Annotated in this window: 53 protein-coding genes and 2 pseudogenes (2 of these 55 cut by a window edge); 15 read left to right on the top strand and 40 right to left on the bottom strand. The window is 72.8% G+C overall.

The genetic code is table 11. From position 1 onward, the window contains the following. Nucleotides 1-840, top strand: the 3' portion of a protein-coding gene (locus OHB00_RS46565) for a zinc-binding dehydrogenase (RefSeq protein ID WP_406444465.1). It extends 201 nt beyond the left edge of the window; only the last 840 of its 1041 coding nucleotides appear in the window; the start codon falls outside the window, past its left edge; its stop codon occupies nt 838-840. A gap of 41 nt (nt 841-881) precedes the next feature. Here the strand turns inward: OHB00_RS46565 and OHB00_RS46560 are convergent, their stop codons facing one another. From OHB00_RS46560 to OHB00_RS46520, 9 genes are read right to left on the bottom strand one after another with little or no spacing between them, the layout of a single operon-like run. Beyond that, nucleotides 882-2024 carry a thiolase family protein gene (locus tag OHB00_RS46560; RefSeq protein WP_406444463.1) on the bottom strand — a complete coding sequence of 381 codons (1143 nt, stop codon included), beginning with the start codon at nt 2022-2024 and terminating at the stop codon, nt 882-884. A gap of 38 nt (nt 2025-2062) precedes the next feature. After that, nucleotides 2063-3172, bottom strand: a complete 1110-nt coding sequence (locus OHB00_RS46555; RefSeq protein WP_406444461.1) for a CaiB/BaiF CoA transferase family protein — start codon at nt 3170-3172, stop codon at nt 2063-2065. A 2-nt stretch (nt 3173-3174) separates the two neighbouring features. After that, nucleotides 3175-3939, bottom strand: a complete 765-nt coding sequence (locus tag OHB00_RS46550; protein WP_406444459.1) for a crotonase/enoyl-CoA hydratase family protein — start codon at nt 3937-3939, stop codon at nt 3175-3177. Between the two features lie 2 nt (nt 3940-3941). Then, nucleotides 3942-5198: a MaoC family dehydratase N-terminal domain-containing protein gene (locus tag OHB00_RS46545; protein WP_406444457.1), complete on the bottom strand. Its 1257-nt coding sequence runs from the start codon at nt 5196-5198 to the stop codon at nt 3942-3944. Then, the gene (locus OHB00_RS46540; protein ID WP_406444455.1) at nt 5195-6694 is read right to left on the bottom strand and encodes a class I adenylate-forming enzyme family protein; all 1500 of its coding nucleotides are present in this window, start codon (nt 6692-6694) and stop codon (nt 5195-5197) included. The genes OHB00_RS46545 and OHB00_RS46540 overlap by 4 nt, the downstream gene beginning before the upstream one ends. Then, nucleotides 6681-7862, bottom strand: coding sequence for an acyl-CoA dehydrogenase family protein (locus OHB00_RS46535; protein WP_406446297.1), 1182 nt, complete (start codon nt 7860-7862; stop codon nt 6681-6683). The genes OHB00_RS46540 and OHB00_RS46535 overlap by 14 nt, the downstream gene beginning before the upstream one ends. A 20-nt stretch (nt 7863-7882) precedes the next feature. After that, the gene (locus tag OHB00_RS46530) at nt 7883-8353 is read right to left on the bottom strand and encodes a VOC family protein (protein WP_406444453.1); all 471 of its coding nucleotides are present in this window, start codon (nt 8351-8353) and stop codon (nt 7883-7885) included. 7 nt (nt 8354-8360) lie between these two features. Continuing rightward, a complete protein-coding gene (locus OHB00_RS46525; RefSeq protein ID WP_406444451.1) occupies nt 8361-9563 on the bottom strand; it encodes a cytochrome P450 in 1203 nt (400 codons plus the stop codon). A gap of 31 nt (nt 9564-9594) precedes the next feature. After that, a complete protein-coding gene (locus tag OHB00_RS46520) occupies nt 9595-10827 on the bottom strand; it encodes a CaiB/BaiF CoA transferase family protein (RefSeq protein ID WP_406444449.1) in 1233 nt (410 codons plus the stop codon). 102 nt (nt 10828-10929) lie between these two features. Here OHB00_RS46520 and OHB00_RS46515 point away from each other — a divergent pair, with 102 nt between their 5' ends. Both OHB00_RS46515 and OHB00_RS46510 read left to right on the top strand, forming a co-directional pair. Next, nucleotides 10930-12249, top strand: a complete 1320-nt coding sequence (locus OHB00_RS46515) for an acyl-CoA dehydrogenase family protein (protein WP_406444447.1) — start codon at nt 10930-10932, stop codon at nt 12247-12249. Next, nucleotides 12246-13022: an SDR family NAD(P)-dependent oxidoreductase gene (locus tag OHB00_RS46510; RefSeq protein WP_406444445.1), complete on the top strand. Its 777-nt coding sequence runs from the start codon at nt 12246-12248 to the stop codon at nt 13020-13022. The genes OHB00_RS46515 and OHB00_RS46510 overlap by 4 nt, the downstream gene beginning before the upstream one ends. A gap of 99 nt (nt 13023-13121) precedes the next feature. On the opposite strand, the gene OHB00_RS46505 is transcribed toward OHB00_RS46510, so the two are convergent. From OHB00_RS46505 to OHB00_RS46495, 3 genes are read right to left on the bottom strand one after another with little or no spacing between them, the layout of a single operon-like run. Then, nucleotides 13122-14147, bottom strand: coding sequence for a phosphotransferase family protein (locus OHB00_RS46505; RefSeq protein ID WP_406444443.1), 1026 nt, complete (start codon nt 14145-14147; stop codon nt 13122-13124). Continuing rightward, complete coding sequence (locus OHB00_RS46500) at nt 14144-15664, bottom strand: class I adenylate-forming enzyme family protein (protein ID WP_406444441.1); 1521 nt, start codon at nt 15662-15664, stop codon at nt 14144-14146. The genes OHB00_RS46505 and OHB00_RS46500 overlap by 4 nt, the downstream gene beginning before the upstream one ends. A 16-nt stretch (nt 15665-15680) precedes the next feature. Beyond that, nucleotides 15681-15992: a hypothetical protein gene (locus OHB00_RS46495; RefSeq protein WP_406444439.1), complete on the bottom strand. Its 312-nt coding sequence runs from the start codon at nt 15990-15992 to the stop codon at nt 15681-15683. A 102-nt stretch (nt 15993-16094) separates the two neighbouring features. On the opposite strand from OHB00_RS46495, the gene OHB00_RS46490 reads away from it, so the two are divergent. Continuing rightward, on the top strand, nt 16095-16868 hold the full coding sequence (locus OHB00_RS46490) for an enoyl-CoA hydratase/isomerase family protein (RefSeq protein WP_406444437.1): 774 nt from the start codon (nt 16095-16097) through the stop codon (nt 16866-16868). A gap of 73 nt (nt 16869-16941) precedes the next feature. Further along, nucleotides 16942-17976: an LLM class flavin-dependent oxidoreductase gene (locus OHB00_RS46485; protein WP_406444435.1), complete on the top strand. Its 1035-nt coding sequence runs from the start codon at nt 16942-16944 to the stop codon at nt 17974-17976. A gap of 95 nt (nt 17977-18071) precedes the next feature. Here the strand turns inward: OHB00_RS46485 and OHB00_RS46480 are convergent, their stop codons facing one another. Then, entirely contained in the window at nt 18072-19331 is a 1260-nt protein-coding gene (locus OHB00_RS46480) for an amidohydrolase family protein (RefSeq protein WP_406444433.1), read from the bottom strand. A 266-nt stretch (nt 19332-19597) separates the two neighbouring features. Here OHB00_RS46480 and OHB00_RS46475 point away from each other — a divergent pair, with 266 nt between their 5' ends. Beyond that, the gene (locus OHB00_RS46475) at nt 19598-21076 is read left to right on the top strand and encodes an aldehyde dehydrogenase family protein (protein WP_406444431.1); all 1479 of its coding nucleotides are present in this window, start codon (nt 19598-19600) and stop codon (nt 21074-21076) included. 151 nt (nt 21077-21227) lie between these two features. Here the strand turns inward: OHB00_RS46475 and OHB00_RS46470 are convergent, their stop codons facing one another. Next, nucleotides 21228-22400, bottom strand: a complete 1173-nt coding sequence (locus OHB00_RS46470; protein ID WP_406444429.1) for a thiolase family protein — start codon at nt 22398-22400, stop codon at nt 21228-21230. 98 nt (nt 22401-22498) lie between these two features. Here OHB00_RS46470 and OHB00_RS46465 point away from each other — a divergent pair, with 98 nt between their 5' ends. Genes OHB00_RS46465 through OHB00_RS46455 form a run of 3 tightly spaced genes read left to right on the top strand, consistent with a single transcriptional unit; the run spans nt 22499 to nt 25179 of the window. Further along, a complete protein-coding gene (locus tag OHB00_RS46465) occupies nt 22499-23623 on the top strand; it encodes an acyl-CoA dehydrogenase family protein (RefSeq protein ID WP_406444427.1) in 1125 nt (374 codons plus the stop codon). 23 nt (nt 23624-23646) lie between these two features. Continuing rightward, the gene (locus OHB00_RS46460) at nt 23647-24411 is read left to right on the top strand and encodes an SDR family NAD(P)-dependent oxidoreductase (protein WP_406444425.1); all 765 of its coding nucleotides are present in this window, start codon (nt 23647-23649) and stop codon (nt 24409-24411) included. A gap of 9 nt (nt 24412-24420) precedes the next feature. Further along, on the top strand, nt 24421-25179 hold the full coding sequence (locus OHB00_RS46455; protein WP_406444423.1) for an SDR family NAD(P)-dependent oxidoreductase: 759 nt from the start codon (nt 24421-24423) through the stop codon (nt 25177-25179). A 51-nt stretch (nt 25180-25230) separates the two neighbouring features. On the opposite strand, the gene OHB00_RS46450 is transcribed toward OHB00_RS46455, so the two are convergent. From OHB00_RS46450 to mftA, 9 genes are all read right to left on the bottom strand, one after another. Next, nucleotides 25231-25968 carry a hypothetical protein gene (locus tag OHB00_RS46450; RefSeq protein WP_406444421.1) on the bottom strand — a complete coding sequence of 246 codons (738 nt, stop codon included), beginning with the start codon at nt 25966-25968 and terminating at the stop codon, nt 25231-25233. Between the two features lie 29 nt (nt 25969-25997). Continuing rightward, complete coding sequence (locus OHB00_RS46445; protein ID WP_406444419.1) at nt 25998-26528, bottom strand: flavin reductase family protein; 531 nt, start codon at nt 26526-26528, stop codon at nt 25998-26000. A gap of 32 nt (nt 26529-26560) precedes the next feature. Continuing rightward, nucleotides 26561-27742: a hydroxylase gene (locus OHB00_RS46440; protein ID WP_406444417.1), complete on the bottom strand. Its 1182-nt coding sequence runs from the start codon at nt 27740-27742 to the stop codon at nt 26561-26563. A gap of 131 nt (nt 27743-27873) precedes the next feature. After that, nucleotides 27874-29259, bottom strand: a complete 1386-nt coding sequence (gene mftF / locus OHB00_RS46435; protein WP_406444416.1) for a mycofactocin biosynthesis glycosyltransferase MftF — start codon at nt 29257-29259, stop codon at nt 27874-27876. Continuing rightward, a complete protein-coding gene (mftE, locus tag OHB00_RS46430; protein ID WP_406444414.1) occupies nt 29256-30071 on the bottom strand; it encodes a mycofactocin biosynthesis peptidyl-dipeptidase MftE in 816 nt (271 codons plus the stop codon). The genes mftF and mftE overlap by 4 nt, the downstream gene beginning before the upstream one ends. 2 nt (nt 30072-30073) lie before the next feature. Beyond that, on the bottom strand, nt 30074-31315 hold the full coding sequence (gene mftD, locus OHB00_RS46425) for a pre-mycofactocin synthase MftD (protein ID WP_406444413.1): 1242 nt from the start codon (nt 31313-31315) through the stop codon (nt 30074-30076). Then, nucleotides 31308-32540, bottom strand: coding sequence for a mycofactocin radical SAM maturase (gene mftC, locus OHB00_RS46420; protein ID WP_406444412.1), 1233 nt, complete (start codon nt 32538-32540; stop codon nt 31308-31310). The genes mftD and mftC overlap by 8 nt, the downstream gene beginning before the upstream one ends. After that, a complete protein-coding gene (gene mftB, locus OHB00_RS46415) occupies nt 32537-32812 on the bottom strand; it encodes a mycofactocin biosynthesis chaperone MftB (protein ID WP_406444410.1) in 276 nt (91 codons plus the stop codon). Before mftB ends, mftC begins: the two co-directional genes overlap by 4 nt. 10 nt (nt 32813-32822) lie before the next feature. Further along, complete coding sequence (gene mftA / locus OHB00_RS46410) at nt 32823-32960, bottom strand: mycofactocin precursor MftA (protein ID WP_406444408.1); 138 nt, start codon at nt 32958-32960, stop codon at nt 32823-32825. Nucleotides 32961-33129: 169 nt separating this feature from the next. Between mftA and OHB00_RS46405 the strand changes: the two genes are divergently transcribed. Then, nucleotides 33130-33360 carry a hypothetical protein gene (locus OHB00_RS46405; protein ID WP_406444406.1) on the top strand — a complete coding sequence of 77 codons (231 nt, stop codon included), beginning with the start codon at nt 33130-33132 and terminating at the stop codon, nt 33358-33360. Between the two features lie 23 nt (nt 33361-33383). Here OHB00_RS46405 and mftR read toward each other — a convergent pair whose 3' ends face one another. Further along, nucleotides 33384-34016, bottom strand: coding sequence for a mycofactocin system transcriptional regulator (gene mftR, locus OHB00_RS46400; RefSeq protein ID WP_406444404.1), 633 nt, complete (start codon nt 34014-34016; stop codon nt 33384-33386). A 205-nt stretch (nt 34017-34221) separates the two neighbouring features. Between mftR and OHB00_RS46395 the strand changes: the two genes are divergently transcribed. After that, nucleotides 34222-35373, top strand: a complete 1152-nt coding sequence (locus OHB00_RS46395) for a histidine kinase (RefSeq protein ID WP_406444402.1) — start codon at nt 34222-34224, stop codon at nt 35371-35373. Beyond that, a complete protein-coding gene (locus OHB00_RS46390) occupies nt 35361-36014 on the top strand; it encodes a response regulator (RefSeq protein WP_406444400.1) in 654 nt (217 codons plus the stop codon). Before OHB00_RS46395 ends, OHB00_RS46390 begins: the two co-directional genes overlap by 13 nt. 71 nt (nt 36015-36085) lie before the next feature. Here the strand turns inward: OHB00_RS46390 and OHB00_RS46385 are convergent. The 12 genes and pseudogenes from OHB00_RS46385 to OHB00_RS46330 all read right to left on the bottom strand — a co-directional run. Next, nucleotides 36086-36267: pseudogene (locus tag OHB00_RS46385) on the bottom strand (hypothetical protein); the annotation flags it as partial. 42 nt (nt 36268-36309) lie between these two features. Next, the gene (locus tag OHB00_RS46380; RefSeq protein ID WP_406444396.1) at nt 36310-36456 is read right to left on the bottom strand and encodes a hypothetical protein; all 147 of its coding nucleotides are present in this window, start codon (nt 36454-36456) and stop codon (nt 36310-36312) included. 435 nt (nt 36457-36891) lie between these two features. Next, entirely contained in the window at nt 36892-39018 is a 2127-nt protein-coding gene (locus tag OHB00_RS46375) for an exo-alpha-sialidase (protein ID WP_406444395.1), read from the bottom strand. Nucleotides 39019-39085: 67 nt separating this feature from the next. Continuing rightward, nucleotides 39086-39973, bottom strand: coding sequence for a dihydrodipicolinate synthase family protein (locus OHB00_RS46370; protein WP_406444393.1), 888 nt, complete (start codon nt 39971-39973; stop codon nt 39086-39088). Nucleotides 39974-40200: 227 nt separating this feature from the next. Continuing rightward, nucleotides 40201-41814, bottom strand: coding sequence for an FAD-dependent oxidoreductase (locus OHB00_RS46365; protein ID WP_406444392.1), 1614 nt, complete (start codon nt 41812-41814; stop codon nt 40201-40203). Continuing rightward, the gene (locus OHB00_RS46360; RefSeq protein ID WP_406444390.1) at nt 41811-43976 is read right to left on the bottom strand and encodes an MGH1-like glycoside hydrolase domain-containing protein; all 2166 of its coding nucleotides are present in this window, start codon (nt 43974-43976) and stop codon (nt 41811-41813) included. Before OHB00_RS46360 ends, OHB00_RS46365 begins: the two co-directional genes overlap by 4 nt. After that, nucleotides 43973-44824 carry an ATP-binding cassette domain-containing protein gene (locus tag OHB00_RS46355; RefSeq protein WP_406444388.1) on the bottom strand — a complete coding sequence of 284 codons (852 nt, stop codon included), beginning with the start codon at nt 44822-44824 and terminating at the stop codon, nt 43973-43975. The genes OHB00_RS46360 and OHB00_RS46355 overlap by 4 nt, the downstream gene beginning before the upstream one ends. Next, nucleotides 44821-45852, bottom strand: a complete 1032-nt coding sequence (locus OHB00_RS46350; RefSeq protein ID WP_406444386.1) for an ABC transporter ATP-binding protein — start codon at nt 45850-45852, stop codon at nt 44821-44823. Before OHB00_RS46350 ends, OHB00_RS46355 begins: the two co-directional genes overlap by 4 nt. Then, nucleotides 45849-47387: an ABC transporter substrate-binding protein gene (locus tag OHB00_RS46345; protein ID WP_406444384.1), complete on the bottom strand. Its 1539-nt coding sequence runs from the start codon at nt 47385-47387 to the stop codon at nt 45849-45851. The genes OHB00_RS46350 and OHB00_RS46345 overlap by 4 nt, the downstream gene beginning before the upstream one ends. Before the next feature lie 42 nt (nt 47388-47429). Continuing rightward, nucleotides 47430-48308, bottom strand: coding sequence for an ABC transporter permease (locus OHB00_RS46340; RefSeq protein WP_406444382.1), 879 nt, complete (start codon nt 48306-48308; stop codon nt 47430-47432). Beyond that, nucleotides 48308-49234: an ABC transporter permease gene (locus OHB00_RS46335; protein ID WP_406444381.1), complete on the bottom strand. Its 927-nt coding sequence runs from the start codon at nt 49232-49234 to the stop codon at nt 48308-48310. Before OHB00_RS46335 ends, OHB00_RS46340 begins: the two co-directional genes overlap by 1 nt. Then, nucleotides 49231-50367: a LacI family DNA-binding transcriptional regulator gene (locus OHB00_RS46330; RefSeq protein ID WP_406444379.1), complete on the bottom strand. Its 1137-nt coding sequence runs from the start codon at nt 50365-50367 to the stop codon at nt 49231-49233. Before OHB00_RS46330 ends, OHB00_RS46335 begins: the two co-directional genes overlap by 4 nt. 246 nt (nt 50368-50613) lie before the next feature. On the opposite strand from OHB00_RS46330, the gene OHB00_RS46325 reads away from it, so the two are divergent. Together OHB00_RS46325 and OHB00_RS46320 are read left to right on the top strand one after the other, a co-directional pair. Next, complete coding sequence (locus tag OHB00_RS46325; RefSeq protein WP_406444378.1) at nt 50614-51471, top strand: phytanoyl-CoA dioxygenase family protein; 858 nt, start codon at nt 50614-50616, stop codon at nt 51469-51471. A 283-nt stretch (nt 51472-51754) separates the two neighbouring features. Next, nucleotides 51755-52534, top strand: coding sequence for a DUF3592 domain-containing protein (locus OHB00_RS46320; protein WP_406444376.1), 780 nt, complete (start codon nt 51755-51757; stop codon nt 52532-52534). Nucleotides 52535-52691: 157 nt separating this feature from the next. Here OHB00_RS46320 and OHB00_RS46315 read toward each other — a convergent pair whose 3' ends face one another. Beyond that, nucleotides 52692-53207, bottom strand: coding sequence for an IclR family transcriptional regulator C-terminal domain-containing protein (locus tag OHB00_RS46315; RefSeq protein ID WP_406444375.1), 516 nt, complete (start codon nt 53205-53207; stop codon nt 52692-52694). Between the two features lie 28 nt (nt 53208-53235). Here OHB00_RS46315 and OHB00_RS46310 point away from each other — a divergent pair, with 28 nt between their 5' ends. Further along, nucleotides 53236-53421, top strand: coding sequence for a hypothetical protein (locus tag OHB00_RS46310; protein ID WP_406444373.1), 186 nt, complete (start codon nt 53236-53238; stop codon nt 53419-53421). Between the two features lie 313 nt (nt 53422-53734). On the opposite strand, the gene OHB00_RS46305 is transcribed toward OHB00_RS46310, so the two are convergent. From OHB00_RS46305 to OHB00_RS46295, 3 genes and pseudogenes are all read right to left on the bottom strand, one after another. Further along, nucleotides 53735-54739 carry a VOC family protein gene (locus OHB00_RS46305; RefSeq protein ID WP_406444371.1) on the bottom strand — a complete coding sequence of 335 codons (1005 nt, stop codon included), beginning with the start codon at nt 54737-54739 and terminating at the stop codon, nt 53735-53737. Then, a complete protein-coding gene (locus tag OHB00_RS46300; protein ID WP_406444369.1) occupies nt 54736-55599 on the bottom strand; it encodes an alpha/beta fold hydrolase in 864 nt (287 codons plus the stop codon). Before OHB00_RS46300 ends, OHB00_RS46305 begins: the two co-directional genes overlap by 4 nt. Nucleotides 55600-55607: 8 nt before the next feature. Further along, nucleotides 55608-55999, bottom strand: a pseudogene (locus OHB00_RS46295) (FAD-dependent monooxygenase) (its annotated part continues 370 nt past the right edge of the window); the annotation flags it as partial.

The following is a 55999-nucleotide window of genomic DNA, read 5'->3' as shown; positions in this document are numbered from 1 at the left end:
GAACCGGCCGGTGAGATCGCGCAGGTGGGTGCGGAGGTCACCGGGCTGAAGGTCGGCGACCGGGTGGTGGTCAACCCGCAGGGCGTGCCGTCGGGGATCATCGGATGCGGCGGTGCGCACGGCGGGATGAGCGAGTACCTGCTGCTGGAGGAGGCCGAGGTCGGCCGGACCGTCGCCGTCTTCCCGGACACCGTGCCGTTCGACGTCGCCGCGCTCAACGAGCCGATGGCGGTGGCCCGGCACTGCGTCAACAGGTCCGAGGCGCGCCCCGCCGACAAGGTGGTCGTCTTCGGTGCCGGGCCGATCGGCCTGGGCGTCACGATCTGGCTGAAGCTGCGCGGGGTGGCACACGTGGTCGTCGCCGACGTCCTGCCCGAGCGGCTGGAGACGGCGCTCGCCGTGGGCGCGGACGCCGTCGTCGACTCCGCCGCCGAGAACCTCACCGCGCGGCTGACCGAGCTGCACGGTGAGGCGGCCGACGCGTTGGGCCGGCCGCGCGCGGGCACCGACGTCTACATCGACGCCGCCGGGGTCCCCGCCGTCTTCAACGCCACCGTGGACGCCGCCAAGTGGGGCGCCAGACTGGTCATGGTGGGCGTGCACGAGCCGTCCGCCGAGATCGACCTCGGCGGGATGCTCCGCAGCGAACTCACCCTGATCGCCTCCCAGGGGTACCCGACCGAGATCTTCGAGGTGACGGCGGAGCTGGTGGAGCACCAGGAGCGGTTCGCCCGGCTGATCAGTCACCGGGTGCCGTTCGCGGAGGTGACCCGGGCCTTCGAGCTGGCACTGACTCCCGGAGCCGCCGAGAAGGTCGTCGTCACCTACGACGAGACGTGAGCGGGTGGGGAAGGCGGAGCGGGGCTCCGTCTTCCCCGCCGTCACAGCAGCTCGACGATGGTGGCGTTCGCGGTGCCGCCGCCCTCGCACATGGTCTGGAGGCCGTAGCGGAGGCTCTCGTGCCGCATCCGGGCCAGCAGCCGGGTCATCAGGATGGCGCCGGAGCCGCCCAGCGGGTGGCCGACGGCGATCGCGCCGCCGAGCGGGTTGAGCCGCCCGGGGTCGGCGCCGGTCTCGGCGAGCCACGCCAGCGGCACCGGCGCGAACGCCTCGTTGACCTCGTACACGCCGATGTCGGCGAGGGAGAGTCCGGAGCGGCGCAGTACCTTCTCGGTGGCCGGGATCGGGCCGAGCAGCATGGTGATCGGGTCCGCTCCGCTGACCGCTCCGGTGTGGTAGCGGGCGATCGGGGTGAGGCCGAGCTCGCGGGCCCGTCCGGGGGTGGTGATGAGCAGGGCCGCCGCGCCGTCGGAGATCTGCGAGGAGTTCCCGGCGTGGATCACGCCGTCCTCCTTGAACGACGGCTTGAGCCGGGCCAGCGTCTCGACCGAGGTGCCGCGGCGCAGCCCCTCGTCCGTGGTGAACTTGGTGCCGTCGGCCTCCACCGGCACGAGGTGGTCGTCGAAGACGCCCGCGTCGATCGCCGCGGCGGCCTTCGCATGGGACTCGGAGGCGAACTCGTCCAGCCTGGTGCGGGTCAGTCCCCAGCGTTCGGCGATGAGTTCGGCGCCGATGCCCTGGCTGAACTCGAAGCCGTCGTAGCGGGCGAGGACCGCGGGGCCGTACGGCATGCCCGAGGTGCGGTGCGAGCCCAGCGGCACCCGGGTCATGGTCTCGACGCCGCCCGCGACCACCAGGTCGTACTGGCCGGACATGACGGCGTGCGCGGCCTGGTCGACCGCCTGCTGGCTGGAGCCGCAGGCCCGGTTGACGGTGACGGCGGGGACGTGTTCGGGCCAGCCGGCGGCGAGGACCGCGAACCGGCCGACGTTGCTGGACTGGTCGCCGACCTGGGTGACGCACCCCCAGACCACGTCGTCCACCGTGCCCGGGTCGATTCCGGTGCGCTCGGCCAGGGCGGTCAGCACCTTCGCGGACAGGTCCGCCGCGTGCACCGGTGCCAGCGAGCCGTTGCGCTTGCCGATCGGGGTCCGTACGGCGTCGACGATGACGGCCTCTCGCATGGGAACTCCTTCTTCAGGTCGTCGCGGGTACCGGAAGGTCATTGCGGGTGGCGGACGCCCCAGTCCCGGAACACCGCCCGGGTGTCGGCGCCGACGGCCGCGGCGGTGCGGCCGGGGCGGGACGGGGTCGCCGAGAAGCGGGGAGCGGCGGCCGGCTGGACCACGCCGTCGCGGGTGAACAGGCTCGCGCGCGCGGCCAGATGGGGATGCGCAGCCGCCTCGGTGAGGCTCAGCACCGGCGCCACGCAGGCGTCGGTGCCTTCGAACAGCCGCGCCCACTCGTCGCGGGTGCGCTCGGCGAACCGCTCGGTCAGCAGCCGGCGCAGCTCGGGCCAGGTCGACCGGTCGTGCTGGCGGTCCGGGTCCACGTCCAGGCCGAGCAGCCCGACCAGGGTGCGGTAGAACTTGCGCTCCAGCGCGCCGACGGCCACATGACGGCCGTCCTTGGTCTCGTACACGGCGTAGAAGGGCCAGCCGCCGTCGAACCGGTTGACGCCCCGCTCGTCACGCCACTCGTCGCGGGCCAGCTTGGCGAAGGTGCTGGCGAGCAGGTGGGCGGTGCCGTCGACGACGGCCGCGTCGACGACCTGGCCCACGCCGGTGCGCCCGACGGCGTGCAGTGCGGCCAGCACCCCGATCACGAGGTAGCAGCCGCCGCCCCCGAAGTCGCCGACGAGGTTCAGCGGGATCCGCGGCGGGCCGCCCGCCTCCCCGATGGCGCCGAGCGCGCCGGTCAGCGCGATGTAGGTGATGTCATGTCCCGCCGCTGCGGCGAGCGGCCCGTCCTGGCCCCAGCCGGTCATCCGGCCGTAGACGAGGCGGGGGTTGCGGGCCAGGCACGCGTGGGGTCCGATGCCGAGACGTTCGGTGACGCCGGGCCGGAATCCCTCGATCAGCGCGTCCGCGCGCTCGACGAGCCGGAGCAGGGCGTCGACGCCGGCCGGTTCCTTCAGGTCGAGGACGACGGACCGCTTCCCCCGGTCGAGGACGTCCGCCGGTCCGCCCGCGTCCGGTTCGTCCCGGCGGCCGGGCCGGTCCACGCGGACCACCTCCGCACCGAGGTCGGCCAGCAGCATCCCGGCGAACGGCCCCGGCCCGATCCCGCCGAGCTCGACGATCCGGCAGCCGGCGAGCGGTCCCGCCGCCATCGTCAGCGGCCCTTCCACTGCGGCGGCCGTTTCTCCGCGAACGCGGCCGCTCCTTCACGGGCGTCCTCGGACCGGAAGACCGGCTCGGCGATGTCGAACTGCCTGCCCCACGCCTCCTCCAGGCTCCAGTCGGCGGTCGAGCGGGCGATCAGTTTGGTCGCCGCGACCGCCAGCGGCCCGTTGGCGGCGACGGTCCCGGCCAGCGCGAGGGCGCCGTCGAGCGCGCCGCCCTCGTCGGTGAGCCGGTTGACCAGGCCGTACGCGGCGGCCCGTTCGGCGTCGACTGGCCGGCCGGTCAGCAGCAGTTCCAGGGCGATGGCGTACGGGATGCGGCGCGGCAGGTGCAGTGCGGCGCCCGCGCGGGCCACCAGCGACCGGGTCACCTCGGGCACGCCGAGCCGTGCGGTGCGGGCGGCGACGACCAGGTCGCAGGCCAGCAGCAGCTCGAAGCCGCCGGCCAGCGCCCAGCCCTCGACGGCGGCGATCAGCGGCTTGCGCGGCGGGGTCATGCTGATCCCGCACAGGCCGCGGCCCTCGATCGCCGGTGTCTCCCCGTGCAGCCACGCCTTGAGGTCCATGCCCGCCGAGAACGTGCCGCCCGCGCCGGTGAGCACGCCGACGCGCAGCTCGTCCGACTCGTCGAGTTCGTCCACGGCGGCCGCGACCCCGGCGGCCACCCTCGCGTCCAGCGCGTTCTTCACCGCAGGGCGGTTGATCGTGATCACCTGGACCGCGCCACGGCGTTCCACCAGAACCTCGTCGGACACTCCTACCTCCTCGGATGCTCGCCGGGAACGGCGAATTGGGCCAGTTCATGGGCGACCATGCCGTCCAGGTCCGCCGCGGGCGGCGCGGGGAGTTCGACGGCACGGTCACGGGTGGGCAGCAGGACGACGGCCGTGCCGGGCGTGGTGACCTCGCCCCGCTGGTTCTCGCACCGCACCTCGATGTGCACCTCGGCCCGGCCGGCGACCCGTCGTTTGTCGACGACCGTGCCGCGCACCCAGGTGGTGTCGCCGAGGTAGTTGAACCTGCGGTGCTCGCAGCGCAGTTTCCACAGCCAGCCGTCGTCGCCGGTCCAGTCGGTGAGCAGATGGCACAGCCAGGTCTCGCGCATGCCGCCGTAGTCGTAGGGGCCGGGCAGGCCCAGTTCCCGGGCCCGCTCCGGTTCCCAGTGCAGTCGCTGCACGGTGTCCGGGACGTTCAGCGGGTTGGGCGGGAAGAGGCCTGGTGCCTTGCGCCGGACCTTGGCGGCGATCCCGAACGCGCCCGGCGGGGTGAGCTGCATGCCCCAGCCCAGGTGCCAGACGACGACGTCCGTGGTGGTGAGCGGCCCCTTCACCCGGGGCTGGAGCTCCTCGCCGATCTCGACGTCCTCCCAGTGGCGGGGCCGGGCCCCGCGCCGGGTCTCGGCCGCGTAGGCCGCGTCGATCGCGGCCAGCTCCTCGGCGGTGTAGGGCTGCTGGACGAGCTGTTCCTTGGCACGCTTCTTCGAGGTGTGCCGTTCGGCGTTGATCCAGGTGCCCCGGCGCAGGGCGTGCAGCGCGCCGCGCCCGTCGGTGTAGAGGTAGTCGCGGACGACGTGGGCGGTGCGCCCGCCGAAGCTGCTGGGCTTCACGCGCACGCCGACCTGGGTCTGCAGCACCCGGCAGCGGTCGCCGAGCCGCAGCGGGCGCCACCACTCGAACTCCATCACCGCCTGGTAGGAGCCGAGTCCGGCGAACGGGTCGCCCCTGAGGAGCGCCCTGGTCCCGGCGTCGGGCGGCGGGGCGGCGTCCTCGCCCATCGTGTACAGGAAGGTGGGCGGTGCGAGCAGCGAGCCCCAGTGGGTGCCGGCCGCGTACTCCGGGTCGCAGTACAGGGGGTTGTCGTCGCCGTAGCCGTAGGCGAAGTGGCGTGCGGCGTCCCAGGTGACCTCGTAGTTGTGCGGGGGGTTGCGCTGCGGCTGGGGGATGCCGAGGCGGCGCCGGGAGCGCTCGACGGCCTCGTCGGTCAGGACGCCGAAGCGTTCCTCGGTTCCGGTCATCGCCGCTCCTCCTCCATTCCGAGCCGGGCGCGGACCAGGCCCAGCAGTTCCACCCGGCTCACCTTGCTCGACGGGGTCCGGGGCAGTGCGTCGAGGACGACGATGTGCGCCGGCACCTCGTACGGGGTGAGCCGGCCGCGGCACAGGGCGGCCAGTTCGGCGGGGTCCGGGGCGGCCCGGTCCGGCTCGGCCTCGACCGCCGCGACCGGCACTTCCCCGAGCCGCGCGTCGGGCAGCCCGGCCACGGCCGCCTCCCGTACGGCCGGGTGGCTCTCCAGGACGCGCCGGACCGTCTCCGGCTGCACCTTGAAGCCGCCGCGGATGATCGCGTCGTCGGCACGTCCCTCGATCCAGACGAACCGGTCGGCGTCGATCCGGGCCAGGTCGCTGGTGCGCACCCAGGCCCCGCCGCCCCGGGTGCTCTGCTCGGTACGGACCTCCAGCCGGCCCGTCCTGCCGACGGGCAGCTCGGTGCCGTCCTCGCCGGTCACCCTCAGCTCGACGCCGTCGAAGGCGCGTCCGGCGCTGCCCGCCTTGCGCGGCCACCACCGCTGGTGCAACGTCAGCGTCCAGCCGGCCACCGCCCCGGCGAACTCGGTCGCCCCGTACGTCATCAGGACGGGGACGCCGTACGCGCGGAAGAACGCGTCGGCGAGTTCGGCCGGGCAGGGCGCGGTGCCGGAGGTGACGACCTGGAGGCTCGCCAGCCGCTCCTGCGGGACCTTCGCGTCGAGCACGGCGCGGATCGCCGCCGGCACCAGGCTCGCCGCCCGCAGCCGGTGCCGCTCCACCGCGTCCGCCCAGGGCTCGACGGCGAACCTGGGCATCAGCAGCATGCGGCGCCCGGTCGCCAGGCAGGCCAGGGCCCGCCACAGTCCGCCGATGTGCACCAGCGGGCTGGCCACCAGCGCGGCGGACGCGGACAGCAGGCGCTCGGGCTTCGGGGTCTGCCCGCCGGAGACGAGCGCCTGGTCGAGCTGGCCGATGCGCAGGTGGACGCGTTTCGGGGGGCCGGTGGTGCCGGAGGTGAGCATCTCCACGGCGACGCCGGGGTTGGCCGGCGCGGCGGTCGGGACCGTACCGGCCACGAGCCGCAGCGAGCCGTCCGTGCCCAGTTCCAGGGCCGCCCCGTGCTCGGTCACCGCCTCCAGGACGCCGTCGCGGGCCAGGGGTTCGCCGCCGGAGACGACCACGGGCGGGGCGCAGCGGTCGATGTCGGCCGCGAGCCGCACGCCGGGCTGCAAGGGGCTCAGCATCACCAGGCAGCGCCCGGAGGCGATCACCGCGGCCACGGCGGCGACGTGCTCGGGCCGGTTCTCCAGGACGACACCGACACGGGCTCCGGCCGGCAGGCCCGCCGCGTCCAGCGCGTCGACGACGCCGCGTGCGGTCCGCCGCACCTGTCCCCAGGTCCACCACCGGCCGTCGTACTCGATCGCCTCGGCGTCGTCGGCGGCTTCGGCGAGCAGCCGGGACAGGCGGTCACGGATTCCCACGCGTGCGGCCTTTCGTCGCGGTGGGCGCGGAGATCCCGACCAGGTCGGCCAGCCGCCTGCGGTGGGCCGCCGGGCTGCCGAGGAGCTGTTCGGACGACTTCGCGCGCCTGAGGTAGAGGTGTGCGTCGTGCTCCCACGTGCAGCCGATGCCGCCGTGGATCTGGATGTTCTCCTTGGCCGCGTGGGTGAAGGCCTCCGCGGAGCAGACGGCGGCGAGCGCGGCGGCCACCGGCAGCCCGGCCGGTCCTCCGGCCGCCACCGACAGCGCGTGGTACACCGCCGACCGGGCCGCCTCGACCTTCACCAGCATGTCGGCGCACTTGTGCTTGACCGCCTGGAACGACCCGATGGGGCGGCCGAACTGCACCCGCACCTTCGCGTACGCCACCGCGGCGTCCAGGCAGGCCTGCGCCCCGCCGACCTGCTCGGCGGCCAGTGCGACGGCGGCGAGCTCGGTCACCGTGCGCAGGTACGCGGTGGCGTCCCCCTGCGGACCGACCCGCAGCGCCGGGGCGCCGTCGAGGTCGATCCGCGCCAGCCGGCGCGTCGGGTCCAGGGTCTCCAGGGGGGTGCGGGTCACTCCGGGAGCGGTGCCGTCCACGGCGAACAGGCCGGGGCCGGTGTCCGTACGGGCCACGACGAGGATCAGGTCGGCGCTGTGGCCGTCGACGACGAACATCTTCGTGCCGGACACCCGCGGGCCGGCGTCGCCCGGCACCGCCTCGGTCGTCACGTCCTCGACGTGGCAGGACCCGCTCTCCTCGGCCAGTGCCAGCGTCCCGGTCAGCGAGCCGTCGGCGATCGCCGGCAGCCAGCGGGCCTTCGCCGGGTGGTCGCCGGAGGCCGCGAGGGCCTGGCCGGCGAGGGCGACGGTGGCGAAGTACGGCGAGGGCAGCAGGGTCCGGCCGAGTTCCTCCAGGACGATTCCCAGCTCGACGGGGCCGCCGCCGAAGCCGCCGTACCTCTCGGGCAGCGCGATGCCGTGCAGGCCGAGTCCGGCCGCCATCTCCCGCCGGAGCAGGGGGTCGTGGCCTTCTTCGGACTCCATCACGCGGCGTGTCGCCTCGCCCGGCGCCTTCTGGGCGAGGAAGCGGCGCAGCGTGGAGCGGAGTGCCTCGTGCTCCTCGGTGCGGGCCGCAGGCGTGGGCCCGGTGTCCGGCGCCGCCACGTCGGCTGTCGTCCCGGCGGTCACCGGGGGGTCCTCGACCGCAGGTAGGCGGCGAAGTCCGGGATCCGGGCGCGGTCCACGATCTCGATCCGCACGCCGGACGGCGCCAGGTGGTAGGCGAAGACCGACGGGGTGCCGTCGGTCACCGCGCAGGCCTCCAGGGCGAACCCCTGCTCGGCCAGCCGTCTCGACGTCGTCGCCAGGTCGTCGCAGAAGTAGCCGAGGTGGTGGGCGGCGGTGTGCGCGGCCGCTGTCCACGGTGTGCCGGGGATCTCCTGGACGAGTTCGATGTGCGGGGCGTCCAGGGAGTAGGCGTAGCGCAGGTCCAGTTCGCGGTCGCCGTCCGCCAGGCGGACCGGCAGGTGCGCGGACATGGTCTCGGTCCACCGGTATCCGGCGGCCTCGCTCATCCGGGACTTCCACGCGTCGACGTCGTCGACCACGATCCCGGTGTGGTAGAGGTCCGCCGCTGTCAGGGGATGGGTCGTCACCTGCGCCTCACCACTCCAGCCGGAGCGACTTGATGCCGTACATGTTGCCGTGCTGCCACAGCTCCTGGCCGGGCGCGATCCGGTAGTCGGGGATGCGCCGGTGCCACTCCTCGACCGCCACGGTGAGTTCGAGGCGGGCGAGGTGCGAGCCGAGGCAGCGGTGCGGGCCGGAGCCGAACGCGATGTGGTTGGTGGCCGCGCGGTGCAGGTCCACTTCGCTCGGGTGGTGGTAGCGGCCGGGGTCGCGGTTGGTGACGGCGAGCGGGAGCATCACCATCTCGCCCTTCTTGACCGGGCAGCCGCCGATCTCGACGTCCTTGGTCGCCTTGCGGGCGGGGACGACGAACGAGTACACCCGCAGGATCTCCTCGACTCCGGTGGGGATGAGCGAGGGGTCGGCGAGGATCTCCGCGCGCTGCCCCGGGTGCGTGGCGAAGTGGTACAGCGCCCAGCCGATCGAGATCGGCACGGTGTCGAAGCCCGCCTGGAACATCAGGACGCAGAAGGCGTGCAGGTCGCGGTCGCCGATCGGTTCGCCGTCGACGGTCCAGGTCATGGCGTGCGAGAGCAGGTCGTCGCGGGGCGTGCCGCGGCGCTGGGCGATCTGTTCCTCGAAGTACGCCGACACCTGCCGCATGGCGGCCAGTTGACGCGCGCCGTCGGGGTCCTCGGCGTGGGAGAGGTGCAGCAGTTCCCTGGTCCACGCCAGGAAGGTGGGCAGATCGTCCTCCGGCAGGCCCATCAGACGCATGAAGACGAGGGTGGGGAAACGGCGCGCGAACGCGTCCAGCACCTCGGCGCCGCCCTGCCCGCCGAGCGCGTCGATCAGCTCCGCCGCGACCCGGCGGACCTCGGGCTCACGGGCGGCCACGGTGCCCGGGGAGAAGTAGCGGCCGAGCAGGCGCCGCCACACGCTGTGCACGGGCGGGTCCAGCATCTCGGGGATCCACAGGAACTTCGGGTCCGGTTCGAGCGCGGTCACCGAACTGCTGGAGAAGGTCCGCCAGTCCTGCAGCGCCTGCTGCACGGCCGGACCGTCGGTGACGACCCAGAAGCCGCGGGCGACAGTGCTGCGGAACCCGGCGTGACTCCCGGCCATCTCGTCCCAGCGCTCCTGGTGGCTGAGGACCGGGCCGCCGAGCCGGTTGTCGAAGTGGTAGGCGGGCGTGCCGTCGTACGTCCCGTCGGTCTCGTCGGGCGTCGTCCTCATCACGGCTCCTCACGTCGCACGTCCGTGCCGGTCACGTCGCGGCGCCGTCGATCTTCAGCGCGATGAGCTCGTCGTCCCCGAGGCCGAGCGAGCGCAGCACCTCGTCGGTGTGCTCCGCGAACTGGGGTGCCCGGGTGAGGCCGACCGGTGTCTCGTCGAACTGGACCGGGCTGGCGACCAGTTCGCGGTCGACGCCGTCGGCGTCCACGACGGGGGCGATGAGACCGTTGGCGCGCAGGGCGGGGTCCTGGCCGACCTCCCAGGCGTCCTGCACGGCGGCCCACTGGCCCTCGCCACGGGAGAGGATCTCGACCCACTCGGCGTGGGGGCGCGAGGCGATGAGGCGGGCGACGAGGTCGGCGGCCTCGGCCGCGTTGGCCATCAGTTTCTCGGTGCTGTCGAAGCGTTCGTCGCCGCTCAGCTCCTCGCGCCCGGCGAGCTTGCAGAACTCGGCCCAGTAGCGGCCGGGTTGCAGCATCGACAGTTCGATCCAGCGGCCGTCGGAGGTGCGGTAGGCGCCGATGAGCGGGTTGGTCGCCGAGCCGTGCCGGGGCGGGGTCCGCGCCGGGAGGGGGCCGCCGGTCATCAACGCGAGGTTGACGGTGAACTGGGTCGCCCAGGCGCCGACACCGATCAACGAGACGTCCACGACGGACGGTTCGCCGGTGGTGGCCCGGGAGTACAGGGCGGCGGCGATGCCTCCGGCGATGGTCATGCCGCCCATCGAGTCGCCGTACGCCCCGGCCGGCATGCGGGTCATCCGGTCGGCGCCGGGCGGGGTGACACCGGCGGCGCTGCCGCCGCGCGCCCAGAAGGCCGTGCTGTCGTAGCCGCCCTTTCCGGCTTCCTCGCCGCGGGTGCCGAAGCCGCTGCCCCGGACGTAGATGATGCCGGGGTTGACCGCCCGGACGTCCTCGACGTCGATGCGCAGCTTCGCCCGCGCCTCGGGCAGGAAGTTGGTGAGGAAAACGTCGCTGGTGCGGATCAGTTCCTCCAGCACGGGCCGCGCCGACGGCTTCTCCAGGGCGAGGCCGACGCTGCGCTTGCCGCGGTTGGGACCCTCCATGATCGGGAAGAACGACGAACCCCTGCTGGCCGCCTCGTAGCCGAGCACCCGGACCAGTCCACGCTGGGCGTCGCCCCGTTCGGCATGCTCGATCTTGATCACGTCGGCGCCCCAGTCGGCCAGCACGGCGCCGGCCGCCGGGACGAAGGTGAACTGCGCGACTTCGAGCACCCGCACGCCTTCCATCGGCCTCTGCATCAGATCAACTCCTCTGCGCCTCATCGCTATTGCGCATACCCAATGCGCCTCCTGCGCTCCCGAGTATGGACCGAGGGCGCTAAAAAGTATACTGTTTTCGGCATGCTGGATTTCACGATCGAACCTGACTTCCAGGCCCGGCTGGACTGGGCGGCGGCCTTCGTGCGCGAGGAGGTCGAGCCGCTGGACCTCCTCTTCCCGCACGGCGGCGACCCCTACGACACCCGGAACGAGAAGGCCCGCGCGATCCTGCGCCCGCTGCAGGAGCAGGTCCGGGAGCACGGGCTGTGGGCCTGTCACCTGGGCCCCGAACTCGGCGGCCCGGGCTACGGCCAGGTGAAGCTCGCCCTGCTCAACGAGATCCTCGGGCGCTCCTACTGGGCGCCGACCGTCTTCGGCACCGCCGCCCCGGACACCGGGAACGCCGAGATCCTGGCGATGTTCGGCACCGACGAGCAGAAGGACCGCTATCTGCGGCCCCTGCTCGACGGCGAGATCGTCTCCACGTTCTCGATGACGGAGCCGCAGGCGGGCGCCGACCCCAAGGAGTTCGCCTGCCGCGCCTGGCGCGACGGGGAGGAGTGGGTGATCGACGGCGAGAAGTGGTTCTCCTCCAACGCCCGGTACGCGGCCTTCCTGATCGTCATGGCCGTCACCGACCCGGACGCCCCGCCGCACCGGCGCATGTCGATGTTCGTCGTGCCGGCCGAGACACCCGGCATCGAGATCAAACGCAACGTCGGCACGATGGACGAGCGCGAGAGCCTCGACGAGGGCATCCACGCCTACATCCGCTACCACCGGGTCCGCGTCCCGCTCGACGCCATGCTCGGCGGCCCCGGCGAGGGCTTCGAGGTGGCCCAGGCCCGCCTCGGCGGCGGTCGCGTGCATCATGCGATGCGTACGGTGGGCAAGTGCGCCCGCGCCTTCGACATGATGTGCGAGCGGGCGCTGTCCCGCCGTACCCAGGGCACCCTGCTCGCCGAGAAGCAGGCGGTGCAGCAGTTCGTCGCGGACTCGTGGGTGGAGCTGCAGCAGTTCCGGCTGCTCGTGCTGCACACCGCCTGGATCATCGACACCCAGCCGCACGGCGCCGCCCGCACCCAGATCGCCATGTGCAAGGTGCAGACGGCGAAGGTGCTGCACGACATCGTCCAGCGGGCGGTGCATCTGCACGGCTCGCTCGGCACCACGGGCGAACTCCCGCTCGCCAAGTGGTGGATGGCCGCGCCGAACCTCGCCCTCGCCGACGGTCCGACCGAGGTGCACCGCACCACGATCGCCAAGCAGCTGCTCAGGAAGTACACGCCGGCCGAGGGCCTGTTCCCGAGCGAGCACATCCCGCCGAGGCTGGAGGCGGCCCGCAAGCGGTACGCGCACATCATCGGCGACGACAGCCTCAGCGGCCGGGTGAACGGATGAGCGGCGAGCGGGACGCCAAGTCCATCGCCCCGGCCGACCTGTTCGACCTGTCCGGCAAGGTCGCGCTGGTCACCGGCGGCAGCCGGGGTCTGGGCCGGGAGATGGTGCGGGCCTTCGCCACCGCGGGTGCCGACGTGGTGATCGCCAGCCGCAAGCCCGACGCGTGCGAGACGGTCGCGGCGGAGGTCCGCGGCCTGGGCCGGCGAGCCCTGCCGGTCGCCGCGCACGTGGGTCACTGGGACGACCTGGCCCGCCTCGCGGACACCGCGTACGAGGAGTTCGGCCGGGTCGACGTCCTCGTCAACAACGCGGGGATGTCCCCGGTGGCGCCCTCCTCGGCGGAGACCAGCGAGGAGCTGTTCGACAAAGTGATAGGCGTGAACTTCAAGGGGCCGTTCCGGCTGGCCTCGCTGATCGGCCGTCGGATGGCGGAGGGCGAGGGAGGCTCGATCATCAACGTGTCTTCCTCCGGGGCGCTGTTCCCACAGCCGCGGTTCGGCCCGTACGCCGGCGCGAAGGCCGCGCTGAATGCGCTGACCTCGGTGTTCGCCCTGGAGTACGGCCCGAGGGTGCGGGTGAACACGATCTCGGCGGGGCCGTTTCTGACGGACATCTCCAAGGCGTGGCCGGAGGAGAAGAGACAGAGCGCGCGCAGCGCGGCAGGCAGGCCGGGGCGGCCGGAGGAGATCATCAGCACGGCGCTGTATCTGGCGAGCGATGCGTCCAGTTACACGACGGGGTCACTGATACGGGTGGACGGCGGGTTGTACTGAGAAGTGCGGGTGCGTGGGGGTTGCTCGCGCAGTTCCCCGCGCCCCCTTGGGTGCGCGGGGAACTGCGCGGCCCGCCCCCGCGCACCCGCGGCCGACGAACTACCGCAGCAGCTCGGCCGCCTCCCCCAGCAGCACCGGCAGCGCCGGCTCCATCCGCCGATGCATGTCGCTCAACCGCCCCGCCTTCCGGCCCCGCTTGATCAGCAGCGCGGTCGCCGCGGCCTCCTTGTACTTGGTCAGCGCCTCGAACCACGTCATGTCACGCAGCTCCTGACCGCGAGCCTCCTGGTACGCGTCGATCAGCTCGGCCTTCCCCGGCATGCCGGTCGGCTCGGCCGACAGGGACGCCGGATGGCGGGCCTCGTCCGTGAAGAACGTCAGCCAGGTGATGTCGACCCGGGGGTCGCCGAGCGACCAGATCTCCCAGTCGATGACCGCGTTGACCGCGCCGGCGTCGCACAGGGTGTTGCCGAGCCGGTAGTCGCCGTGTGTGAACACCGGCATCATCGCGGCGGGCACGGTGGCACGCAGCCGTGCCTCGACCGCCTCGCAACCGGCCCGCAGATCCTCCGGCACGGTGGTGAAGGCCCTGGCCCAGCGGCCGATCTCGGCGCCGGGCGTGACGACCGGCTCCACGGCCAGCGGCGTGCGCCTGGGGTCCGCACGGTGCAGGTGGGCCAGCATCCGGGCGGCGTCGAGCGCACGGGCCCGCACCTGCCCGGCGGGGACGGTGCCGCGGGGCACGAGCACCGGCTCCACGCACTCGCCGGCCACGAACTCCATGGCGACGAAGGGCTGGACGGCCGTCGGCGCGCCCTCGTCGCAGAACAGCACCTTCGGCACCCGTACGCCGGGCACGCCGGCCAGCACTCGCATGAGCCGCGCCTGGCGCAGCACGTCCCGGTTGCGGACCGGTGCCAGGCCGGGCGGGGCCACCTTGAGGACGACGCGCTCGTACTCGGCGGGGACCCCCGCCAGCGTCGCCGCGTAGGTGAGGCTCGACGTGCCGCCGGCCAGTGGTTCGACCGACTCCACCGTCGCGCCGGGCGTCCAGCCGCGCACCGCTGCGGCCGCCCGGCGCGTCAGCTCCGCCGTCAGATCGGCGCTGTCGGCCACGACGCTCATGCCCTCGCCTCCGTCCGGTCGCCGCTGGTCAGCGCCGCGACGATGTCGCGGCGGATCAGCTTGCCGGTCGGGGTGCGGGGCAGCTCGCGCCAGCGCGTGATGCGCTCCGGTGTCCTGGAGCCGCGCAACGTGCCCCGCACCAGCGCCCGCAGGGCGTCCGTGTCGGCCATCGCGCCGTCGCGCAGCACCACCACCGCCTCGATCCGCTGACCCCACTCCTCGTCGGGGACGCCGACGACGACGGCGTCGAGCACCTCCGGATGGCTCAGCAGGACGTCCTCGATCTCGGCCGGCGCGATGTTCTCGGCACCGCGGATGATCGTGTCGTCGGCCCTTCCCTCGATGTGGAGATAGCCGTCGCCGTCGAGACGGCCCCGGTCACGGGTGTGGAAGAAACCCCGCTCGTCGACCGTGGAGCCGTGTCCCGCGTACTCCCCCGACACCTGCTCACCGCGCACCCAGACCTGGCCGGTCTCGCCGGGGGCCGCCGGTGCGCCCGACGCGGCGCGGACCTCCAGTTCGACGCCCGGCACGGGCAGCCCCGCCGAGCCGAGCCGGGCCCGCACCGCGGGGTCGTCGCTCGCCAGGGCCGTGCGGTGCTCACGCGGGCCGAGGACGGTGATGGTGGAGGAGGTCTCCGTGAGCCCGTAGGCGTTCACGAAGTCCACGTGCGGCCAGGCGCGCAGGGCGGTCTCGACGACCCGGACCGGCATCCGGGCGCCGCCGTAGGCGAGGGAGCGCAGTGAGGGCACCGACCGGTCGAGCCCGTCGGTGTCCATGATGCGGGCCAGCATGGTGGGCACCACCATCGCGTGGGTGATCCGCTGCTCGCGTACGAGGCCGAGCCAGCCGTCCGGGGTGAACTGCTCCAGGGTCATGGCCCGGCGCCCCGCGTACAGGTTCGTCAGCACGTTCGACACGGCGGCGATGTGGTACGGCGGGACGCTCACCAGAGCCGCCTCGTCGGGGCCGGCTCCGGCGAACTCCACCGTGCCGAGCACGTACGACACCAGGTTGTGGTGGCGCAGCACCACGCCCTTCGGCGCGGCGGTCGTGCCGCTGGTGTAGATGAGGACGGCCGGGGAGCCGGGCGGGTCCTGGTCGCTGCCGTCGGCGGCGGAGAGTCCGGCGCGCTCGGCGGCCTGGGCGAGCCACTCGCCGGGGCCGCACACCGGCAGTCCGGCGCGCCGCAGCGCCGCCCCGTGTGCGGGGTCGGCGACGGCCAGCGCGCGGGGGTGGTGGGCGAGCAGGGCCTTGAGCTGTACGTCGCCCAGACGGTAGTTGACCGGCACCAGGGGGACGCCGGCGCGGGCGGCGGCGAACAGGGCGACCGGCAGGGCCGGACCGTTCACCGCGAGGTACACGAGCGCGTCGGCGTCGGCCGCGCGGATCAACCGCGCGCCCCCGTGGGCCAGTTGCCGGAGCCGTTCGGCGGTCAGCCCGTCGTCCGCGCGTCCGGCCACGACCCGCTCGCCGAAGCCCTCGGCGGCCATGTCCAGCAGCATCGATATGTTCACGGCCCGGCCCTGCCCCTCAGTCCGAGGCCGGGAGCGGCTTGGCGGCCTTCATCGGCAGCGGGGCGCCGTTGACCGCCAGAGTGCCGGAGCCCGGCTTGGTGCACAGGAGTTCCACACCGAGGTCGTCGTCCGCGTACCGCTTGCCGAGCAGTGAACCGCCCATCAGGGCGGGATCGGCGGTGCCTGCCGGGGCGGAGCCCGGGCCGTTCCCCTCGGCCATGGCGGCCCCGCCGCACGTGATCTCCAGGTCCTGGTCCGGGCACCGCACGACGATCACCGCCGTCGTGTCGACCGTACTGGCGAGCATCTGCCCCACGCGTGGCCTCATCGCAGCGTCCTCCGCGGCTCTCGGGGCGCCGATCGGGCGGCGCCGAGTAACCAGAGAAAAGTATACTACTTTCCTCGATCGCGTCGAGAACGGAGCTGTCGGATGGAACTTGAGACCGTCCTCTTCGAGGTGACCGGCCACGTCGCCACGGTCACCCTGAACCGACCCGAGGTGATGAACGGCTTCAACCAGCGGATGCTGGAGGAGTTCGCCACCCTCTGGCACACCGTCAGGACCGATGACGACGTGCACGTGGTGGTGTTGCGCGGGGCGGGTGACCGGGCGTTCTGTACCGGCATGGACGTGAAGGAGGGGATCGACCGCCACCCCAACCCGTGGTCGCAGACCGACCCCGGCGAGTACCTCTCGCCGAAGCTGAACCAGGTGTGGAAACCGCTGGTCTGCGCGGTGCACGGGATGGCCGCCGGAGGCGCGTTCTACTGGCTCAACGAGGCCGACATCCTGATCTGTTCACAGGAGGCCACCTTCTTCGACCCGCATGTCAGCTACGGGCTCACAGCGGCCCTGGAGCCCATCGGGCTGGCCCGGCGCGTCCCTCTCGGCGAGGCGCTGCGGATCGCCCTGCTCGGCCTCGACGAGCGCGTGTCCGCGGCGCGCGCCCTGCAGATCGGCCTGGTCAGCGAGGTGCTTCCGCGAGCGGAACTGTGGGCCCGGGCCGACGAGATCGCCCGGCTCATCGCCGCCAAACCGCCGGCCGCCGTCCAGGGGACCGTCCGCGCGATCTGGGAGTCCCTGGACTCGACCCGTACCCAGGCGCTGCGCACCGGCCTGTCGTACACCCAGCTCGGGAACCCGATCGGGAAGGCCGGGATCGACCGCTCCGCGGTGCCGAGGGGACGGTGGACGCTGCGCTGACCCTTCCCGTCCGACTCTAGATGAGTGTACTTTTTTACTGAACGCGGGGTACGGTGCTCAACGGGAGGCTCTCATGCGGTTCGGTATGCCCTGGCCCGGCCGGGACGTCGGGCGGGAGGCCGAGCAGGCGGGTGTCCGCGCCTTCTGCGCCGGCGAGTTCGCCGACCACGACGCGTACCTCACCGTGGCGGACATCGTGGCGCACACCGAGCACGCCCTGGCGGGCCCCGCCATCGCCTACGCGTTCGCCCGCACCCCCTACGCGCATGCCACCGCGCTGCGCCAGCTGCACACCCAGGCGCCGGGCCGGCTCTTCGTCGGGCTGGGCAGCGGGGCGTTCCGGATCAACCGGGACTGGCTGGGGGTGCCCGCCGACCGCCCGGTGGACCGGATCGCCGAGACCGTCGGTGCCGTACGGGCCTGGCTGCACGCGGAGAACGGCGACCGGGTCCGGTACGCCGGCGAGTTCCACGCGCTCGACGCCGACGTCCGTGCCCCCGTGCTCGGCCGGCTGGACATCCCGGTCCTGCTGGCCGCGTTCAACACCCGGATGGCGGCCACCGCAGGCCGGGTCGCCGACGGCACCGTCGGGCACGGGCTGTTCACCGGCTCGTGGTGGAACGAGGTCGTACGGCCCGCGGTCGAGCGCGGCACGAGCGGGCGCGGCCCGGCCGCCCCGCGTCCGCTCGAACACGGCTGGATCATCACGGCGGTCGACGACTCCGCGCCCGAGCGCGCCCTCGCCGACGCCCGGCGCATGATCGCCTTCTACCTCACCGTCAGGACGTACGACCCGTTCGTCGCGCACCACGGCTGGGAGGAGCCCGTCGCCCGGCTGCGCGCCGCCTTCCGTTCCGGTGACACGGACGGCATGGCGCGGGCGGTGACCGACGAGATGCTCACCGCGATCGCCGTCTGCGGTACCACCGCCGACGCCAAGGACACCCTCGCCCGCCGGGCCGGCTCGCTCCCCCGCGACATCGGCTACTTCGCACCGCCGAGCTTCATGGTGAGCCGCGGCCGCCGGGCCGCGTACGCGCGGGCGAGCCTGGCACTGGTCGGCGCCGTGCCGGGCCCGGCCGCCGCCGAGCACGGCGACGCGGCCTGACCAGCGGACACCGACGCCGCATGCGCCGGGTTCGGCGACGCGTCCGCACCGAGGCGGGGGGCGGACGGCTTCTGCGCCCGGGCCGCCCGGGGCGGTCAGACGTCCTCGGCCACCGGGGCGAGCTTGCGGCTGCTGTCGAAGCCGACCACCTTGGCGAGGGTGCCGCCGAGGATGGCGGCACGGTCCTCGTCGCCCACTCCCTCGAAGTTCTCCGCGATGCACTCTTCGCTGCTGCGGAAGGTGCCCTCGGCATGCGGGTAGTCATTGCCCCACATCACCGTCGACAGCCCGGTGATGTGGCGGGCCTTGACGGCCGTCGGGTCGTCCGCGAACTGCACATGGATCTGACGCTGGACGTACTCGGTGGGCTTGAGCGGGTAGGGCCACCGGTCGTTGACGGCGAACAGCCGCCCCATGGCCGGCTGCTCCTTCGGACCACGGTTGTCGTCCCAGAAACCGAGCCACCAGTCAGGGTCCTGACCGGTGCCGGTCTTCCACGCCTTGTCCATGTAGCCCATGAAGGAGACCAGCCAGCCGGCCGTGTACTCGATCAGGTTGAAGTGCAGATCCGGGAAGCGCTCGCACACCCCGCCGCCGACCAGGCTGGCGATGATGCCCTGCGGACCGGCCACCGCCGAGCCGACCGCGCTGCCCATGGTGCGGCCCGCCACCATGTCGTCGGTCAGGTTGCCCCTGCCCATGTTCATCGCCGTCATCAGACCCCGGACGGTCAGCGCCGTCTCGGACACCTGCTCCTTGACCTTCACCCCGCCGGTGGCCACGTGGATGAACACCGGCAGCCCGTGCGCCTGCGCGGCCGCCCAGACCGGGTCGTACTCCCGCGCGTAGTACGGCAGCGGCGGGATCTCCGGGAGCAGCAGCGCACCTATCCCGAGCCGCGCGACCCGCTCGATCTCCGCGACCGCCTCGGGCACGTCCGTGAGCGGGATCGCCGCCGTCGGGCGCAGCCGGTCCTTGTACGGCAGGTACCGCTCGACCAGGTAGTCGTTCCACACCCGGGCGTGCGCCATGGACAGCTCGTGGTCGTCCGTGAAGAGGACGAACAGCGACAGGTTCGGGAACATCACCGAGGCGTCGACCCCGTCGACGTCCATGTCCCGGATGATGTGGTCCGGGTCGCCGTCCGGGGTCTCCCCGCCGGTCTGCCGGTACTTGGAGATGGTCCAGCCGTCGAACCCGATGGTGTGCAGCTTCTTGAACTCGGTGTGCCCGCCCTCGACGATCGGCTCGTCGAGAGTGAACTCCTCTTCCCACAGCGCGCGGTCGCGCAGCGCCTTCGGCAGCCGGGTCTTGAAGAGATCGACCGGCTCGATGATGTGGGAGTCGCCGGACACGACAAATTCCTTGAACACAGGCGGTACCTCTTTCGAACCTCGTCGTTCGTGGCAGAAATCCACCCCGCGGATGGTGCCGAAGTTACCTGTACCGACCGGTCCAGTCAACGATTCAGCATACGGAATGACCAGGCAGTCTCCGACTTCTGAAGTCTGACGACTAGCTGACAAAGGGATCACCCCGGAACCGTTTCCCCTGATGAGGCAATTCAGTACACTGAATAGATTCCTTGCGTAAGCAGTCAGCAGGCGACCAGGAGACGGACATGACGACGGCGTACTCGTTCTCTTCGCGGCTCTACATCGACGGGCGCCGCACCGACGGCCGGTCGGACACCTCGATCCCGGTCCGCAACCCCGCGACGGAGGAGACGATCGCCGAGGTGCCGGACACCTCACCGAAGGACGTGCACGAGGCCGTCGCGGCGGCCCGGCGCGCCTTCGACGAGGGTCCCTGGCCGCGCATGCGCCCCCGGGAGCGGTCCGCGGTGCTGCTGCGCATGGCCGACGAGATGGAGCGCAGGCTGCCCGAACTCGTCGCCCTCAACATGGCGGAGGCCGGCTCGGTCCGGGCCCTGGCCGAGACCCTGCAGACCCGGGTCCCGGTGACGCATCTGCGCGACATGGCCGAGCGGGTGGTACCGGCCTTCGCCTGGGAGCGCCCGATGGATCCGGCCGTCGCTCCGGGCATCGGCATCTCGCAGGGGGTGCTGCGGCGGGAGGCGTTCGGGGTGTGCGCGTTGATCTCCGCGTACAACTTCCCGTTCTTCCTGAGCATGATGAAGGTGATCCCGGCCCTCGCCGCGGGCTGCACCGCCGTGCTGAAGCCGGCTCCCGCCACCCCGCTGGAGTCGCTGCTGATCGGCGACTTCGCCGACGCGGCCGGGCTGCCCCCGGGGGTGCTCAACCTCGTGACCGGTGACGCTGAGGCCGGCCGGGCGCTCACCACCCACCCCATGGTGGACCTGGTCAGCTTCACCGGCTCCGACACGGTCGGCCGCCTCGTCTACACCCAGGCCGCCGCGTCCCTGAAGAAGGTCGTCCTCGAACTCGGCGGCAAGTCGGCCACGGTCGTCCGGGCCGACGGCGACCTCGACGGCGCGGTGCGCTCCGCCCTGTCCGGCATCGTCACCCACGCCGGACAGGGCTGTTCCCTGCTGACCCGCACGCTGGTGCACGAGTCCGTCCACGACGACCTGGTCGCCCGGCTGACCGCGGCCCTGGCCGAGGTCAGGGTCGGCGACCCCGCCGATCCGGCCACCACCATGGGCCCGCTGATCAGCGCGGCCCAGCGGGACAAGGTGGAGAAACTGATCCAGGTCGGCGAGAAGGAGGGCGCACGGCTGGTCCACGGCGGCCGGCGCCCGGCCGGTCTCGACCGGGGCTACTTCGTGGAGCCCACCCTCTTCACCGGCGTCGGCAACCACATGACCATCGCACGCACCGAGTTCTTCGGCCCGGTCGGTGTCGTCATCCCGTTCCGCAACGACGAGGAGGCGGTACGGATCGCGAACGACAGCCCGTACGGCCTCGCCGGCGCCGTCTGGAGCGCCGACACCGCGGCCGCGTACGAGATCGCGTCCCGCATCCGGACCGGTGGCGTCACGATCAACGGGGGCAGCGCCGGAGTGAACCCACGGGCCGCGTTCGGCGGGTACGGGCAGAGCGGCCTCGGCAGGGAATGGGGCGAGTTCGGGCTCGACGAGTACCTCCAGACCAAGACCGTCACCTGGGCCGCCCGCTGACAGGACGGCCCGGTGACAGGGGGACTCGGTGGCCCGGTGACCCGACGGCCAGGTGAACGGCTTTTCGACCGGCCGGCGGTGAAGGTGCCCGGCGGGTGGAAAGCCGGTCCGGGGATCCGTGCTCGCGCGCGGCGCGACCGCCAGGCAGGGGTCAGGCGGTCAGGATCAGGGCGGAGCCCATGCCGCCGCCCGCGCACATGGCCGCGAGGGCGGTGCCGCCGCCCCGTCGGCGCAGTTCGTGCGCCAGCGTCACGACCATGCGGGTTCCGGTGGTGGCGATCGGATGGCCGAGGCTGCAGCCGCTGCCGAACGGATTGACCCGCTCCGGGTCGAGGCCCAGCTGCCGGGTGGTGGCGACGGCCACGGCCGCGAAGGCCTCGTTGATCTCGAACAGGTCGACGTCGCCGATGCCCAGCCCGGCCCGGTCGAGAACCTTGCGGATCGCCGCGACCGGCGCGAGGCCCGTCTCGACGGGGTCGACGCCCACGCTGGCCCAGGCCCGGACGGTCGCGAGGGGGGTGAGACCGTGGCCGGCGGCCACGTCCGAACCGGCCACGACGACCGCGGCCGCACCGTCGTTGACGCCACTGGAGTTGCCGGCCGTGATGGAGAACCCCTCGATCTCCGGGTGCAGCACCTTCAGCGCGGCCAGCTTCCCGGCGCTGGTGTCACGGCGCGGATGTTCGTCGGTGTCGAAGACCGAGACCGCCCCGTCGCGCCCGGTCACCCGCACGGGCACGATCTCGTCGGCGAACCGTCCGTCGTCGATGGCCCGCACGGCCCGCTCGTGGGAGCGCAGCGCCCAGGCATCCATCTCCTCGCGGGTGAGCCCGGCGAGCCGGGCGGTGTTCCAGCCGACGAGGACCGCCATGTCGTCGTTGGGCGCGTCGGGCGTCGGCGCATGGGTCGGCGCCATCCAGGGATCCTGCCAGTCGTCGGTGCCCGGCGTCCGCCGCCGGCCCACCGGCGCCGTGGAGGACGAATGCGTCCCGCCGGCGACCACGGCACGATCCATGCCGGCCCGCACGCCCGCGGCGGCGGTCGCCACGCTCGCCAGTCCGGAGGCGCAGTGACGGTTGTGCGCGAGGCCCGGGACATGTGTCAGACCGGCCTGGAGCGCCGCGTAACGGGCGATGTCCCCGCCGCCGGCCAGGGACTCGCCGAGCACGACGTCGTCGATCGCCTCGGGCGGCAGTCCGCTGCGCCGGGCGGCCTCGCCGACGACGACGGTGGCGAGCCGGAAGGCGTCGGTGTCCCGCAGGGCGCCCCGGCGGGCGGTTCCGATGGCGGTGCGGCAGGCGGAGAGTATGACGGCATCAACCATGGAATTCAGAGTACTCAAATAGGCCCATGGTCGACAGATCTGCTGCGAACTCCCCTCCGGATCTCGACCGTTCAGATAAAAGAGGATACCTTGAGTGCGTGGACTTCGAGCTCAGTGAAGAGCAGGACATGCTCCGCGAGGCCTCCCGCGGCCTGCTGGCCGAGCGGGCTCCGATCGACCGGGTACGGGCCTGGGCGGAGGGCGACGAGGACGTCGATCCCGAGGTGTGGCGGCTGACGGCCGCCCTCGGCTGGCCCGGTCTGGGGCTGCCCGAGGAGTACGGAGGCTCCGGCCAGGGGCTGGTGGAACTGGCGATCGTGGCCGAGGAGTTGGGACGTGCGCTCGGGCGGGGGCCGGTCATGCCCACCGCGGTCGTCGGCCGGGCGGTGGCCGCGACAGGCACACCCGCGGTGCGGGCCGAGGTGCTGTCCGCGCTCGTCGCGGGGGCGGGCTGGGCCACCTGGGCCTTCGCCGAACCTCGGGCCCCGTGGTCCCTCGACGGCGTGCGCGCCACGGCCCGCGCCGAGGCGGACGGGTTCGTTCTCGACGGGGTGAAGACCGCGGTGCAGGATGCGGGCGGCGCCCGCTGGCTGCTCGTCACCGCACGCGAGGACGGTGTGCCCGCGTCCTTCCTCGTCGACCGTACGGCCCCCGGTGTCACCGTCCGCCGGCAGCAGGTCCTGGACCTGACCCGGGCGTTCTACGAGATCCGGTTCGAGAACGTGCGGCTGCCGGGGGAACGCCGTCTCACCGCCGGCCCCGCCGAGATCGAGCGGCTGCTCGACGAGGCGTCGGTGCTGCGCTGCGCGGACGCGCTCGGCGTGATGGCACGCATGCTGGAGCTCACGGTCGAACACACCACGTACCGCGTGCAGTTCGGGCGTCCCATCGGCAGCTTCCAGGCGGTCAAGCACGCGTGCGCCGACATGGCGCTGCTGGTGCACGGTGCCCGAGCCGCCACCGCCTACGCGGCGATGACGGCCGACGCGGGCGCCGAGGACGCCACCCGGGCGGCCTGTGCCGCCGCCTCGTACGTGGCGGCCGGCGCCGGCCAGGTCGCGGCCCGGGCCCTTCAGCTGCACGGAGGCCTCGGTTTCACCTGGGAGCACGACCTCCACCTCCACCTGCGCCGGGCCAGAGCGGACAGCGTGCTGTACGGCGACGCCGCCGTACACCGGGACCGGCTGTGCACCCTGCTGCGCGGGGCTTCCGCAGCCGCCTGAGCGGACGATCCGAAAGGTTCCCCATGGAGATCAAGGGAAAGAAGGCGGTGGTGTTCGGCGGTGCCTCCGGCATGGGCCGGGCCACCGCCGAACTCCTCGCGGCCCGCGGCGCCGACGTCGCCGTACTGGACCGCGCGGCGTCGGCGGGCGGCGCGGTCGCCGCCGCGCTCGGCGCCTGCTTCCACCCTGTGGACGTGACCGACTTCGCGGCGGCCGAGACCGCCCTGGAGGCGGCCGTACAGACCCTGGGCGGTCTGCACGTGTCGGTCACCACGGCGGGCGGCGGCAGTGTGCGCCGTACGCTCGGCAAGGACGGTCCGCACGACCTGGACACCTTCCGCCGGATCCTCGACCTGAACACGGTCGCCACCTTCAACATCAGCCGGCTGGCCGCCGTGCACATGAGCCGCAACGAGCCCGAAGAGCCAGACGGCGAGCGGGGGGTCATCGTCAACACGTCGTCCATCGCCGCCTTCGAGGGGCAGATCGGTCAGGTCGCCTACTCGGCCGCCAAGGCCGCGATCGCCGGCATGAGCCTGACCATGGCCCGCGACCTCGGCTCCCTCGGCATCCGTGTCGTCGCCATCGCGCCCAGCCTGTTCGAGACCGGCGCCACCGAGAAGATCCCCGCCGAGACCCGGGCCGCGCTGGTCAAGGACGCCGCGTTCCCACGCCGGCTGGGCCGGCCCGAGGAGTACGCCAGGCTCGCGCTGGCGGTCGTCGACAACCCGATGCTGAACGGCCAGTGCCTGCGCCTCGACGCGGGCCAGCGCTTCGGACCGAAGTGAGGTTCGCACATGCCGGACAACACAGAGCACCAGGGCAGGATCGCCCTCGTCACCGGCGGCGGCCGGGGTTTCGGCAAGGCGTTCGGCGAGGCGCTGTCGGCCCGCGGCGCGCATGTCGTCCTCGCCGACATCGACGGCGACGCGGCGGCCGAGGCGGCGGCGGAACTCACCGCGAAGGGCCGGGGAGCCACCGCGGTCGCCTGTGACGTGGCCGACGAGGAGCAGGTCGGGGCCGTGCTGCGCGAGATCGCCGACCGCCACGGCGGGCTCGACCTCCTGGTCAACAACGCCGGTCTGCACGCGGCCTACAACAGGCCGTTCACCGAACTGGGCCTGGCGGCGGTACGCCGGGTGCTCGACGTCAACGTCATGGGCACCATCATCTGCACCATGGCCGCCCGCGACGCCATGAAGGACCGCGAGGGGGCCTGTGTCGTCAACATCTCCTCGTCCGCGGCCTACGCGAACCGCAGCATCTACGGCGTCTCCAAGCTCGCCGTACGCGGCCTGACGATGTCCTTCGCGCGGGAGTTCGCTGGCGACGGCATCCGGGTCAACGCCATCGCGCCGGGCCTGATCTTCACCGATGCGGTACGCGAACAGCTCTCCCCCGCCGAGGCGGAGCGGGTCCTCGGGGAGCAGATCCTGCACAGGCAGGGGCAGGAGCGGGACATCGTCGAGGCGCTGCTGTATCTGGTCTCGTCGAAGGCGTCCTTCGTCACCGGCGAGACCCTGCGGGTGACGGGCGGGTTCGCGCTCTCCGTCTGAGCGGACGGCTGTGGCCGTGACCTCGTCGAGGTCACGGCCACAGCCGTCCGCTCAGACGGTCACCGGCTCGGCCTCCGCCCGGCCGGCCAGTTCCTGCTCCTCCGACCTGATCGCCTTGAGCAGCACATAAGGAGTGGCGATCTTCCAGACGAAGTACGTGAGCGAGGGAATGGTGTTCGCGAGCACGCCGTTCCAGGCGAACGGCCCGCTGTCGGTGAGGTAGACGAAGGCACCCGGGATGAGGAGCACGCCCAGCACCAGGCTGAGCCAGCCGTACCACTTGGGGAAGACCTGCTTCTCCCGGCGGTCGATGAACGCCGCGTACCCGATCGACCAGACCTGCAGGACGAAGATGCAGGCGTTGCCCACCAGCATGAGGTTGAAGATGTCGGTCAGCGCGGCCAGTACGTCGGGCGAATGGATCTCCGGCCGGTACGCGGCGGCGGACAGGATCGCCAGTGGGAAGAAGAAGCCCAGGGGCGCGACGACACCGGTGGTCAGCTGGATCATGGACAGCAGTCCCCAGCCGCCCTCGACCCGCTTGAGCTGAAGGCTCGTCACGACGACGTACGGGTACTCGAAGGGCACCGTGAGCACCATGATCACGACACACCACAGGATCCCCGTACGGTGGTCGTGCAGAAACGTGGCGATGTCCGCGGGGCTCATCTTCGGGTCGACGGGGCTGAGCAGGTCGCCCGCGCCGAAGGCCACGATGAAGCCCACCAGCAGGACGACTCCGCACCAGGCGGAGATGCGCTCAAGTCTTATGTAGAGGTCTTTTCTCACTGCGGCTCCCTATGTGTGCCGACCGGTGCCTACCGACCGATCTCGTCCCAGCCGACGAGCCTGTCGAGCAGCAGCGCGGCGCTCGACAGGTAGTCGCCGTATCCACCCCGGAAGAACAACAGCGGGGTCTTCAACGACTCGACGCGCAGGTCATGGACCCGCCCGACGACCAACAGGTGATCACCGATCTCGACGAACCGCTCCACCGCGCAGTCGACCCAGGCGACGATCCCGTCCAGCACCGGACTGCCCAGGGGCGACGGATGCCAGGTCGTCCCCGCGATCCGCTCCCCCGCCGGGGACGTCGCGATCCGCCGCGACAGCCGTTCCTGGTCACCCGCGAGTGCGTTGGCGCAGAACCGGCCGGCCGCCCTGATCGTGCCCAGGGTCGTGGAGGAGCGGTCCGCCAGGAAGGAGACCAGGGGCGGATCCAGCGACACGGACGTGAAGGTGCCGACGATCATGCCGTGCGGCCGTTCCTCGGCGTCCGTGGTGGTGATCGCGACCACGCTGGTGGGGAAGTTGCCCAGGACGTCGCGGAACCGGCGCCCTTCACTCACATCCGCCTCCCGGCGACGGACGGCGCCGTCCCTCATATGACGGCCCGCATCGACTCGGGCAGGTCGAGCCCCATCTGGGCCAGGGGGTACGCGTGGTACGCGGTGCCCGGTACGTGGATCATGTGCTGGAGCCCGACGTGCGCGTCCCGCCAGTAGCGCTGGATCGGGTTGCCCTTGCGGATGGCGTTGCCGCCGGACCGGGCGAAGATCTCGTCCAGGGCGGAGACGGCCCGCCAGGCGCACCGCACCTGGTTGCGCCGCACGGTCGCCCGGTCCTCGACGGTCACCGGCCTGCCGGCCTCGATCTGGTCGTACATCCGGCTGATGCCGTCGATGAGCTGCACCCGGGACGCGGCGATCTCGGCCGCGGCCTCCCCCGCGGCGTAGAGCACGTACGGGTCGTCGCGGACCTGGACGCCGGTCACGGCGACCCGGTCGCGCTGCTGGGAGAGGTGCAGGGCGAGGGCGCCCTCGCAGATGCCGATGACCGCCGAGGTGATCCCGAGCGGGAACATCGAGGCGAAGGGCAGCTTGTACAGGGAGTCGGTGAGTCCGGCCGCCTCCGCGGCCGCACCGGCCTGGACCCCTTCCTGCCTGATGGTGCGGTACTCGGGAACGAACGCCTTGTCGACGACGACGTCCTTGCTGCCGGTGCCGGCGAGACCGACCACGTCCCAGGTGCCGTCGATGATCTCGTAGTCCGAACGCGGCAGCACCACGTGGAGCACGGTGATCGGCCCGGCGGGCCCGCCCTTCCCGTCCCCGACGAGTGCGCCGAGGAAGTCCCAGCGGCAGTGGTCGCTGCCGGAGGAGAACGGCCAGCGGCCACTGAGCACATAGCCGCCGTCGACCGGGTCGGCGATGCCGTTGGGCATGTAGGGGGAGGCGATCCAGGTGTCCGGGTCGTCGTCCCACACCTCGTGGGCGAGGCGCGGGTCCATCTGGGCCAGTTCCCACGGGTGGACCCCGACGACCCCGCAGACCCAGCCCGCCGCCCCGTCGTGTCGCGCGACCGCCATCACGGCCTCCGCGAAGTCCCGGGGATGCGCGCCGAATCCGCCGAACTCCTTGGGTTGCAGGAGCCGTATCACCCCCGTGGAACGCAGCAGTTCGACGGTCCGCTCGCTCAGCCTGCCGAGTGACTCGTTCTCGTCGGCGAGTGCGGCCAGTTCGGGACCCGACTCCTCGACACGGCCGACCACTTCGTGCGTCACTCCGCCCACCTCCTGGTGACTGGTCCATCGCCCGTTCCGCGCGTCGCCGGCGGCGGGATGGCCACAGTGTCGGGGCAGGGGACGGGCACCGGTCGCGCGCTTTCCGCTGACCGGGACTGGTGGGCCGCCTCTCAGCGGGTGACGCGGGGCCGCAGCGCGGCGAGGGAGCGGGCCCGGACGGCGCCGAGCCATACGCCGGCGCCGTAGGCGAGGTCGTCGAGGCGCCGGGCGACACCGTAGCGGAGGGGATCGACAGTGGCCTGATCGTGCCGGTACTCCAGGGCGATGTCGGCAAGCGCGGCGACGGCCGTGGCCCTTCGTACCCGGCGGGAGAGCACGCAGCCGACGACGGTCAGGGGCCACCAGTGACGGGTCAGCAGCGCCCCCGTCTGGGCCAGGGCCGCGGCGGCTCCGTTGCCGGTGAGCCGCACGGCCAGCCGGTACGGGTGCCGGGTGCCGTCGAGCTTGCGGGCGATGCGCACGGTGACGGCGCCGAGCACGCCCGCGGCGGCCGGCACCGACCAGCGCCGCCCGCAGAGCAGCGCGGCGGCGAAGGCGACGCTCCACGGGGCGAACACGACGGGTGCGACGGACTCGGGGTGCCGCTCGGCGAGCGGCTGCGCCCCGGTGCCGTAGAAGGACTTGCGCAGCAGCCAGTCTCCGAGGCGCGCCCGGTGTTCGTGGGCCGCCCTGGCGGCCGGTTCGTACCGGACTCGGCGGCCCGCCGCCACCAGCCGCCAGCACAGGTCGACATCCTCGCCGACCCGCATGCCCGCGTCGAAGCCCTCCCCCAACGCGTCGACCCGGGCGACCACGCAGGCCGAGGACGCCCAGGAGACGGGGGTGCCGGGGCGCACCGGGGCGGGGTGGGCGCCGAGGTCGAGGGAGGACCGGGAGTTCTCGTACCGTTCGATCCAGGTCGCGGCCGCGGTGGGCAGGCCGGTGATCCGGGGGACGGCCATCGCGACCCGGGGATCGGCGAAGTGCGAGAGCAGGATCGGGACCGTTGCGGGGTCCAGCACGACGTCGGAGTCGGCGAAGACCACGTACGGGGTGGTGACGAGACGCAGCCCCGCGTTGCGGGCGCCGGCGGGCCCGAGGTTGGTGGTCAGGGCGACCAGCCGGGCTCCGTGCGCGGCGGCGACGGCGGCCACGGCGGCCGGGTGCCGGGAGGCGTCGTCCACCACGATCACCGGCTGGCCCGTGCCGATGCTCCGCAGCAGCCGGGCCAGTTGACGGGGGCGGTCGCGGACCGGGACGACGACCGTGCAGCGGGGGTCCGCGGGCGCCGGGAGGGCGCCGGCCACCGGATGGGCCATGCCGGTGTCGAGCAGCCGGTCCGCGAGGAGTGCGCCGGCCGCGTCCTGTACGGGGAGCAGGCGGCCGTTCAGCAGCCGGCGCGCCTTCGGGGTGAGCTTGAGCAGCCGGGTCGGATGTCCGCCGAGGAGGGCCCGGCCGCCGTCCACCACCCGTGTGTGACGGTCGAGTTCGACGACGAAGCCGAGGGGAAGTGTCATCGGTCCACGGCTCCGGAGGGGGCGGGGCCGGCGAGGCGGCCCCGCCCGTCGACGGTCCAGGCACTGATCCGCCGGACGGTGGCGGCCACCATCGCGTCCAGGACCCGGCGCCCCTCGTCGGCCGAGGACCCGGCCGGATCGCCGAGCACGCCGCAGGGCGAGACCGGCCGGACGCCACGGGCCATCAGCTCCGGCAGCAGCACGGCCAGGGGGCGCGAGTCGCCGGCCACGGCGGCGTCGAGGCGTACCCGGCCCGGGTCCAGGTGCAGGAGCAGAGAGGTCTCGGTGCGGCCGGCGTGCGCGTCACCGTCCGGCACCGCGCACCCCGTCCAGCAGGCGTCGTGGCCCTCGGCGCGCACCTGTGCGAGGGCCGTGTCGAGGGTGGCCGTGTTGCCGCCGTGACCGTTGACGAACACGATCCGGCCCGCCCACAGGGACAGTGAACGCGTCAGCTCCACGACGACCGCCCGCAGCGCCACGTGCCCGATGGAGACGGTCCCGGGGAAGTCGGCGTGCTCACCGCTCGCGCCGTAGGCCAGTGCCGGCGCCACGAGTGGCGGGGCGTGCGCTGCGGTGGTGAGGGCGTCGGCAGCCCGCCGGGCGACGGCGCGGGCGACGACGGTGTCGGTGTCGAGCGGCAGATGCGGGCCGTGCTGCTCGGTGGATCCGACCGGGACGAGCACCAGCGCCCCGGACGGCACGGCCGGCCAGACGGCGTCGGCCAGGGCCGAGGGCATGTCACTCCCCCGCACGTCGGGCCCCGGCAGGGCCTCCCCCGGCACGACGTCCCCCGGCACGTCGTCCGTCGCCATGCTCAGGCGGCCGTTGACTCGGCGTCGGCCGGAATCACCGGCGCCGGGTCCGTGGCGGCGGATACGTCCGCGCCGCCCAGGGTCAGCCGGAAGCCGGGGGGTATCGCCAGGTCGTCCGGCCCCAACTCGTGGACGGAGGCGTGTCCGAGGCCGAGAACGGCCGAGTCCAGCCCGCCGCGCAGGATGTCCAGCACGTTCTCCACCCCGGCCTGCCCGTTCGCCGCCAGGCCCCACAGGTAGGCGCGGCCGATCAGTACGGCGCGGGCACCGAGGGCCAGTGCCTTGGCCACGTCCCCGCCACGCCGGACGCCGCCGTCCAGCAGGACCTCGATCTGGTCGCCGACCGCTTCCGCGATGGCGGGGAGCAGCCTGATGGTGGCCGGGGTGGTGTCCAGGTTGTTGCCTCCGTGGTTGGACACGGACAGCGCCGACACCCCGGCGTCGACCGCCCGCCTGGCGTCGTCCACCCGGGACACGCCCTTGAGGAGGAGGGGGCCGCCCCATTCCGCGCGGAGCCAGGCGATGTCGTCCCAGGTGGGGGGCGGGGTTCCCAGCCATTCGCCGTAGGCGCCGAAGAAGGTCGGCGCCGCGCCGCCGGGGGCCGTCAGGTTGGGGACGGTGAGATCGGGGACGCGGCCCGACCTGGCGTACCGCCACAGCCATCCGGGCCGGGGCAGGACGTCGGGGGCGAACCGCAGCGCGGTCCTGAGGTCGATCCTGTCGGGGATGGCGGGGCTGCCCCAGTCTCGGCCGTGGGAGAAGGACCAGTCGAGGGTGACGATGAGCGCCTTGGCGCCGGCGGCACGGGCCCGGTCCATGCGCTGCACCATGGTCGCGCGGGTGCCGCTCCAGTACAGCTGGAAGAAGAGGTCCGGCTGGGCGTCGGCCACCTCCTCCACGGGCCTGCTCGCGAACGAGCTGAGGCCCATGATCACCCCCCGGCTCGCGGCGGCCCGGGCCACGGCCACCTCGCCGTCCGGGTCCACCGCCTGCACCCCGGTCGGCGAGATGAGCACGGGCAGCGCGGTGGGCACGCCCAGTACCGTCGTGGACAGGTCGCGTTCCGCGTGGTGGCCCACGACCCGCGGCGCGAAGCCCAGTGCCGCGAAGGCCTCGATGTTGTCGTCGATGGTGCGGCCGCGCTCCGAGCCGGCGACCAGCGCTCCGTAGACCGAGCTCGGCAGCCGCCTCCTGGCCCGGCGCTGGGCCTCGGCGACCGTCTCGAACCAGGGGTTCCTACGCATGTGTACCGCTCTTTCCGGTGGGGGTCGGGTCCAGCCCGGCCAGGGGGTTCTCGGCGCACTCGGTCACCGGGGGGCGGCGGGTGAGCACCAGGTCCACGGGGCGGGGGGCGGCCCGGTGGGAGTGGTCCTGTGCGGGTTTGGGGAGGTGTGCGGTTCCGGGCGGGCGCCGGGCGAGGCGTTCCTCGCCGTAGCCCTGCACGCACTCGGGGTCGGGGCCGTCCAGCGGGAGGCCGGTGAAGAACTTCGCGGCCATGCAGCCGCCCTTGCAGGTGTCGTAGAACGCGCAGGAGGCGCAGGCTCCGCCGTGCTGCGGGGTACGCAGCCGCCGGAACAGCTCGGAGCCGCGCCACACTTCGGGAAATCCGCCCGGCTCGCGCACGTTGCCGGCCAGGAACTCCTCGTGGATGGCGAAGGGGCAGGCGTAGACGTCACCGACCGGGTCGATCAGGCAGACGACGCGTCCGGCACCGCACAGGTTCAGGCCCGGCAGTGCCTGGCCGTAGCCGGCGAGGTGGAAGAAGGAGTCGCCGGTCAGCACGTTCTCGCCGTGGGCCAGCAGCCAGTCGTACAGCTGCCGTTGCTGCGCGGCCGTCGGGTGCAGGTCGTCCCAGACGTCGGCGCCGCGGCCGGAGGGGCGCAGCCGGGTCAGGCGCAACTGGGCGCCGTAGCGGTCGGCGAGGGCCTTGAAGGCGTCCAGCTGCGGGATGTTGTGCCGGGTGCAGACCACGGAGATCTTGAAGTTCTCCATGCCGGCGGCGGCGAGGTGCTCGGCCGCCCGCAGCGCCGTCGCGTACGAACCGGGGCCGCGCACCGCGTCGTTGACGTCCGCGGTCGCGCCGTCGAGGGAGAGCTGGACGTCCACGTAGTCGTTGCGGGCCAGCCGCTCGGCGGCTTCAGGGGTGATCCTGACGCCGTTGGTGGAGAACTTCACGCCGACGTGATGAGCGGTGGCGTAGTCCAGGAGTTCCCAGAAGTCGGCGCGGACGGTGGGCTCGCCGCCGCCGATGTTGACGTAGAAGACCTGCATGGCCTCCAGGTCGTCGATGACGGCCCTGGCCTCGGCGGTGGTCAGCTCGCGCGGGTCGCGCCGGCCGGAGCTGGACAGGCAGTGGGCGCAGGCCAGGTTGCAGGCGTAGGTGAGTTCCCAGGTGAGGCAGATCGGTGCGTCGAGTCCGCGCTCGAACAGGTCGACCAGGCGGGACGTGCCGTGTGCGGCGGTTGTCATGAGGTCCTCCCGACGACCATCGACGACTGGACGAGAACGGCGAGGGCCCGGCCGTAGCGCGGCAGTTCGTCGTCTCTCAGGCCCGCGGCCAGGCAGGCGGCCCGGGCCGTGGGCGCGTCCGCGAGCGCCTGGACGACGGCGAGGAGCCGGCGGTCCTTGAGAAACGACAGCTTGCGGGTTCCGAAGTGGTAGAGCAGGGCGCCGAAGGGTTCCGGCCGCACCGAGACCTGCGGATGCAGGTCCCAGCCACGGTCGAGGTCCATCGCGGTCATCCGGCGGCGCCTAGTAGACGCCGCACATGCCGTCGATGGAGACCTCCTCGATCAGATCGTCGGCCTCGATCAGCGACTCTGCGGTCGCAGTCCTCTCGTCCTGGTTCTCGGTGGCCGGGACGGGCGGGGTGGCGTGGAGCTCGTTCATGCGACTCTCCCTGGGCATCGCTCCCATCGGACATCCGGAGAATAATGGCACCGAGTGCCGAAAGTGAAGACGCCGGACCGTCCTGAGCTTTCAAGGGGTCATGGATGGAGATCGCCGCGTTCGACCGGTGCCTGACATCGCGTCACCTGCCGGCAGGAAGCGGGCGCAGGTGAGTCGTCCCGACGAGCCCGTGGCCATCGTGGTCGGGGCCGTCGCCAGCGGTGCCGTGCTCGCGGCACCGCTCAGCGAGGATCCCGGCCGCGCCGTGCTGGTGCTGGAGGCGGGCCCGCGGGTCGCGGACACGTCCATCCTGCCGACGTCTCCGATGCGGGGCCCGGCGGCCACCGCCGTGCTCATCGGCGAGGTGGTCGCGGATGCCGTGCGGCGCGCTGCGCCATGACGGGCACCGGGAGCCGGCTGCGGTCAGCCGCGGTGGGGCAGGTCGCCGTACCCGTCGGCGAGCTGCCGGACGGCCAGATCCAGCAGTGCGCTCAGGTCGGCGTCCTCGTCCGCCAGCCACTGCTCGTACGCGGTGACGCACGCCGCCAGGACGGTTCCGCCGATCAGCCGGGGCAGCATGTCGGCGGCGGGGCGGCCCAGGCGCCGGGCGGCGAACTCCGTGACCAGGGCCCGCCACGAGGCGTACCGCACGGCCGAGTCGGCCTGGAGCGTCGGCACGCTGAGGATGAGGGTCATACGCTGCCGGTGCCAGGGCACCGCCGCCGGGTCGAACCGGTTGAAGTCGACGACCGCCTCGCGCAGCGCGTCCATCAGCGGAGTGTCCGGGTCGGCCGCGGCCAGCAGGGTGTCGAGCCGGACCAGCTGCTCCTCGAAGTCGCCCCACACGAGGTCGTTCTTGGAGGCGAAGTAGCGGAAGAAGGTGCGGCGGCCGATGCCTGCCGCGGCGGCGATGTCGTCGACGGTCGTGTCGTCGAAGCCGCGCCGGGCGAAGAGTTCGAAGCCCAGCCGTTCGAGCGCGGCCCGTGACGTCGCCCGCGGCCGTCCGGCCCGGGCGGGTCCCGCGCAGAGCGCCGCGTCTCCCCGAGGCGGCTCCATCCGTGATCCCTTCGTCCGGCGCGACCGCCGCCCATGGTGAGCGGCCCGGCGGCTGGCGCGCCGCCGGAGCGCCATCCTCGCATCGCGGACGAGGCACCGCCCCCCGGGCCCGCGCAGCACCCGGCCGGGAGCGCCGGTGCGGATTCCGGGAGTGTCGGAGCAACGGAAACTTGCGTGACTCAAGCAAAACCTTTAGCTTCCTTTCATGTGGAAATCGGTGCGGCGCGCCGCGTGGGCCACGGTCCACCTCTTTCTGGCCGCCGCGATGGCATTCGGAATGTGGATCTTCATCACCGTCCTGCTGATCACCGCGATCGGCACGCTGGTGCTCGTCGGTGTCTGGCTGCTGCCCGAAACGGTGCTGCTGATACGGCGGATCGCGGGAGCCAAGCGGAGCCTGACCGCCGCCTGGACGGGGGTACGGATCCCCGAGGCGTACCAGCCCCTGACCGGGACGGTGCGCGAGCGGGTGGTCACGGCCGTGCGGGATCCCGGCACCCGCACCGACGCGCGCTGGATGGTCGCCTACTGGTTCTACGGCGCGCTGCTCGGCCTCGCCCTGCCGCTGTGGCCGGCCGGGCTGGTCGTCGACGGCCTGTGGTGCGGACTGCTGCGCCGCGAGGCGGTCGTCCTGCCCTTGATCGTGCGGTTGGCGGACCTGGAGGCGGACTGGTCGACGGCGCTGCTCAAGCCGTCCCCGCAGGCGCGGCTCGCGGCCCGGGTCGAGGAACTGGCCGCGACCCGCGCCGACGCGATCGCCGCGCACGAGGCCGAACTGCGCCGGATCGAGCGGGACCTGCACGACGGGGCACAGGCTCACCTGGTGGCGCTGTCCATGCGGATCGGGCTCGCCAGGCGTGCCTACGGCGGCGAGCCCGAGACCGGCCGCCTGCTCCTCGACGAGGCCCAGGAGCAGGCCGAGAAGGCGCTGACGGAGCTGCGGCAGGTGGTGCGCGGCATCCATCCGCCGATCCTGAGCGACCGGGGCCTGGCCGGCGCCGTGCGCGCGCTGGCCGCCGGCAGCGGACTGGAGGTGGCTGTCGACGACGGCGGCCTCGACCAGGGGGTGCGGGCGCCCGCGGCGGTGGAGGCGGCCGCGTACTTCGCGGTGGCCGAATCGCTGACCAACGTCGTCAAGTACAGCGGGGTGTCGCGCGCCGAGGTCCGGCTGGTCCGGGTCCGGCGCGGCCTGCGCGTACAGGTCCGCGACGAGGGCCGCGGCGGCGCGGACGAGACCGGCGGCTCGGGGCTGCTCGGCATGCGGCGGCGGGTCGCCGCGCTCGACGGAACCATGGAAGTGTCCAGTCCGGTCGGCGGGCCGACCCTGATCGAAGTGGAGTTGCCGTGCGTGTGGTGATCGCCGAGGACAACGCCCTCCTGCGGGAGGGCCTGGTCCTGCTGCTGACCTCGGCCGGACATGACGTCGTGGCCGTCGCGGGCAGCGGGCCCGAGATCATGCCCGCGCTCCTGGAGCACCGGCCGGACGTGGCCCTGCTCGACGTGCGGATGCCCCCGGGCTTCCGCGACGAGGGGCTGCGGGCGGCGCTGGAGGCCCGCGAGCGGATGCCCGGGCTGCCGGTGCTGGTGCTCTCGCAGTACGTGGAGGAGTCGTACGCCGGCGAGCTGCTGGCCGGCGGGACCAGCGGCATCGGGTACCTGCTCAAGGACCGGGTCGGCCGGGTCGACGAGTTCCTCGACGCGCTGGAGCGGGTGGCCGCGGGCGGCACCGCGCTGGACCCCGAGGTGGTCGCCGAACTCCTGACCCGCCGCAAGGACTCGCCGCTCGACTCCCTCACGCCCCGCGAGCGCGAGGTGCTGTCGCTGATGGCCGAGGGCCACGACAACGCGACCATCGCCCGGACCCTGGTGGTCACCGAGCGCGCGGTGCACAAGCACATCGGCAACGTGTTCCTCAAGCTCAGCCTCCCGCCCAGCGACAGCGGCCACCGCCGGGTGCTGGCGGTCCTCGCCTACCTGGCCCACGCACCGCGGGCGTGAGCGCCGCCCGGGGTTCCGAGCGGGACATGAGGCAGGGGCCGCCCGGTCGTGGCGGTCCCTGCCCCGTCTCAGACCTCGTGGTCCATGGCGAGGCCGAAGACGAGCCCACCAGGAAGGTCGCCATCATGGTCATGATCGGGCCGGTGGACTCCACGCCCAGCAGCTCGGCGCCGTGACCCTGCTGGAAGACCGCGACGACGGCGCGGAGCGCCGCGAGGACGGAGAGCAGGAACCCGAAGGCGGCCTTGAGCGGTCGAGCAGGGAGCCCGCGAAGCGGAGACCAGTGCTCGTGGGTCTACCAGCCGGTGGCCGAGGTTCCGGTCTGCTCGTTCTCGGCCCGGCGGCCACCGGACCTGCGCCGGCCCGGCACCAGACCGCCGGCCGCACCCAGGGCGCCCAGGCCCATCCCGGCAGCGGTGGCGATGCCCTCGGCACCGTCCACGGTGAAGGAGGCGACCGCGGCGACGCCGCCGTTGAAGAGGAACAGGAACCACAGCCCCGGCCGGGTCGCCAGGGACGCCTTGATCCTGGGCTCCTGGCGATGCGCGTGCCGGTCAGCAGCGAGACGGCGATGCCGGCGAGGGTCGCCACGCTCTTCGCCGTACCGTCGAGAACGGCACCCGCCCCGCCCATGGCGGCGGCCGGACCCGCGACGAGGAACATCCGGAGCAGCAGGTCGGCGAAGAACGACTTGACGGTGGCGAGCGGCGACTTGGCGGCCATCGGGCGTTCCCTGGGACAAGGGGCTCCGCGCCCCGGGGATCTCCGACCACCACGATCCCGGCGCCCCCGCACGGCCTGCCCGGGTCGCCTTCGACACCGACGAGAAGGTCGCCGGCCTGTTCATCCTGCCCGCCGGGACACTCTGAGCGAAGGCTCAGGTCTGCGGGCCCAGCAGGCGGATCGCGTCTGCGGCCACCACGCCGTCGGCGTCGTTGGTCAGGTCGATCGATGCGTCGAGACCGGCCCGCAGGTGGAACTCACCGAGGGCGAGCCAGGTACCGCCGCGCGGATCGGGGGTTCCCGCGGCCCGCTGGTCGATCCGGACGGTCGTGGTGCCGTCGGCGTGGACCACGGTGTACGGGGCGTTGCTCGCCCGGCCCGCGGCCGGAGGACAGGACGCCTGGATCTCGTAGACGCCGTCCTGGGGCACGGCCGGCCGCCAGCGCACCTTCCGCTCGCCCGAACCGGCGGGCGCCGTACGGTAGTTGCCCGACCAGAAGCCGGGGTCCGCCGTCGCCGTCGGCCAGCTGCCGCTGATGATCTCGAAGCCCAGCCGGTCGTTGTCCACGATCACCTCGGCGCGTACGTCGGCGACGCCGGGCGCCTGGATCAGGCTGAGCGAGTCGAGGCCGAGCCGGGTGCCGCCACCCCTGCCGGGTCCGGTCACCGCGCAGCGCAGGGTGTGGTGCCCGGCCCGCAACCGGGTGACACCGAGGTGGGCCAGGTCGAAACCGTCCGTCGTCTGCGCCGTGGTGTCGATCGCGTGGGCGGGCAGGGGGGTGCGGTCCATCGTGACGGTGACCAGGGCGCCGTCCGCCGAACGGTAGTGGCGCAGCAGCAGCTCGTAGTCGCCGGTGCGCGGCACCCGGAAGGTGAACTCCACTGTGTCGCCGATCTGTTCGGGGGTGAGGACCAGCCGCTCGCCACGGCGGGCGAGCGGATCGGCGACGGTCTGCACGGTACCGCCGGTGACCACGCGGTCCGCTTCGGCCAACGCGACGACGGCCTCCCGGTAGTGCGGACCGCGGCGCAGGCTGTCGCGGCCACGGGTCAGCCAGTCGAGCGAGAAGCAGCAGACGTCGACCCGTTGCGGGACACTCGCCGCGTCGCCGTCGCAGCCGTAGAGCAGCACGATGGTGCCGTCGGAGAGCCGGGCGAGATCCGAGTAGAAGGAGCGGTTCTCGTTGACGACCCGCTGGTACCGGTAGGAGCAGCCCTCGTCGTAACTGACCGCCACGGTCATGTTGTATCTGACGGGCGAGTCGGGACGGCTGAACAGCACCCGCCCGGGCGCACGGCTGCCGGGGCCGCCCGTGTAGCGCAGCAGGCCGGCGTCCACCGCGTTGAACGAGCCGGTGCCGCCGTCGAGCGCCGGCTGCGACCAGGTCATGCCGTCGTCCGCGCTGACGGACACGATGCGCTGGTTCTCGCCGCCCGACGCGAAGCGGCCGTTGACCAGCACGCTGCCGTCGGCGCGCTGCACCATCCGCGCCTCGTTGACGGGGTACGCGACCTGTACGGGCACCGCGCCGGTCGCCTGCCAGGTGGCGCCGTGGTCGTCGCTGTAGAGCGGCGCGACTCCGTAGTACCGCTGGGACACGGTGTTGCCGACGATCACCCTGCGGTGCAGGCAGTTGAGCAGCAGGCGGCCGGAACGCAGTTGGAGTCCGTGGCCCGGGCCGGGGCCGTGCAGCGCCCAGTTGTAGGGAAACCCGTCGAACAGGCCTGCCAGACTCCGTGCCTGTCCCCAGGTGAGGCCGCTGTCCCGGCTGGAGATCACGTAGAGCTCGCCCGAGTCGCCCGAGCAGGAGGTGTTCTGCGGGAGTCGGAGCGAGAGCATGTAGAAGAGGAAGACCTCCCGTGTCTCCCGGTCCACGACCAGCGCCGGGTTGCCCCAAGACTCGCCGTCGACGGAGGCGACCAGGGTGCGGCTCGCCTCCCAGGTCCGGCCGCCGTCGGTGCTGCGGCGCAGCAGCAGGTCACGCGGCCCGGCGTCGCACACCTCGTGGCGGCCCTCGGTCACGGCCAGGACGGTGTCGTCGGGCAGCACGGCGAGCGCGTGGACGTGATAGCTCACGAGCGGGCCCTCGACGGAGTCCCAGAGGGTCTGCTCCTCGAAGAAGGCGCCGTGCCGGTCAGGCGCGGTGGACGTCCGGTCGGCGGCCTGTGCCGTGGATCCGAGAGCCACGGGCCCCCACGCGGCGGTGGCCGTGGCGCCGACGACGCCCAGCGCGAAGGATCTGCGGTTCATGGCGGTGCGGTGCGGTCCGCTGTCGGACATGGAGCCACCCCTTTCGGGCGGAAGGAGGGGGTAGGGAGACAGGGCACGCCGCGTACGGACCCCGGAATCAGGCGCGTACGAGATGCGCGTCGAGCGGGGCGAGCAGGTCGAGCAGCGCCTTCCGCTCCCCCTCGGAACACGGTGTGAAGGGCGCCGCGGCGTACGGCGGGCACAGTCCGCGTTCGGCCAGGACGGCCTTCACCGCCGGGACGCCGGGGCGGACGGTGTGCAACGCCAGTACCCCGTCCAGCAGTTGCTGCGCGCGCCGCGCGTCCGCGTCCCGGCGTTCGCGGTGGGCCCGGAAGAGCTCGACGGTCACCGCGGGCGCCACATTGGCCACCCCGAGGACGACTCCGTCGGCCCCGAGCCGCAGCGCGTCGAGTGCCTGGCGCTCCGCGCCCTGGCTGACCCCGAAGCCGTCGCGCCGCCGGGCCGCCGCCGCGAGGGCGTGGCGGAACAGCGCGAGGTCGCCCGAGCTGTCCTTGAGGCCCACCAGGTGTGCGAGGCCCGTCAGTTCGTCGAGCAGGGCGGGCGTGAGCGGGTTGCCGTAGCGGGGCGCGTGGTAGGCGACGACGGGAACGCCGAGGCCGGCGAAGGCGGCGTAGTGGGTGACGATCTCGTCGTGCCGGTGGCGGAAGTAGATCGGGGGGCTGAGTACCAGCGCGTCCGGCGCGGCGGGGCGCACGGCCTTTGCCCGCGCCAGGGCCTCGGCGGTGCCGGGTGCCGTGACGTTCACCAACACCGGCCCCCCGTCGGTGAGTTCACGCCAGCGCTCAGCCACCCCGACGGCGAACGCGCCCAGTTCCGCCATGGGCAGCAGCGGCCCCTCCCCGTTGCTGCCGAAGAGCATGAGGCCGCGGGCGCCGGCCGCCGCCAGCGCGCGGAGCAGGGTGTCGGCGGCCGGGGCCGAGGGGTGTCCGGGGCGGTCCATCGGGGTGACCAGCGGCACGATCACACCGCTCAGTAGCGTGCGTCCGTCGATCTGTCCCCTCTCTTCGCGGGCCAGGTGCTCGACCGTCGTCTGCCGCTGTTCGGCTGCGGCACCGTCGTGGCCGGTCGCGCCCCGCGGCGGAGCCGCACATGGATGCAGCCCCGCGCCTCTTCGGGGCGCCTCGCTCGGCCCTCCCGGCCCGGATCGCCCGGCCTGTCCCGCCCCGTGGGCCCCCCTGCCCTGACCGCCCATCAGTACCCCTTGACCTCGGGCCAGGCCAGTTCGACCCCGGCGCGGACGAGTTCGTCCTGGAAACGGCTCAGCTCCTCGCCGTCCTCGTACACCTGCTCGACATCCAGGCGGTTGTCGAGGCAGTACGCGGCCAGCGACCCGGCCGCCTCGCCGATGTTCCACTCGACGGGGTGCAGCCGGTAGCAGCCGTTGGTGATGTGGGTGGTGCCGATGTTCTTGCACACCGGCAGCAGGTTCCGCACCCGCACCGGGAGCAGGGCGCCCAGCGGGATCTGGAAGGGGCTGCTGGCCACGTCGACGTAGGTGTCGCCGCCGGTGGAAGGATGCAGGTCGATCCGGTACATGCCGATGCCGACCGAGTCCGGGTAGCGCACCGCGCCGCGCTCGCCGCGCACCGCGAGGGAGAGGTCCTGTTCGACGATCCGGCGCCGGGCGACGATCCGGCGCGACTCGCGGATGTACGGCGCCTTGGCCAGCCCGTCGGCCGTGCCCAGCACATCGCCGCGCAGCCGCAGGCCGGGCCAGCCGGTGCCGCCGTCGGGGCGGGGCGCCTCGGTCTGGAGCCAGTAGAGCATGCTCATGCTCAGCTCGCGGGCCGCCGCCAGATGCCGGTCCCGTTCCTTGTCGTCGACGCCGATCAGCGGACCGGGCAGGTAGTCGATCATGGGCCAGTTGACGATGGTCACATCGCTCGCGGCGAAGCCCGGCCGGTACAGCTTCCGGGAGAACACCCGGCGGAACTCCCAGAGTTCCCTGTCGCCCGCGTCCTTGCTCTGGTCGGCGACGACCGGCCCCGAGTCGGCGTTCGGGGTGAAGCCGCGCGGTACGGTCGCCAGCGTCCTCGGGTCGGGGGCGCTCAGGCTCAGCAGCCGGTTCGGCCACTGCGGGGGGTGGTAGGCGGCCCAGCCGTCGTAACCCGCGGGCCGGTCGACGGTGTGGTCCTCCCCGGCCCGGTGGTCGACGGCGAACACCCACGAGAACGCCTGCATGTTGGCCGGCTGTGCCTCGCCGGGGGCGCTCGGCTCCCCGGTGTCCCGCCGCGACTCGAAGCCCGTCACGTGCTCGGTGCCGGTCAGCGGCAGCAGGTCGCCGAGTTCCGTCGCGTCCAGGACGTACGGCGCCGACACCTCGACCCGCGTACCGTCCGGGCCTTCGACGGCCACGGACCGTACCCGGTCGCCGTCCACGGACGCGGCCACCGGGCGGTACCGGTACAGGATCCGCAACCGTCCCGCGGCCACGTAGGGCGCCACCATGGCATCCAGCACGGCGGCGCCCACCCGCGGTTCGTGGCACAGCGCGCTCACCCGCCCCTCCCCCGGGTTGAGATGCCGTCGCCGCCTGGCCTCCTCGGTGAGCGGATACCAGGTGCGGTAGTGCTCGCGGACCGCCTCGCGCAGCGCGCGGTAGGTACGGGTGGCACCGAACTGCTCGATCCAGGCGTGTTCGTCGGGCGGTACGCCCTGGCTGGTGAGCTGGCCGCCGATCCAGTCGGTCTCCTCGGTGAGCAGGACCGACCGCCCCCGGTCCAGGGCGGCCAGCGCCGCGGCCACCCCGCCGAGGCCCCCGCCCACGACGAGGATGTCCGTGGCCGCCCACGTCGGCGCGCTCATGGACCGCTCCCTTCCTGTACGTCGTCACCCGCGTCGTCCGGACCGAACGTGAACCGTCGAGGCGCGCCGCGCACGTCCACCGGTACGGGCGGGCCGCCGCCCGGCGGGGTGACCAGCAGGTCGCCGTTGCCTTCGGCGGTCCCGGTGACACGGCCGGGGGTACGCCGGTACCCCAGCACGACGACTCCGGGTGCCATGTCCAGCAGGACCCCTCCGTCGAGGCGGACGGTGAGCCGCCGGTCCGCCAGCACGTCGAGGCGGCCCTCACCGAGCGGCAGGTTGCCCAGTTCGGCCGGTTCGCCCGGGTGGGCGAACCGCCAGCCGTCGGGACGTGCGTCGGCGAGCTCGCCGAAGGCGAGATACGCCAGCAGGCCTCCCCAGGCCATCAGTCCGTCCGAGCGTTTCTCGAAGCCCGTCAGGTTCTCGCCGTCGACGGCCGGATAGTTCTCCCTGACGTGGCCGTGCACGCGCCACTCGTCGAGGAACAGCCGCAGCAGGTTCCCCACCACCGGCCGGCTCAGCCCGGTCAGCCCGTACCGCCGCAGCCCGCGGACGGCGAGATACGCCATGGGCGCCCAGATGCGGCCGCGCCAGTACGTCGCCGCGAATCCGGGGTCGTCACGGGCCACGCTGGGCAACGGCCTCATCCCGCCCAGCACTTCGGGCCGCAGCAGATCGGCGGCCACGGCTGCCGCACGAGGGGCGTCCGGCAAACCGCCCAGCAGCGCGTACAGCATCGTCGGCGAGACGTGCGGATCATGCCCGCCCGCCGAGGTGAGGTTGCGGTAGCCGTTCCGTTCGGCGTCCCACAGCAGCCGGTCGGCGACCGTCCTCGCCGTGGTGGCCTCGGCGCGCAGCCGGTCGGCCGTCGCGGGCTTCCCCAGGAGGCCGGCGATGTCCGCCAGCGCTTCGGCATCGGCGATGTGCAGCGCGTTCAGGCCGACGTCGGCGAGGTCCATGGTGTGGGTCGCCGGGTCGTAACGGGTCTCGTCGTACATCGGCGAATCGTCCAGGCCCGACTCGCGTCGGGCGCGGTCCAGGGTCGCCGACGCCGGGTCGCCCGCGATCGGGTCGGAGCCCCAGGCGAGCAGTCCGTGCGGTCCGCGGCGGGCCCGGGGCCACCAGTCGTGCCAGGCGAGCAGCGCCGGAAAGGTGTTCTCCAGCAGCGCCGCGTCGCGGGTCCTGGGCGACAGTCCGCCCGCCAGGTAGGCCTGGTACACCGTCAGTGCGCCGACCGGCGGCTGCGAACGGTCGTCGGTGCGGCCCCGGTCGTCCGAGATCCGGTTCGGGATCATGCCGGCCTCGTCCGCGTACGGAAGGATCTGTTCGAAGATGCCGCGCGCGTAGTCCCGGTCGACGGCCGAGGCGACGAGGCCGGTGAAGAACGTGTCCCAGGCGTGCAGGGCCCAGGTGCCGTAGAAGCCCTTCCGGTCGGCGCAGACGAAGTCCCTGGAGGTCGGGGTGAGGACCCGGCCGAGGTCGGGGGCGTGGATGGTGTTCCAGGTGACGGCCCTGGTCAGGGCGTCGGCGGCGGCGCCGAGCCAGCCGCCGGACCGCAGCCGGGTCCGGTCGGCGGCCGCGCGGTGATCCGCGAGTGCGCCGGCGGTCCGGGCCACCGTGCCGGGTGCGTCGGCCGGCGCGATCCGCAGTTCCACCGGGCCGGGACCGCCGAAGCCCAGGACCAGTGCGTCCGCCGGTCCCTCGACCCTGCGGGCGGGCGACGACGCGGCGACCGTCCAGCGGATGCCGCCCGCCAGGACGGAGCCGACTCCGCCGTTGCCCGCCACGTCCGGGCGGTCCGCCGGCTCGTCGATGCGGGTCAGGCCTTCCACGGACAGTACGACCTGGCCCGTGCTCTCGGCGCGGACGTGCAGGATGTCGCCGGGTCCGCCCGCGAACTCCAGCCGCAGCCGGTGGCCCGCCGCGCGTACCGTCACCTCGGCGTAGCCGCCGTCCACGGTGTGCGGGCCGAGCCGCTCCAGTCCGTCGCGCCAGGTGAACCCGTCGAGCACCGGACCTTCGGGGCCGAGTACGCCGAACCGCACCCGTGGGCCGGACGGCAGCCGGCTCATACCGGTGTGGGTGCGGACGTCCCAGGTGTTCCAGCCGGTCCTCGCGGGCGTCCCGGTGCCGCTCCGCTCTTCGGCTCCGCTCCTGCTCATACGACCGCCCTGCCGTCGGCGGTACCGTCCCCAGGCACCGAGTCGTCCAGGTCCAGCGCCGCGTCCAGCAGCGCCCGGGTGTACTCGTGGCGCGGTGCGGTCAGCACCGCGCCGGTCCGGCCCTCCTCCACGATCACGCCCCGGCGCATCACCGCCACCCGGTCGGCGATCTGGTGCACCACCCCCAGGTCGTGCGAGATGAACAGCATGGCGAGCCGGTGACGGGCGCGCAGATCGGCCAGCAGCCGCAGGATCTGGGCCTGGACCGAGACGTCGAGCGCCGAGACCGCCTCGTCGCACACCAGCAGCCGGGGCCGTACCGCCAGGGCTCTGGCGATGCTGACCCGCTGGCACTGACCGCCCGACAGGTCCCCCGCGCGCCGTGCCGCCACCTCGGGGTCGAGCCCCATGCCGGAGAGGAGCCGGTGCAGTGCCCCGGTGCGGTCGCCCTCGGGCGCGGTGACCGGGTGGGTGCGCCAGACCTCGGCGATGATCGAGGCGACCGTCATCCGCGGGTTCAGCGACGAACGCGGGTCCTGGAACACCATCTGCACCGCACGCTGCAGGTCGGGCGGCCGGCGCCCGGCGCGGCGGAGCGGCCGTCCCTCGAAGGTGACGGTCCCGGCGCGGGGCCGCAGCAGTCCGGCCACGCAGCGGGCCACGGTCGTCTTGCCGGAGCCCGACTCGCCGACCAGCCCGAGGGTCTCCTCCGGTGCCACCGACAGACTCACCCCGTCCACGGCGAGCTGGCCGCCGCGCCGTCCTCCGTAACCTCCGTAAGTGACGCGCAGATCTCGCACGTCGAGGAGTGCGGGCACGCCAGGGGTTCCCCGGTCACTGGCGCTCACGATCCCGGCACCTCCTCGGCGAAGTGGCAGGCGCTCCAGCGGCCGGGCGCGACCTCCCGCGCCTGGGGCGTCTCGGCGCGGCACCGGGCACGGGCCAGTGGGCAGCGCGGATGGAACGCGCAGCCGGCCGGCCGGTGCGCCGGTGTCGCCGGGGCTCCGGGCAGCGGATCCGCCAGTGCGGTACGGGTCCGCACGGCGGGCACGCTGCGCACCAGGGCGGCGGTGTACGGATGGGCGGGCCGCCGCAGTACGTCCCGGGCGGGCCCGCGTTCGCAGACCCGCCCCGCGTACATCACCACGACCTGGTCGCCGACGTGCGACACGACCCGCAGGTCGTGGCTGACCAGCAGCATCGCCAGGCCGTCCGCCGCCTGGATGTCGGCCAGCAGCCGCAGGATCCGGGACTGCACGGTGACGTCGAGCGCCGTCGTGGGCTCGTCGGCGAGGAGCAGCGCGGGATTCCCGGCCAACGCCATCGCGATCATGGCGCGTTGACGCAGGCCGCCGGAGAGTTCGTGCGGGTAGGCGCGTGTCCGCCGTGCCGGCTCCGGCACGCCCACCCGGTCGAGGAGTTCGAGGACCCGGCGGTGGACCTCGGCGCGCGGCAGCCGGTCGCGGCGCGGTATCTCGCCGATCTGACGGCCGATCCGCTGGGTCGGGTTGAGGGCGGCGAGCGGGTCCTGGAAGATCATGGCGATCTCCCGGCCGCGTACCGCACGGCGCCGTGCCGGGGCGGCGGCGAGCAGGTCCTCGCCGTGCCACAGCAGCCGGCCCGCCAGGGTGGCGCCCTCGGGTGGCAGGCCCAGGATCGCCTGGGCCGTCATGGTCTTCCCGCTGCCGGACTCGCCGATCAGCCCCACGGTGGTGGCCCGGGGCACGTCGAAGGAGACGCCGTCCACCACGCGGGTCCGGGTGCCGTGCGGGCCGGGCAGTTCCACCACCAGGCCGTCGATCCGCAGGACCGGTCCGTCGGTCGCGGGTGGCGCCTGCCCGGGCCCGTGTTCGCGCGCGGTTCCGGCGGGGGTCACGAGTGGCCGGTCCGTACGCCGGCGAAGTCGGGCAGCCCGCTGGCGTCGGGGACGAATCCCTTGAGGTCGCTGTTCCAGGCGTAGGCGATGCTCACCGACATCGGGTACATCCCCACCGCGTCCTGCCAGATGATGTGGCTCGCCCGGCCGTAGAGGCCGGTGCGCCTGTTCTTGTCGGCCGTGGCGCCCGCCGCCGCCAGCAGGCCGTCCAGCTTCCTGTTGCAGTAGCCCATGCGCTTGGCCGCACAGGTGTAGAGACGGCCGAGGTTGCTGGCCGCGTCGTAGCTGGGGGTGGCCAGCTGCTGGAAGTTGATGTCCCACTTGAGTGCGAGCAGGTCCTCCGTGAAGACGGCCTGCTCCTTCTCCAGCGGCTCCACCTGCACGCCGACCTTCTGCAGGTCGGAGACGACGGCCTGGATGAAGGGCTTGAACTCGTCGTTGGCGAACTGGAGCCGGAGCTTCCTGGAGAAGTCGAAGCCCGCGGCGGTGAGGGCCGCCTTCGCGGCTGCCGGGTCGTATGCCACGGCGGGCTGCGCCACATGGCCGAGGACGACGCTCGTCACGGGGGCGTCGGCCGCCTCGCCGGTATCGGGATAGAGCTTGCTGATGATGGTCCTGAAGTCGACCGCCTGCCAGATCGCCCGGCGCACCTTCGCGTCCTTGAGGGCGGGGACCGAGGAGTTGAACCACATGGTGAACTCGGCGCTGCTCGGCACGGTCCGCACCGTCAGGTCCTTCTGGCCTTTCAGAGAGGCCAGTTGGTCGTCGGGGATGCCCCAGACGACGTCGACCTCACCGGTGCGCAGTGCGGTCATGCGGGCCGCGAGCTCGGGGATGTTCCGTACCGTGACCTTGCCGAGCGTGGGCTTCGTGCCCCGGTACTTCCTGTTGGGCACCAGGACCAGCGACTCGCTCGGGGTGAACGCGTCCACGGTGAACGGGCCCGAACCGACGGGGTGGTTGAAGAAGGCGGTGTCGTCCTTGCCGACGCCCGACGGGAGGACGTAGAAGGTGCCGAGCTTGCCGGGGACCGAGGCATCGGGTGCCGGGCTGTGCAGGACCACTTCGGTGGCGGACACCCTGGTCATCGTGTCGCCCGGGAAGTTGCCCGCGTTGGGGCCGTTCAGGCTGATCATCCGCTGGAAGGAGGCGATCACGTCGTCGGCGTCGAGGGCGGAGCCGTCGGAGAACGTGACACCGGAGCGGAGCGTGAACGTCCAGGCCGTCACGGACCCGTTCGGCTTCCAGGAGGTGGCGAGATCGCCTTCGAGGGTCCCGTCGGCGTCGGGTTTCACGAGTCTGCTGAAGATCTCCTGGGCGGCCAACTGAGTTCCGGTGGAGGCGCCTTGGGCCCCGTGCGGGTCAAGGCTCTCGATCGGGTAGGTACCGGCGACCGTCACGTCGCCGGAGCCGGAACCGCCTCCGTTGTCGCCGCCGGTGGTCGTCGAACAGGCGGCGAGGAGCGCCGCGCCCGCCGTGGCGGTGGCGGCGAGCCGGATCAGCCGGCTCCGCCCGTGCGCACGCGTCCTGGTCATGATGGTGCTCCTCTCGATCGAGGGTCGGTCGGAGTCAGCCGGTCAGTCGGAGCGGCCACGCCCGTAGCGGGCGGTGAGCTGGTCGCCGAGGATGCCCACGTTGACGATCAGGAGGGACAGGGCGATGCCCGGCAGGGTGGAGATCCACCATTGCGTTTCGAGGTATTCCTTGCCGTTGGCGATGATCTGCCCCCAGGACACGGTCGACGGGGGCAGGCCGATACCGAGGAAGCTGAGGCCCGCCTCCGCCAGCACCACGAGGGCGAATTCGAGTGTGGCGAGGGCGACGACCGGTCCCGCCGTGAAGGGGAGCACGTGCCGGGCGAGGACGGTCCGGCCCGGCACGCCCAGCACCCGGGCGGCGTCGACCCAGGGCCGTTCCCTGAGGGAGAGCGCGATGCCCCGGGTGACGCGGGCGAAGCCGATCCAGCCGGTCGCCGAGAGCGCGAGGACGACCAGCAGGACGCTGCGCTGGAAGGCGCCCGCGATCACGATCGCCAGCAGGATCGCGGGAAACGCCAGCAGGACGTCGAAGATCCGGGCGAGGACGGCGTCGGCGGCGCCCCGGAAGTAACCGGCGACGGCGCCGAGGAGGACCCCGGCCAGGCAGGACAGCGCGACCGTGGACACGCCGACGAGGACCGCCGTCCGGGCCCCGTAGACGATCTGGGCGAGCAGGTCGCGGCCGAGCCCGTCCGTGCCGAGCCAGGCCGTGCCTCCGGTGGACACCTTGGAGCCGGGTGCGAGCAGCCGGTCGTCCAGGGACGTGTGCACCGGGTCGTAGTGGACCAGCATGGGCCCGACGACGGCCACCAGCAGGTAGCAGCCCACGACCAGGGCGGGGACGCGGGAGAGGAGGGAGCGCCGGCCCCGTCGCGGAGCGGTCGTCGGCCTGTCGACGGCGACGGTGCTGCCGGCCATCAGACGGCTCCCGTCCGGATCCGCGGGTCCAGTTGGGCGATGAGCAGGTCCACCATCAGGTTGAGGACGACGACGATGCCGGCGATCAGCAGGGTGGCGCCCTGTACGACGGTGTAGTCGCGGTTGGCCACCGCCTCCACCACGAGCGATCCGAGGCCGGGCCAGGCGAACACGTTCTCGACGATCACGGCGCCGCCGACCAGCGCCCCGACCTGGACGCCCACCACGGTCACCACCGGGATCAGCGAGTTGCGCAGGGCGTGCCCGAACAGCACCTGCCGTTCGGTCAGTCCCTTGGAACGCGCGGTCCGGATGTAGCTCTCGCGCATCGTCTCCGCGAGGCTGGTCCGGGTCAGCCGGGCGATGATCGCGACGAACGGGAAGGAGAGGGTGACGGCCGGCAGCACCAGGTGCTGGGGCGTGCCGACCCCGGAACTGGGCAGCAGACGCAGGGTCAGGGCGAAGACCAGCACCAGCATGATGCCGATCCAGAACGTGGGGAACGACTGGAGGGCGATCGTGCAGGCCGATACCACCCGGTCCAGCACCCCGCCCGGCCGCGCCCCGGCCAGCATGCCGAGCGTCAGCCCCGCGATCACCGCGATCACGGTGGCCGTCACGGTGAGGTCGATGGTGGCGGGCAGCCGGTCCAGGACCGCGCCCATGGCGGACCTGCCGAGCCAGTGCGACTGGCCGAAGTCGAGCCGGCAGACGTCGCCGAGGTAGCTGAGGTACTGGGCGCCGAGCGGCCGGTCGAGGCCGAGCGAGGCGCGCAGCTGGTCGATCTGGCTCCGGGTGGCGTCCGGGCCGAGCAGGACGGTCGCGGGGTCGCCGGGCGCGGCCCGGACGATGAGGAAGATCAGCGAGGCGGCGCCCCACATCACGAAGACCCCGATGAGCAGCCGGTGCACGATCATCCGGATCATGTCCGCGGCCTTCCGCCACGGGTACCTGCGGTGCGTACCGGCCCGACCGAGTCGCCCGGTACGAAGGCGCAGGGCACGGTCAGTTGCCGGGGCTCGGGGGTCTCCTGGTCGAGCAGCTCGACCAGGACCCGTACGGCTTCCCCGGCCATCTGGGCGCGGGGCAGCGAGAACCGTGTCCAGTTCCGCGACTTGGGTGTCCAGGACGGCGGATCACCCAGCAGGGCCAGCGAGCAGTCCTCTGGGAACCGGACCCGCCGCGTGCCGGCCATCGTCGCCAGCGCCTCGGTGAGCCGGTTGTCCTCGGTCGGCTCCACCAGCAGCGCGGTGATCCCGAGCCCGCCGATCCACCCTTCCACCTGCTCGACCGTCAGGTCGGCCGGATCGGCCAGACTCCGGATCAGCGCCTCGTCCGCGACGATGCCGGCCTCGGCCAGTCCGCGCCGGTATCCCTCCTCACGGTCCCTGGTGGGCTCGCTGTCCTGCGGTGCCCGCAGATACAGGATCCGCCGGTGGCCGAGTCGCGCCAGCTCGGCGACGAGGGCCGCGGTCGCCGAGACGTAGTCGGCGGCCACGTAGGAGAGTTCGCCGTCGTCCACCTCGCGGCGTCCGACGAAGACGAACGGGAAGTCCTCGCGGACCAGCGCCGACAGCTCCTCGCGGCGGACGTTGCGGCCGAGCAGGACGCAACCGTCCGCGATCTTCAGGCGGTTGGTCCCGCCCGCGTAGATGGACCGCTCGGCCATCGGAGCACCAGAGGAGTTCGCGGCACCCGGCGCACCGGTTCCGCCCCCGCCGGAGCAGAACAGCAGCAGGTCGTAGCCCTGCCGTGCCGTCTCCTCCTCGACGCCGAGCAGGAACGGGTAGTAGAAGTCGCGCTGGTCGGTCGGGAACACCGACTCGAAGGTGTAGAGCCCGAGCAGCCGGTTCCGGCCGCCTTTCAGGCTGCGTGCGGCGACGTTGGCCGCGTAGCCCAGTTCCTCGGCCGCCGCCAGCACGGCCCGGCGGGTGGACTCCGCGATCTGCGCACTCGCCGCGCCTCCGCTGATCACCAGCGACACCGTCGCCTGGGAGACGCCGGCGCGCTGGGCGATGTCCCGTTGGGTGGAGCGTCTACGTCGTTCGGGAGGGGCCATGAGCACTCCCATTTAATACGTATTAGCAAGTGCCGATTGACGCTACTCGGACGCGACGAAACACGTCAAGAGACGTGAACTGCCTTTACCGGCATTGCTTCTGACAGATGATCCGATGCTGTGGTGTGACCGGATCCGCCATCGCCGTGCGGGGGTGTGCCATGGCACGCGGGCGCGATGTCCAGGAGCATCGGGAAGACGACCGCGTTCCGCTGTGCCGGGGATCCCGGCGAGAAGGGGGACTTGATGACCGACCCCACCGACGACATCGCGGCCCGCTTCCACCGGGACGGATACGCCGTGCTGCCGGGCGCCCTGGCGCCGGCGGAGGTGGCGGAGTTGCGCGCGGAGACCGTGCGGATCTGCCGGGGCGAGCGAGGCTTCGTCGAGGGAGCTCCGCCGCCGGTCGCGGGCGAGAGCGACGACGACACCGTACGGCGGTTCCTGTGCGTGCACTATCCGCACAAGCTGTCGGCGCTGATGCTCGCCACCATGCGCCATCCCGCCGTCGTCACGCCGTTGACCCGGGTGATCGGCCCCGACGTCAAGGCGATGCAGTCGATGCTGTTCGTCAAGTCCGAGGGCAGGCCGGGCCAGGCCTGGCATCAGGACGAGATGTTCATCCCCACCCGGGACAGGTCGCTGACCGCCGCCTGGCTCGCACTGGACGACGCCACCGTCGACAACGGCTGCCTGTGGGTCCTGCCCGGCTCGCACCGCCGCGGCGTCATCTACCCCAACCGGCGCCACGACGACGCCCGTTACGACTGCACGGTCGAGTCCTACGACTTCCCGTACGAGGAGGCGGACGCCCTTCCCGTCGAGATCGCCGCCGGATCGGTGCTGCTCTTCAACGGCTATCTGCTGCACAAGTCGCTGCCCAACACCGGTCGACGGGGCTTCCGCCGGGCTCTGGTCAACCACTACATGAGCGCCTCGTCGCTCCTTCCCTGGGCGCTCCCCGAGACCGACACACCCATGGCCCAGGCGGACTTCCGGGACATCGTGCTGGTCGCGGGCCGGGACCCGTACGCCTACAAGGGCACCACGGACATCCGTACACCCCGGGTACGCCGCGACCGGTCCGGGGGCTGCGACCGGTGAGGCCATGAGGGACCAACGCCCCACCCCGTGACCCCCGCTCCCCCGCTCAGCCCCGGCCCCGCGGTCGTCGACCACCCGTCCGGTTCGGTGTCTCCGGCACCAGGGACGCCGGATCCTACGCGTGCGTCCGGCTGCTGCACGGGAGCGCCCGCCGGGTCTGCCACGGACCTGACCTTCTCCGCCGCGGCCGGGCGACGAGAGAGAGCCGGCGCGGGGCGGCCGGATAGCGCTGCAACCAACGCGGAAGCCGGCGAGTCTCAACTCGTAACGGGTGGAGGCGCCGGTGGATGAGCGCGAGTCTTCGTCGAGTGACGGCCGGGATGCGTACGCCTCGCCCGCCGGGTGGGAGCTGCCGACGGTCGTCGTCGCCATCGTGGTGTGGTGGGTGTTCGGGCCGCTCGGGTCGTTGCGGCTCTACGCTCTCGGCTGGGCGGTGGCGCTGACCGCGGCGCACGGCGTCTTCAGGCTGCTGGCCGGCCACCGGAACCGGGCTCACCACGGGACCGGCGGGATTCCTTCGCCCGGCGGCCGCGTGGCGGCACTGCTGCGGCTCGGTCCGCAGTCGTGGCTGCTGGCCCCTCGCTGGTCCACAGCCCGGAGGGCCGCCGCGGGTTTCCTGGTGTTCGCCGCGCTCGCCGCGGGCATGGGGTGGAACGCCGGCCAGGAGTACCACCTGCTGGCGAACCTCCGGCAGCACGGTTCCCGTACCGACGCCATGGTGGTCGAGATCAGCGGCCGGTCGGAGGAAGGATGGGTGAACTCCGTGGCCGTGCGCTTCGACACTCCTTCCGGCCCCGTGCACACGCATGTCGACGTCCCGAGCAGCTCGGCAACCGATCCGCGACCGGGTATGTACGTCCCCGTCGTGTTCGACCCCGCGCACCCCACCGAGGTCCGCCACATCGCCTACCTCGACGGACGGGACCCCCGCGGAATCCGACAGGGTGCGATCGTGGGCGGTCTGCTCGCCACGGGCTTCCTGGTGGGCACCGTCCGCGTGGTGATGCGCACCCGGCGGCAGACGGAGGCGGACACGCCACCGGAGAGCCGCCCTGGCACCTGAACGCCCCGACCCGGCTGCTGACCTCGCGGTTCCGCTGAGGGACGGCCCACCGCGGGCGGCGACAGTCGTCAGGCCGCGGTCACGCGAGGGCTTGGATCGTCGTGCCGGGATGCCTGCCGAGATCCACGGTGCCGGCGATGTTCCCCGCCCCGCGCCGTCACCGGCCGCGCAGGGCCGCGCCGATCAGCCTTCCCGTCTGCTGTGCCACGCCCACCAGCCGGTCCAGGCTGTGGGCGGGATCGGTCACGACGCTCAGGGATGCCAGCGGTGCGCCGTTCGGGCCGGGGACCGGTACGGCCACACAGCACACGCCGGCCGTGACCTCCTCCCGGTCGAAGGCGGCGCCCCGGGCCCGGATCGCCTCGGCCTGCCGGTGCCAGGACCCGGGCAGCGGGCCCAGCGGGAGCCGCGGACGGCCCCCGGCGACCAGTGCCTTGCCCGCCGCGGTGGACCATGGCCAGATCCCGGCGTCGAGCGGTCGGCCGAGCACCCCGGCGCTGTCGCCGGGCGTCCAGTCGAGCACCAGGGTCTGTCCCTCCCGCAGGACGTTGAGCCCCACCGTGGCGCCCGTGAGGTGCGCGAGGCGGCGGGCCGGCGCGCGGGCGGCGGCGCGCAGGCCGGGGTAGGGCTGCCACGACGTCGTCGGGCCGGCCGGGGATGCCGAGCACCACACACGGCAGGTCGGTGCGCTCGGCCAGCCGGTGCAGCGCGTCCAGGCCTGGCCCGCCGGCCGTCTCCCCCGTCATGTCGAGCAGCACCACGTCGACGTCCGCCCCCGCGAGCAGTGCCTCCGCGGCGCCCACTCCGGGCGCCGTCCCCACCAGCCGGACTTCTTCCTCGTTCTCCAGGAGGTGCGCGAGGCCCTGGAGGTAGATCCTGACCGGTGAGATCACGGCCACCCGGATCACCTGCGTCCTTGCCGTCCCACTGGTCACTCTGTCGTCCACACGGTCCGTACGGCCCATACCTCTGCGTCCCCCGCTGTGTACCGGCGCTCGCCCCGGCGATCTGGATCCGCCCTGGCCCGGCGCCTCGTTGGCCCACCAGGCTGCTCCCAGGGGCCCCGGCTGTCACGGCCGGTTCCGGTCACCGGACCGGACGGCCGCGAACCCGCTCACAGCGCAGGGCCCTTCCGCGGACCGGCGGGACGGCGGGAGATCACGGGCGGGCCGGGCCCGAGGGCCGGCCCGGCCGGGGCCGTCAGTCGTCGGGAATGCCTGTGCCGCTGAGGGCGGGGACCGTGCTCTCGGGGTGGATGAGGGAACGGGCGCCGAGCCGGAACTGTTCGAGCTTGTCCACGATGGTCTGGCCCACCGGTTCGTGACCCCAGATGCTGATGCCCTGGTGGGTGCTGGGTTCCCAGGTGGTCTCGTCGATCACGAGGGGGTTCCAGCCCACTTCCCACTCGAAGCCGGAGGGGGTGCGGGCGTAGTAGGAGAGTTCCTTGTCGTTGGTGTGCCGGCCGACCGACAGGGCCATGTCGAAGCCGAGTTCGCAGACACGGTCGTAGCTCTGCGCCAGGTCGTCCAGGCGGGCGGCCTCGATGTTGAGGTGCTGGACGCGGGTGCGGACCGGGTCGATCGGCAGGCCCTTCACGGCGGCGATGGCGATGGAGTGGTGGCGCTCGTTGACCCGCAGGAAGCGGATCTTGAGCTTGACACCGCTGATCGTCTCGTCGATGCAGTCCGTCAGGCGCGCGTCGAAGACGGTGTCGTAGTAGCCGCGCATCAGGGTGGGCCTGGCGGAGGTGATCGCGACATGGCCCATGCCGGAGTCGCCGGTGACCCAGCCCGAGGAGAGCATCCGCAACGGCTCGGACGAGACCACCGGGGTGGTGTAGATCTCCTGGGCGATGCCCTTGGGGCCGGGGAAGCGCAGCAGGCGTTCGACGCCGCGCAGGGCGGCCTCCTCGGCGGAGCCCTGGACGACGGGCACGCCATGGGCGCGGAGCCGGGCCTCGATCTGCTCGAAGGAGGCGTGGTCGTCGATGTGCCAGCCGATCGCCGTGACGTCCTCGGCGGGACCCCGCCGCAGCAGGAAGCGGCACTCCTGGTCGTCGAGACGGAAGCGCATCAGGTCGTGGGAGAGGTCGTCGCGGTGCATGCCGATGGCGTCGGTGCCGAAGCGGCGCCAGTCCGTGAAGCGGTCGGTCTCGACGACGATGTAGCCGAGGTGGACCGAGCCGAAGACGGAGGTGACGTTCATCGCCGGCCTGCCAGGAAGTCGGCGCACAGCCTGTTGAACAGTTCGGCGCGCTCCCACTGCACCCAGTGCCCGGTGTTGGCCACCTCGTACAGGTCGCAGTTGGGCATCCGGTCGGCCAGCATCCGGCCACCGGACGGGCGGTTGACCCGGTCCGCCGCCCCCCACAGCACCAGGGTCGGCACCGGCAGCCGGGACAGCCGCTTGTCGCGCGTGAAGTCCATCTTCCATACGGCGCGCAGGTCCTTCGGGCGCTGCAGCGGCGGGTTGGCGACCACTTCGGGGTCGATGCTCGCCTCGTAGCGGGCGTCGATGACCGAGTCCGGTACCTGGGCGGCGTTGAAGACAAGGTAGTTGCGGATGAACTTCTCCAGTTTCAGCCGCGACGGGCCGTCCCCGGTGTAGTAGCCGAGCAGGCTGTTGAGTCCGGGCGTGGGAAGGGCGCGGGTGGTGCCGATGCCGCCGGGGCCCATCAGCACCATGCGGTCGACCCGGTCGGGGGTGTCCAGGGCCAGGCGCAGAGCGCAGGCGCCGCCGTAGGAGTTGCCGACGAAGTGGGCTTTCCCCAGGCCGAGTTGATCGAGGACTCCACGGATACCGGTGGCGAGGGCGCCGAAGGGGTCGGCGAGGTCGATGCCCTTGCTGCTGCGGCCGTAGCCGGGCAGGTCGGGGATGATGACCCGGTGTTCCTTGGCCAGTTCGGCGATGTTGCGGCTGTAGTTGGAGACGCCGGAGGCGCCGGGGCCGCCGCCGTGCAGCAGCAGGACGGGCGCTCCCTTCCCGGTCTCGGCGACGAAGATCTTCCTGCCTGCGACGTCGAGCAGGGACTCCTGCGTCACGGGCGGCTCAGGATGCGTGGTCATGGTGGTCCTCACTTGGCGGTCGAGGTGGCCTGTCGGGATTCCGGAGCGAACCCGGCCGGGGGCGGCGGGAGTCGGGCACCGGCGGGGGCAGCGGCGTAGACGTAGGCGTCGGGGCGCAGGGCGAGGGTGGTCACGTTGTGCTCCATCAGCCAGGGCAGCAGAACGCCGTCGCTGTCGACGACCGCGCCCTCGGCCGGGCGTGAGCCCACCGGCAGGACAGCCAGCGACGGCACGCCGAGGCGCTGCCACGCCAGTTGCGGGCTCGCGGACCCGAGTTGCAGCAGCAGCCAGCCACCGCCCAACGCGTCGTCCAGGCGGACTCTTTCGCCGCCGGGTCCGGTCACCCGGGGCTGCGGGATCTGGTGACCGGTGGCCTTGGTGCGGGGGCGGGCCTGGAGGC

The organism is Streptomyces sp. NBC_00631 (assembly GCF_045206895.1).
Lineage (GTDB): Bacteria > Actinomycetota > Actinomycetes > Streptomycetales > Streptomycetaceae > Streptomyces.
Note: the sequence above shows the minus strand (reverse complement) of the source record. Positions and strands in the feature narration are given on the sequence as shown.

Coding starts and splice junctions, on each gene's coding strand:
- mftE (WP_406444414.1), bottom strand. CDS start 30,071: ATGGCGACGGACGACGTGCCGGGGGACGTCGTGCCGGGGGAGGCCCTG.
- OHB00_RS46360 (WP_406444390.1), bottom strand. CDS start 43,976: ATGAGCAGGAGCGGAGCCGAAGAGCGGAGCGGCACCGGGACGCCCGCG.
- OHB00_RS46525 (WP_406444451.1), bottom strand. CDS start 9,563: ATGAGGACGACGCCCGACGAGACCGACGGGACGTACGACGGCACGCCC.
- OHB00_RS46470 (WP_406444429.1), bottom strand. CDS start 22,400: ATGGTTGATGCCGTCATACTCTCCGCCTGCCGCACCGCCATCGGAACC.
- OHB00_RS46475 (WP_406444431.1), top strand. CDS start 19,598: ATGACGACGGCGTACTCGTTCTCTTCGCGGCTCTACATCGACGGGCGC.
- mftD (WP_406444413.1), bottom strand. CDS start 31,315: ATGCGTAGGAACCCCTGGTTCGAGACGGTCGCCGAGGCCCAGCGCCGG.
- OHB00_RS46460 (WP_406444425.1), top strand. CDS start 23,647: ATGGAGATCAAGGGAAAGAAGGCGGTGGTGTTCGGCGGTGCCTCCGGC.
- OHB00_RS46365 (WP_406444392.1), bottom strand. CDS start 41,814: ATGAGCGCGCCGACGTGGGCGGCCACGGACATCCTCGTCGTGGGCGGG.
- OHB00_RS46455 (WP_406444423.1), top strand. CDS start 24,421: ATGCCGGACAACACAGAGCACCAGGGCAGGATCGCCCTCGTCACCGGC.
- OHB00_RS46395 (WP_406444402.1), top strand. CDS start 34,222: ATGTGGAAATCGGTGCGGCGCGCCGCGTGGGCCACGGTCCACCTCTTT.
- mftF (WP_406444416.1), bottom strand. CDS start 29,259: ATGACACTTCCCCTCGGCTTCGTCGTCGAACTCGACCGTCACACACGG.
- OHB00_RS46510 (WP_406444445.1), top strand. CDS start 12,246: ATGAGCGGCGAGCGGGACGCCAAGTCCATCGCCCCGGCCGACCTGTTC.
- OHB00_RS46515 (WP_406444447.1), top strand. CDS start 10,930: ATGCTGGATTTCACGATCGAACCTGACTTCCAGGCCCGGCTGGACTGG.
- OHB00_RS46330 (WP_406444379.1), bottom strand. CDS start 50,367: ATGGCCCCTCCCGAACGACGTAGACGCTCCACCCAACGGGACATCGCC.
- OHB00_RS46340 (WP_406444382.1), bottom strand. CDS start 48,308: ATGGCCGGCAGCACCGTCGCCGTCGACAGGCCGACGACCGCTCCGCGA.
- OHB00_RS46305 (WP_406444371.1), bottom strand. CDS start 54,739: ATGAACGTCACCTCCGTCTTCGGCTCGGTCCACCTCGGCTACATCGTC.
- OHB00_RS46520 (WP_406444449.1), bottom strand. CDS start 10,827: ATGCAGAGGCCGATGGAAGGCGTGCGGGTGCTCGAAGTCGCGCAGTTC.
- OHB00_RS46545 (WP_406444457.1), bottom strand. CDS start 5,198: ATGACCGGAACCGAGGAACGCTTCGGCGTCCTGACCGACGAGGCCGTC.
- OHB00_RS46335 (WP_406444381.1), bottom strand. CDS start 49,234: ATGATCCGGATGATCGTGCACCGGCTGCTCATCGGGGTCTTCGTGATG.
- mftC (WP_406444412.1), bottom strand. CDS start 32,540: ATGACAACCGCCGCACACGGCACGTCCCGCCTGGTCGACCTGTTCGAG.
- OHB00_RS46505 (WP_406444443.1), bottom strand. CDS start 14,147: ATGAGCGTCGTGGCCGACAGCGCCGATCTGACGGCGGAGCTGACGCGC.
- OHB00_RS46555 (WP_406444461.1), bottom strand. CDS start 3,172: ATGGCGGCGGGACCGCTCGCCGGCTGCCGGATCGTCGAGCTCGGCGGG.
- mftB (WP_406444410.1), bottom strand. CDS start 32,812: ATGACCGCGATGGACCTCGACCGTGGCTGGGACCTGCATCCGCAGGTC.
- OHB00_RS46485 (WP_406444435.1), top strand. CDS start 16,942: ATGCGGTTCGGTATGCCCTGGCCCGGCCGGGACGTCGGGCGGGAGGCC.
- OHB00_RS46300 (WP_406444369.1), bottom strand. CDS start 55,599: ATGACCACGCATCCTGAGCCGCCCGTGACGCAGGAGTCCCTGCTCGAC.
- OHB00_RS46495 (WP_406444439.1), bottom strand. CDS start 15,992: ATGAGGCCACGCGTGGGGCAGATGCTCGCCAGTACGGTCGACACGACG.
- OHB00_RS46490 (WP_406444437.1), top strand. CDS start 16,095: ATGGAACTTGAGACCGTCCTCTTCGAGGTGACCGGCCACGTCGCCACG.
- OHB00_RS46560 (WP_406444463.1), bottom strand. CDS start 2,024: ATGCGAGAGGCCGTCATCGTCGACGCCGTACGGACCCCGATCGGCAAG.
- mftR (WP_406444404.1), bottom strand. CDS start 34,016: ATGGAGCCGCCTCGGGGAGACGCGGCGCTCTGCGCGGGACCCGCCCGG.
- OHB00_RS46345 (WP_406444384.1), bottom strand. CDS start 47,387: ATGACCAGGACGCGTGCGCACGGGCGGAGCCGGCTGATCCGGCTCGCC.
- OHB00_RS46325 (WP_406444378.1), top strand. CDS start 50,614: ATGACCGACCCCACCGACGACATCGCGGCCCGCTTCCACCGGGACGGA.
- mftA (WP_406444408.1), bottom strand. CDS start 32,960: ATGAACGAGCTCCACGCCACCCCGCCCGTCCCGGCCACCGAGAACCAG.
- OHB00_RS46375 (WP_406444395.1), bottom strand. CDS start 39,018: ATGTCCGACAGCGGACCGCACCGCACCGCCATGAACCGCAGATCCTTC.